Annotated in this window: 42 protein-coding genes, 1 tRNA gene and 6 pseudogenes (2 of these 49 cut by a window edge); 28 read left to right on the top strand and 21 right to left on the bottom strand. The window is 64.8% G+C overall.

Annotated elements, in window-relative coordinates; translation table 11 throughout:
* A pseudogene (locus tag IPK20_09675) lies at positions 1 to 792 on the top strand (adenylosuccinate synthase); it begins 503 nt to the left of the window's first position.
* A gap of 171 nt (positions 793 to 963) precedes the next feature.
* Here IPK20_09675 and IPK20_09680 read toward each other — a convergent pair.
* A tRNA-Leu gene (locus IPK20_09680) sits at positions 964 to 1,050 on the bottom strand.
* Positions 1,051 to 1,150: 100 nt separating this feature from the next.
* On the opposite strand from IPK20_09680, the pseudogene rnr reads away from it, so the two are divergent.
* The 9 genes and pseudogenes from rnr to IPK20_09725 all read left to right on the top strand — a co-directional run bounded on the left by rnr (position 1,151) and on the right by IPK20_09725 (position 9,090).
* Positions 1,151 to 3,329 (top strand): annotated as a pseudogene (gene rnr, locus IPK20_09685) (ribonuclease R).
* Positions 3,330 to 3,331: 2 nt separating this feature from the next.
* Positions 3,332 to 4,108: a 23S rRNA (guanosine(2251)-2'-O)-methyltransferase RlmB gene (rlmB, locus tag IPK20_09690; GenBank protein MBK8016941.1), complete on the top strand. Its 777-nt coding sequence runs from the start codon at positions 3,332 to 3,334 to the stop codon at positions 4,106 to 4,108.
* A gap of 88 nt (positions 4,109 to 4,196) precedes the next feature.
* Positions 4,197 to 4,589, top strand: a complete 393-nt coding sequence (rpsF, locus tag IPK20_09695; GenBank protein ID MBK8016942.1) for a 30S ribosomal protein S6 — start codon at positions 4,197 to 4,199, stop codon at positions 4,587 to 4,589.
* 59 nt (positions 4,590 to 4,648) lie between these two features.
* Positions 4,649 to 4,894: a primosomal replication protein N gene (gene priB / locus IPK20_09700; GenBank protein MBK8016943.1), complete on the top strand. Its 246-nt coding sequence runs from the start codon at positions 4,649 to 4,651 to the stop codon at positions 4,892 to 4,894.
* A 16-nt stretch (positions 4,895 to 4,910) separates the two neighbouring features.
* Positions 4,911 to 5,207: a 30S ribosomal protein S18 gene (locus IPK20_09705; GenBank protein MBK8016944.1), complete on the top strand. Its 297-nt coding sequence runs from the start codon at positions 4,911 to 4,913 to the stop codon at positions 5,205 to 5,207.
* Positions 5,208 to 5,209: 2 nt separating this feature from the next.
* Positions 5,210 to 5,656: a 50S ribosomal protein L9 gene (locus tag IPK20_09710; GenBank protein ID MBK8016945.1), complete on the top strand. Its 447-nt coding sequence runs from the start codon at positions 5,210 to 5,212 to the stop codon at positions 5,654 to 5,656.
* Between the two features lie 201 nt (positions 5,657 to 5,857).
* Positions 5,858 to 7,243 (top strand): replicative DNA helicase, encoded by a 1,386-nt coding sequence (dnaB, locus tag IPK20_09715; protein ID MBK8016946.1) that lies wholly within the window; start codon positions 5,858 to 5,860, stop codon positions 7,241 to 7,243.
* Between the two features lie 129 nt (positions 7,244 to 7,372).
* Entirely contained in the window at positions 7,373 to 8,563 is a 1,191-nt protein-coding gene (locus IPK20_09720) for a cyclic nucleotide-binding domain-containing protein (protein MBK8016947.1), read from the top strand.
* Entirely contained in the window at positions 8,560 to 9,090 is a 531-nt protein-coding gene (locus IPK20_09725; GenBank protein ID MBK8016948.1) for a carboxymuconolactone decarboxylase family protein, read from the top strand. Before IPK20_09720 ends, IPK20_09725 begins: the two co-directional genes overlap by 4 nt.
* 61 nt (positions 9,091 to 9,151) lie before the next feature.
* Here IPK20_09725 and IPK20_09730 read toward each other — a convergent pair whose 3' ends face one another.
* The 6 genes from IPK20_09730 to IPK20_09755 all read right to left on the bottom strand — a co-directional run bounded on the left by IPK20_09730 (position 9,152) and on the right by IPK20_09755 (position 16,328).
* The gene (locus IPK20_09730) at positions 9,152 to 9,904 is read right to left on the bottom strand and encodes a hypothetical protein (GenBank protein MBK8016949.1); all 753 of its coding nucleotides are present in this window, start codon (positions 9,902 to 9,904) and stop codon (positions 9,152 to 9,154) included.
* Positions 9,905 to 10,351: 447 nt separating this feature from the next.
* Positions 10,352 to 10,750 (bottom strand): transferrin-binding protein-like solute binding protein, encoded by a 399-nt coding sequence (locus IPK20_09735; protein ID MBK8016950.1) that lies wholly within the window; start codon positions 10,748 to 10,750, stop codon positions 10,352 to 10,354.
* 279 nt (positions 10,751 to 11,029) lie between these two features.
* On the bottom strand, positions 11,030 to 11,770 hold the full coding sequence (locus IPK20_09740) for a transferrin-binding protein-like solute binding protein (GenBank protein ID MBK8016951.1): 741 nt from the start codon (positions 11,768 to 11,770) through the stop codon (positions 11,030 to 11,032).
* Positions 11,771 to 11,850: 80 nt separating this feature from the next.
* Positions 11,851 to 12,954, bottom strand: a complete 1,104-nt coding sequence (locus tag IPK20_09745) for a hypothetical protein (protein ID MBK8016952.1) — start codon at positions 12,952 to 12,954, stop codon at positions 11,851 to 11,853.
* A gap of 222 nt (positions 12,955 to 13,176) precedes the next feature.
* A complete protein-coding gene (locus IPK20_09750; GenBank protein MBK8016953.1) occupies positions 13,177 to 13,788 on the bottom strand; it encodes a hypothetical protein in 612 nt (203 codons plus the stop codon).
* Between the two features lie 248 nt (positions 13,789 to 14,036).
* Complete coding sequence (locus IPK20_09755; protein ID MBK8016954.1) at positions 14,037 to 16,328, bottom strand: hypothetical protein; 2,292 nt, start codon at positions 16,326 to 16,328, stop codon at positions 14,037 to 14,039.
* Here IPK20_09755 and IPK20_09760 point away from each other — a divergent pair.
* Positions 16,311 to 16,511, top strand: a complete 201-nt coding sequence (locus IPK20_09760) for a hypothetical protein (GenBank protein ID MBK8016955.1) — start codon at positions 16,311 to 16,313, stop codon at positions 16,509 to 16,511. The genes IPK20_09755 and IPK20_09760 overlap by 18 nt on opposite strands.
* A 192-nt stretch (positions 16,512 to 16,703) precedes the next feature.
* Here the strand turns inward: IPK20_09760 and IPK20_09765 are convergent, their stop codons facing one another.
* From IPK20_09765 to trxB, 3 genes and pseudogenes are all read right to left on the bottom strand, one after another.
* Entirely contained in the window at positions 16,704 to 17,519 is an 816-nt protein-coding gene (locus IPK20_09765) for a sulfite exporter TauE/SafE family protein (protein MBK8016956.1), read from the bottom strand.
* A 37-nt stretch (positions 17,520 to 17,556) separates the two neighbouring features.
* Positions 17,557 to 18,043, bottom strand: a pseudogene (locus IPK20_09770) (Smr/MutS family protein).
* 88 nt (positions 18,044 to 18,131) lie between these two features.
* Positions 18,132 to 19,085 (bottom strand): thioredoxin-disulfide reductase, encoded by a 954-nt coding sequence (trxB, locus tag IPK20_09775; protein ID MBK8016957.1) that lies wholly within the window; start codon positions 19,083 to 19,085, stop codon positions 18,132 to 18,134.
* A gap of 126 nt (positions 19,086 to 19,211) precedes the next feature.
* Here trxB and IPK20_09780 point away from each other — a divergent pair, with 126 nt between their 5' ends.
* The 4 genes from IPK20_09780 (at position 19,212) to serS (ending at position 24,870) form a co-directional block, all read left to right on the top strand.
* Complete coding sequence (locus IPK20_09780) at positions 19,212 to 21,521, top strand: DNA translocase FtsK 4TM domain-containing protein (GenBank protein MBK8016958.1); 2,310 nt, start codon at positions 19,212 to 19,214, stop codon at positions 21,519 to 21,521.
* A complete protein-coding gene (gene lolA, locus IPK20_09785) occupies positions 21,518 to 22,141 on the top strand; it encodes an outer membrane lipoprotein chaperone LolA (protein ID MBK8016959.1) in 624 nt (207 codons plus the stop codon). The genes IPK20_09780 and lolA overlap by 4 nt, the downstream gene beginning before the upstream one ends.
* Positions 22,142 to 22,259: 118 nt before the next feature.
* The gene (locus IPK20_09790; protein ID MBK8016960.1) at positions 22,260 to 23,543 is read left to right on the top strand and encodes a replication-associated recombination protein A; all 1,284 of its coding nucleotides are present in this window, start codon (positions 22,260 to 22,262) and stop codon (positions 23,541 to 23,543) included.
* A gap of 40 nt (positions 23,544 to 23,583) precedes the next feature.
* Positions 23,584 to 24,870 carry a serine--tRNA ligase gene (gene serS, locus IPK20_09795; GenBank protein MBK8016961.1) on the top strand — a complete coding sequence of 429 codons (1,287 nt, stop codon included), beginning with the start codon at positions 23,584 to 23,586 and terminating at the stop codon, positions 24,868 to 24,870.
* Between the two features lie 8 nt (positions 24,871 to 24,878).
* Here serS and mltF read toward each other — a convergent pair whose 3' ends face one another.
* On the bottom strand, positions 24,879 to 26,330 hold the full coding sequence (mltF, locus tag IPK20_09800; protein ID MBK8016962.1) for a membrane-bound lytic murein transglycosylase MltF: 1,452 nt from the start codon (positions 26,328 to 26,330) through the stop codon (positions 24,879 to 24,881).
* Positions 26,331 to 26,787: 457 nt separating this feature from the next.
* Here mltF and ccmA point away from each other — a divergent pair, with 457 nt between their 5' ends.
* The 10 genes and pseudogenes from ccmA (at position 26,788) to IPK20_09850 (ending at position 33,841) form a co-directional block, all read left to right on the top strand.
* The gene (gene ccmA, locus IPK20_09805) at positions 26,788 to 27,414 is read left to right on the top strand and encodes a cytochrome c biogenesis heme-transporting ATPase CcmA (GenBank protein ID MBK8016963.1); all 627 of its coding nucleotides are present in this window, start codon (positions 26,788 to 26,790) and stop codon (positions 27,412 to 27,414) included.
* On the top strand, positions 27,411 to 28,079 hold the full coding sequence (ccmB, locus tag IPK20_09810) for a heme exporter protein CcmB (GenBank protein ID MBK8016964.1): 669 nt from the start codon (positions 27,411 to 27,413) through the stop codon (positions 28,077 to 28,079). The genes ccmA and ccmB overlap by 4 nt, the downstream gene beginning before the upstream one ends.
* Positions 28,080 to 28,110: 31 nt before the next feature.
* A pseudogene (gene ccsA, locus IPK20_09815) lies at positions 28,111 to 28,831 on the top strand (cytochrome c biogenesis protein CcsA).
* 68 nt (positions 28,832 to 28,899) lie between these two features.
* Complete coding sequence (gene ccmD / locus IPK20_09820; protein MBK8016965.1) at positions 28,900 to 29,073, top strand: heme exporter protein CcmD; 174 nt, start codon at positions 28,900 to 28,902, stop codon at positions 29,071 to 29,073.
* Complete coding sequence (ccmE, locus tag IPK20_09825) at positions 29,073 to 29,555, top strand: cytochrome c maturation protein CcmE (GenBank protein MBK8016966.1); 483 nt, start codon at positions 29,073 to 29,075, stop codon at positions 29,553 to 29,555. Before ccmD ends, ccmE begins: the two co-directional genes overlap by 1 nt.
* Complete coding sequence (locus IPK20_09830) at positions 29,552 to 31,543, top strand: heme lyase CcmF/NrfE family subunit (protein ID MBK8016967.1); 1,992 nt, start codon at positions 29,552 to 29,554, stop codon at positions 31,541 to 31,543. The genes ccmE and IPK20_09830 overlap by 4 nt, the downstream gene beginning before the upstream one ends.
* A gap of 10 nt (positions 31,544 to 31,553) precedes the next feature.
* Positions 31,554 to 32,078, top strand: coding sequence for a DsbE family thiol:disulfide interchange protein (locus tag IPK20_09835; protein MBK8016968.1), 525 nt, complete (start codon positions 31,554 to 31,556; stop codon positions 32,076 to 32,078).
* Entirely contained in the window at positions 32,075 to 32,557 is a 483-nt protein-coding gene (locus IPK20_09840) for a cytochrome c-type biogenesis protein CcmH (GenBank protein ID MBK8016969.1), read from the top strand. Before IPK20_09835 ends, IPK20_09840 begins: the two co-directional genes overlap by 4 nt.
* Positions 32,558 to 32,643: 86 nt before the next feature.
* Complete coding sequence (locus IPK20_09845) at positions 32,644 to 33,183, top strand: hypothetical protein (GenBank protein MBK8016970.1); 540 nt, start codon at positions 32,644 to 32,646, stop codon at positions 33,181 to 33,183.
* Between the two features lie 34 nt (positions 33,184 to 33,217).
* Positions 33,218 to 33,841 (top strand): class I SAM-dependent methyltransferase, encoded by a 624-nt coding sequence (locus tag IPK20_09850; GenBank protein MBK8016971.1) that lies wholly within the window; start codon positions 33,218 to 33,220, stop codon positions 33,839 to 33,841.
* Positions 33,842 to 33,877: 36 nt separating this feature from the next.
* Here the strand turns inward: IPK20_09850 and IPK20_09855 are convergent, their stop codons facing one another.
* From IPK20_09855 to IPK20_09870, 4 genes are all read right to left on the bottom strand, one after another.
* Positions 33,878 to 34,192: a DUF3579 domain-containing protein gene (locus IPK20_09855; GenBank protein MBK8016972.1), complete on the bottom strand. Its 315-nt coding sequence runs from the start codon at positions 34,190 to 34,192 to the stop codon at positions 33,878 to 33,880.
* Between the two features lie 80 nt (positions 34,193 to 34,272).
* Entirely contained in the window at positions 34,273 to 34,929 is a 657-nt protein-coding gene (locus IPK20_09860) for a haloacid dehalogenase type II (protein ID MBK8016973.1), read from the bottom strand.
* Entirely contained in the window at positions 34,926 to 35,621 is a 696-nt protein-coding gene (locus IPK20_09865) for an MBL fold metallo-hydrolase (GenBank protein ID MBK8016974.1), read from the bottom strand. The genes IPK20_09860 and IPK20_09865 overlap by 4 nt, the downstream gene beginning before the upstream one ends.
* A 9-nt stretch (positions 35,622 to 35,630) precedes the next feature.
* Positions 35,631 to 36,212, bottom strand: coding sequence for a DUF3365 domain-containing protein (locus tag IPK20_09870; GenBank protein MBK8016975.1), 582 nt, complete (start codon positions 36,210 to 36,212; stop codon positions 35,631 to 35,633).
* 124 nt (positions 36,213 to 36,336) lie between these two features.
* Here IPK20_09870 and clpB point away from each other — a divergent pair, with 124 nt between their 5' ends.
* The gene (gene clpB, locus IPK20_09875) at positions 36,337 to 38,913 is read left to right on the top strand and encodes an ATP-dependent chaperone ClpB (protein ID MBK8016976.1); all 2,577 of its coding nucleotides are present in this window, start codon (positions 36,337 to 36,339) and stop codon (positions 38,911 to 38,913) included.
* A gap of 13 nt (positions 38,914 to 38,926) precedes the next feature.
* Here clpB and IPK20_09880 read toward each other — a convergent pair whose 3' ends face one another.
* From IPK20_09880 to IPK20_09905, 6 genes and pseudogenes are all read right to left on the bottom strand, one after another.
* Complete coding sequence (locus IPK20_09880) at positions 38,927 to 40,069, bottom strand: HDOD domain-containing protein (GenBank protein ID MBK8016977.1); 1,143 nt, start codon at positions 40,067 to 40,069, stop codon at positions 38,927 to 38,929.
* Positions 40,066 to 41,920: pseudogene (locus IPK20_09885) on the bottom strand (chemotaxis protein CheA). The gene IPK20_09880 and the pseudogene IPK20_09885 overlap by 4 nt, the downstream one beginning before the upstream one ends.
* 58 nt (positions 41,921 to 41,978) lie before the next feature.
* The gene (cheZ, locus tag IPK20_09890) at positions 41,979 to 42,734 is read right to left on the bottom strand and encodes a protein phosphatase CheZ (protein MBK8016978.1); all 756 of its coding nucleotides are present in this window, start codon (positions 42,732 to 42,734) and stop codon (positions 41,979 to 41,981) included.
* On the bottom strand, positions 42,731 to 43,123 hold the full coding sequence (gene cheY, locus IPK20_09895; protein ID MBK8016979.1) for a chemotaxis response regulator CheY: 393 nt from the start codon (positions 43,121 to 43,123) through the stop codon (positions 42,731 to 42,733). The genes cheZ and cheY overlap by 4 nt, the downstream gene beginning before the upstream one ends.
* 66 nt (positions 43,124 to 43,189) lie before the next feature.
* Positions 43,190 to 44,128: a chemotaxis protein CheV gene (locus IPK20_09900; protein ID MBK8016980.1), complete on the bottom strand. Its 939-nt coding sequence runs from the start codon at positions 44,126 to 44,128 to the stop codon at positions 43,190 to 43,192.
* A gap of 33 nt (positions 44,129 to 44,161) precedes the next feature.
* Positions 44,162 to 45,113 (bottom strand): annotated as a pseudogene (locus tag IPK20_09905) (chemotaxis protein CheV).
* Positions 45,114 to 45,594: 481 nt separating this feature from the next.
* Here IPK20_09905 and IPK20_09910 point away from each other — a divergent pair.
* On the top strand, positions 45,595 to 46,458 hold the full coding sequence (locus IPK20_09910; protein ID MBK8016981.1) for a segregation/condensation protein A: 864 nt from the start codon (positions 45,595 to 45,597) through the stop codon (positions 46,456 to 46,458).
* A protein-coding gene (gene scpB, locus IPK20_09915) for an SMC-Scp complex subunit ScpB (protein ID MBK8016982.1) crosses the window boundary here: on the top strand, positions 46,454 to 46,472 show its 5' end (the start). 686 nt of this gene lie beyond the right edge of the window; 19 of the gene's 705 nt are visible here — the first part of the coding sequence; its start codon is at positions 46,454 to 46,456; the stop codon falls past the right edge of the window. Before IPK20_09910 ends, scpB begins: the two co-directional genes overlap by 5 nt.

Below are 46,472 nucleotides of genomic sequence, written 5' to 3' on the forward strand. Positions count from 1 at the left end.
CACAATTTCGTCCTGAAGAACTACTTCCACGCAGAGACGGTGGATTTTCAGGAGGTTCTGGACGAAACGCTGCAGCTCGCCGAACGCATGAAGCCGATGGTGGGCGACGTGCCGAGACTTCTCCACGAAGCCTCGAAGCGTGGCGAGCATCTCCTGTTCGAGGGCGCGCAGGGAACCTTGCTCGACGTCGATCACGGCACCTATCCGTACGTGACCTCCAGCAATTGCGTTTCCGGTGCGGCAGCGGCGGGGGCGGGAGTGGCGCCTCAATTGCTGGATTTCGTGCTGGGCATCACCAAGGCGTATACGACTCGTGTGGGATCGGGACCATTCCCGACAGAGCTCGACGACGAGGTCGGAAAGCGCATCGCCGATCGCGGCAAGGAGTTCGGCGCGACGACCGGGAGACCGAGGCGATGTGGCTGGTTCGACGCCGCCGCGCTGCGCCGCTCCGTGCAGATCAACGGCGTGTCCGGGCTGTGCGTGACCAAGCTGGACGTGCTCGACGGAATGGAATCGCTGCAGATCGGTGTCGGCTATCGCGTCGACGGAGAGCGTTTCGACATTCTTCCGGTGGGCGCGGAAATGCTCGCCCAGTGCGAGCCCATCTACGAGGAGCTGCCGGGGTGGAGCGAGAGCACGGTGGGTGTGAAGGACTACGAAGCGCTTCCTGTTGCCGCCCGTCGATATCTCGACGTGATGCAGTCGGTGTGCGGCGTACCCATCGACATGATCTCCACGGGGCCGGATCGCGAAGAAACGATCATTCGCAGACATCCGTTCGCGCACTGAGAAGTGGGAGTCGTCGGGACGGGGCGATTCGCCTCGTCCGAACTGCAGTCGTTCCGTCGACCGGGTACGATGGCAGAAGCACGCGTGCTCCGGGGCTGCAGACTTCTTTCGTAGGGCTGGAGAGTGGTGCGATTTTCAGAGCCGGCCGCCAAGGACTGGCGACCGAAGCGCTGGTGCCGAGAAGAGGACTCGAACCTCCACAGGGTTGCCCCCGCCAGGACCTGAACCTGGTGCGTCTACCAATTCCGCCATCTCGGCAAGCGGGCGCGAAATGTAGCGTCAAAGCATTGCCATTGTCAAACCACATTCTTCGATCATCGAGGTTCAACGCTTGACCAGACCCCCCAAGAAATCCCGCATGAATCCGGCGCAGTCTGCCGCCCGGTCCTTGCGCGACAGCGATCCGCATCTCGAGCGCGAACGCACGAAGTACCCGAATCCACTTCCCTCGAGGGAATTCCTGCTCGCCCTCATGGACGAGGAAGGTCACCCGATCACTGTGGAGGCCTTGGCGGAGCGGCTCGCCATCGATCCGGAAGAGGAGGAGGCGTTCGCCCGTCGTCTGCAGGCCATGGCCCGGCAGGGTCAGATTCTCGTGAACCGGAAAGGAGCGCTGTGCGTCGCCCGCAAGCTGGATCTCGTGGCGGGTTCGGTGCTGGGTCATCCGGAAGGCTACGGTTTCTTCGTGCCGGATGACGGCGAGGGCGACATGTTTCTCGGCGCCCAGGAGATGACCAAGGTACTCCACGGCGATCGGGTGATGGCGCGGGCGGTCGGAGTCGACCGGCGCGGGCGGCGCGAGGCAGAGATCGTGGAGGTCCTGGAGCATCGCACCGCCTCTGTCGTCGGACGGTTCGTGCTGGAACACGGGGTCGCGATCGTGTCGCCTTCCGACAGGCGGATCATCCACGACATCCTGGTGCCCTCGGACGCCTCCGGCGGCGCGAAGCCTGGGCAGATCGTGGTGGTGCAGATCGTTCAACAGCCCGCGCGCTACGTGCGGCCCATCGGGCGAGTGGTCGAGGTACTGGGCGAAGCGACCGATCCGGGCATGGAGATCGAGATCGCGGTTCGCAAGCATCAGGTGCCTTACGAGTTCTCGGCCGAGGCGCTGTCCCAGGCGGATGCCGTTCCGGCGATCGTCCAGAAGAAGGACTCGAAGGGCAGAACCGATCTGCGGAACCTGGACCTCGTGACCATCGACGGCGAGACCCGCGCGAGACTTCGACGATGCTGTCTACTGCGAGGTCCAGGGGAAGGGATTCAAACTGTACGTCGCGATTGCCGACGTGAGTCACTATGTCCGGCCGGGCGATGCTCTGGACCGCGACGCGGCGGAGCGTGGCAATTCCGTCTACTTCCCGCGACGCGTGATCCCGATGTTGCCCGAGGCGCTGTCCAACGGCATCTGCTCGCTCAATCCAGGCGTGGACCGACTCTGCATGTGCTGCGAGATGGACATCACGGCGCGTGGCGACATCGCGCGCTATGTCTTCTATCCCGCCGTGATGCATTCGAAGGCACGCCTGACGTACACGGAGGTGTGGGCCGCCTTGTGCGAGCCATCGGGAGAGACAGGTCAGCGGCTGTCCTCGCTGCTGCCGCAGTTGCAGGCGCTCGACCGGCTCTACCGGGTCCTCGCCAAGGCACGTGAGCGGCGTGGTGCCATAGACTTCGAGACGATCGAGACGCGCATGGTCTTCGATGAAGGCGGCAAGATCGCGGAGATCCTGCGCGTGGAGCGCAACGACGCTCACCGGATCATCGAGGAGTGCATGCTGGCGGCGAACGTCTGTGCGTCGGATTTCCTCCAGACGAACGAACATCCGGCGCTGTACCGCATCCATGAAGGCCCCACGCCCGAGAAGCTGGAGCGGCTGCGCGAATTCCTGTCGGAGTTCGGTCTGCAGCTGGGTGGGGGCGAGGAGCCTCGCGCCAAGGACTACGCGAAGCTCCTCTCGTCGATCCGCAACCGTCCGGACGCGGAACTGCTCCAGACGGTGATGCTGCGTTCCCTGCAGCAGGCCCAGTACAGCCCCGAACCGCTGGGCCACTTCGGTCTTGCATACGAGTCCTACACGCACTTCACCTCGCCCATTCGCCGTTATCCCGATCTGGTGGTCCATCGAGCGATACGGGCGCTTCTGGACGGCAAGGGGAAACTGGCGGCCGACCTCGCGGAACTGGGCCGGCACTGTTCCATGACGGAACGCCGCGCGGACGATGCCATGCGGGACGTCGCGGCCTGGCTCCAGTGCTACTACATGCGCGACCGTGTCGGCGAGATTTTCGACGGCACGGTGAGCGGAGTGGCCGCCTTCGGCATTTTTGTCGCGCTCGACACCGTCTACGTGGAAGGCATGGTGCACGTGTCGGAACTGGGCGACGACTACTATCACTTCGATGCGGCACGGCATCAGATGCTGGGCGAGCGGACATCCCAGCGGTATCGGCTTGGCGATCGCCTGAAGGTCAAGCTGGTTCGTGTGGACCTGGAGCGGGCGCGAATCGATTTCGTTCCGGCTCCGAGGCGCTGATCGTGGCAAGGGACGAGGGTTCCAGAAATCCGGGCACCCGACTCGCCTATGGCTTCCACGCGGTGTCCGCGCGCCTGCGCAGCCGTCCGGACACGGTGAAGACGCTCCACGTTGTGGAAGGGCGTGAAGATGGTCGCTTGCGTGCTCTTCTGTCGCTCGCGAACGAGCGGGGAGTGAAGATCGTTCTGGCGAGTGGCGACCGGCTCGACCGCATGCTTCCCGGTGTGCGGCACCAGGGGGTCGTGGGGGAAGTCCTCGTCGAGGCACTGCCCCGGCATCTGGACGACGTCCTCGATGCGGTCAGGGAAGAGCCTCTCGTACTGGCGCTGGATGGCGTTCAGGATCCGCACAACCTTGGCGCCTGCCTGCGCAGTGCGGACGCGATGGGCGTCCACGCCGTCATCGCGCCTAAGGACCGTGCCGTCGGCATCACGCCCACTGTCGAGAAGGTGGCAAGCGGCGCGACCGAGTCCGTGCCCTATCTGATGGTGACCAATCTTGCGCGGGAACTGGACGGGCTCAAGGATCGCGGGCTTCTTGCGGTCGGGCTGGCGGGTGAGGCCGATTCAGACCTGCATACGCAGCCGCTGGCCGGGCCGGTCGTACTGGTGATGGGGGCAGAGGGAAGCGGGCTCCGCCGTCTCACCCGCGAACGCTGCGATGCGCTGGTACGCATCCCCATGTTCGGTCAGGTGGAAAGCCTGAACGTGTCGGTCGCCACCGGCATCTGCCTGTACGAAGTTCGCAGGCAACGGACTGCGGCGAAAGAAAAGGGTTGATCCACAGCGGGTTAGCCATATAATGGCCGGCTTTTCCTTGCTCCACCGGTACGCCCATGCCGGGGGGCTTCATCCATAAGGAGCGTTCATGAGGCACTACGAAGTCGTATTCATTGTCCATCCCGATCAAAGCGAGCAGGTGCCCGCGATGATCGAGCGTTACCGCAGCATGGTGACGACCAAGGGCGGCGCCATCCATCGTCTCGAAGACTGGGGACGCCGGGCGCTCGCCTATCCCATCCAGAAGGTCCACAAGGCGCACTACGTCCTCATGAATCTCGAGTGCGACCAGGCCGTGCTGGACGAACTGGAGCATGCCTTCAAGTTCAACGATGCAGTGCTGCGCCACCTGACCATCAAGCGCTCGGAAGCGGAAACCGCTGCGTCGCCGATGATGAAGGAAGAAAAGGCGAAGTCGCTCACGTCCTCCGGCGAAGGTGAATCTGCCGAGGCGCGTCCGGCCCCTGCCGCCGCCAGCTGACGCACGCCTTGCAGGTCAATCGCGTCGAGTTCTCCGGTCGCGTCGAAGCGGCGGAGCCGATGCGGATGACCCCGGCCGGATTGCCCACGAGGCGTTTCACGGTCGCCCACGAATCGCAGCAGCCGGAAGCAGGCCTGGCACGGCGAGTGGAATGCCGCATGCGCGTGGTTGCGATGGGTGCCGCGGCGCAGGCCGCGAGCGCGTTGAAGGAAGGCGACGCAGTGGTGATCGAAGGCTTTCTGGCGAAGGCAAGTTATCGAAGCGAGTGGCCCGTGCTGCATGCCGCTCAACTGAAAGTGATCTGATCAAGGAATACCGATCATGGCATTCGGAAATCGCAAGTTCGGAAAGGACCGCAAGGACCGCAAGAAGGACGACAAGGCGTCCCGTCCGCTGTTCAAGCGCCGCAAGTTCTGCCGCTTCACGGCCGAGAAGGTCAAGGAAGTGGACTACAAGGACGTCGAAGTCCTGAAGGAATTCATCAACGAGAACGGCAAGATCATTCCCGCGCGCATCACCGGCACGCGCGGGCACTATCAGCGCCAGCTCTCGGTCGCAGTGAAGCGTGCGCGGTTCCTCGCGCTGCTTCCGTACACCGACCTTCACGCCGGGAGATAAGCATGCAGATCATTCTTCTGGAAAAGGTTCTCAACCTCGGACAGCTGGGTGACGTCGTCAAGGTGAAGGATGGCTACGCCCGCAATTTCCTGATCCCGAAGGGGAAGGCGAAGCGCGCCACCGAAGCCAATCTGGCCGAGTTCGAGAAGCGCCGCGCGGAACTGGAGAAGGTCCACGCCGATGCGCTGGCCTCGGCGCAGGAGCGTGCTGCCAAGCTGGACGGACTCATGATCCAGATCAGGCAGAAGGCGGGCGTGGATGGACGTCTGTTCGGTTCCGTCACCAATCACGACATCGCCGATGTGCTCGAGGCGCAAGGCTTCGCGGTCGAGAAGGGCGCGGTGCGGCTGCCCGATGGCCCGCTCAAGCTGGTCGGCGACCATGCGGTCTCCATCGCGTTGCATACGGACGTAGTGGTTGGCATTACCGTGTCCGTCCTGGGCGAGTAGCGATCCGATCCGTCCGCGGCATTGCGGAACAAGGCCACCTTCCCGGTGGCCTTTTTCTTTTCTTGTCCGGAACCGGAGCGCGGCTACTCCGCCGTGGCACCGGACCTGTTCCGAGCTCGCAATCATTACCGGGGTTTCGTTACCGCGGGCGCCAGGTAAGCATAGAATTCCATGTCGATCTCCGACCGAGCCCGCGCTTCGATGTCTCCTCCTCTCGATCACGATCCCGTCGTAAGTCAGCTCAAGCTGCCGCCTCATTCGGTCGAGGCCGAACAGGCGGTCCTGGGCGGACTGCTGCTGGAGAACAGCGCGTGGGATCGCATCGGGGATCTCATCACCGAGGACGACTTCTACCGGGCCGATCACCGGCTCGTGTGGCGGCACATCTCCCGCCTGATCGAGGCCTCGCGGCCGGCGGATGTGCTCACGGCAGCGGAGAGCCTCGAACGCAGCGACGAACTCGAGAAGGCCGGGGGCCTGGCCTACGTGGCGATGCTCGCGGAGAACACTCCCTCGGCAGCCAATATCAGGCGTTATGCGGAGATCGTCCGCGAGCGCAGCATCATGCGCAAACTGGTGGAGGTGGGGACCTCCATCGCCGATTCCGCGTATCAGCCGGCAGGCCGCGATGCGGCCAAGCTGCTGGATGAGGCAGAAGCCAAGGTATTCGAGATCGCGGAAGCCGGTTCCCGCGGCAAGCAAGGGTTCCAGGCCATTCCCCATCTGTTGACCCAGGTCGTGGAGCGCATCGACATGCTCTACAACCGGGACAACCCCAACGATGTCACCGGTGTGCCCACCGGCTATACCGATCTCGACGAAATGACCTCGGGGATGCAGCCCGGAGACCTCGTCATCGTTGCCGGACGGCCGTCAATGGGCAAGACCGCGCTGTCACTCAATATCGCCGAGAACGTCGCGCTCGATGCGGGTTTGCCTGTGGCCGTATTCAGCATGGAAATGGCCGCGACTCAGCTCGTATTGCGCCTGCTCGGTTCCGTGGGGCGGCTCGACCAGCACAAGCTGCGTACCGGGCGTCTGCTCGATGAAGACTGGCAACGTCTGACGCAATCGGTGGGCCGCCTCAACGATGCGCCGATCCACATCGACGAGACTCCGGCGCTGACGGCGCTGGAGGTGCGGGCACGAAGCCGCCGGCTGCACCGGCAGTACGGAAAGCTGGGTCTCATCGTCATCGACTATCTGCAACTCATGTCCGCCTCAAGTCAGGGCGAGAATCGAGCGACGGAGATCTCCGAGATCTCCCGCGCGCTCAAGGCCCTTGCCAAGGAACTGGACACGCCCGTCATTGCGCTGTCGCAGCTCAACCGCAGTCTCGAGCAGCGTCCCAACAAGCGTCCCGTGATGTCGGATCTGCGGGAATCCGGGGCCATCGAGCAGGACGCCGACGTGATCCTCTTCATCTATCGCGACGAGGTGTACAACCCGGACAGTCCCGACAAGGGGACGGCCGAGGTCATCATCGGCAAGCAGCGCAACGGCCCGATCGGAACGGTGCGGTTGACTTTCCGGGGTGAAAACACGCGATTCGAGAATTTCGCCAACCCCGGACGTTACCCCTCCTGAACCATTCCCGGTCCTGGCGCGGATCTCCCTGTTGCGTCTCGAAATCCTGGCCCCGAAGTTGCTCGGACGCATGCAGCTTGCGATATTCTGTCGTCATCAGGTGACGAGCACACCCGCGAAACGCTGCCCATGGCCATCAAGATCAAGTTGGCACGCACACCGAAGGAGATCGATGACGCCCTCTGGCTGCGTCACGAGGTGTTCGTCATAGAGGACGGCAAGTTCGGCGGCAAGCCCCTGCACGGCAGCCGCATGGTGGATCGGTTCGATGCCTTTCCCAGCGTTTTCCATGTCATCGCATACGAAGGTCCCGAACCCATCGCGACGATGCGGCTCGTCAAGGACAGCAGCGCCGGCTTGCCTGCCGATGAACTCTACGATTTCGCGAGGTTTCGGGGCCGTGCCCATCTGGAGACGAAAGAACCGGTCTTCGGCAGTGCGGGAATGCTCGCGATCAGGGAAAAGTGGCGGCGCCGGCGCGATGTGATCCGTGCGATGTTCCGCATGGCCGCGACCGTCTGCCATTCCCAGGGCGCCACGCACATCCTCATGGTGGTCAATCACGAGACGGCCGGCATGTACGAGCGGCTCGGATTCACGCCTCTTGCGGACAAGATCTGGAACGACGAGATCGGAAATCACATCATTCCGCTCGGGGGAATCACGGAACAGTTCGTCGCGTGGGCGTTCCAGGGCTTGCCAGATACGCCGCTCAGCGCATTCCAGGACAGCTTCGAGCGCGTGGTGCTGCGGGCCGATGAAGTCGTGTTCGAGGAAGGGTCCAGGGGCGAGCATGCATTTGTCGTGGATTCGGGCGATATCCGGATCACCCGCAAGCGGCCTTCCGGCGAGGAACTGATTCTGGCCAACCTGGGAAGAGGGGATATGTTCGGTGAACTGGCGCTGCTGGACGATCAGCCCCGGTCAGCCACGGCCACTGCGGCGACCGATTCCGAATTGATGACCCTGGACCGCCAATCGTTCCAGAGCCAGATCCAGACTCATCCGGAACGCGCGCGGAGCATGTTCAAGATGTTCTCGGGGCGCATGAGATCCATGGATGAACTGGCACTCGTTCTGGCGTTCGCGGGACCCGGTCAGCGTCTCGAGTTCGCCCTGGAAGTGGCGCGGCAGCAGGCTGTCCCCGACCGGACGGATCCCACTCGCACCCTGTTCCACGGCGGCTCGGACGAACTGGCGCGCATGGCGGCCGTGCCCGAGACGGAGGCCCGGCGCTTCCTGGAGGGACTGGGTGCAGCCGGCGCGCTTACGCTCACTCCCAGGCATATCCGCTTCAAGGCGAGGGCCACAGCCGCATGACCCGGCTGCCCTTGCTGGACGACGCTGCCGACCCCGCCCTTGCGGCACGGATCCGGGCCGAGCGGGGCGGCAAGCTGCTCGCGCTCTATCGTGTGCTCATGCACAGCCCGGGCGTCGCCGGAGCCTGGCTGCAATTCTTCACGGTGATCCGGCAGCAATGCTCGTTGCCCGCAAGGACCCGCGAACTGGCCATACTCCAGGTGGCCGTGGCCAACCGGGCGCGCTACGAGTTCGAACAGCACGTGCCGTTCGCGTTGGCCGCAGGGCTGGAAGCACGGCAGCTCGACGGATTGAAGATGGGCGATCTGGAAGCCGTACGGCCTCTGTTCGAGGCCGCCGATTTCGCCGTTCTCGCCTACACGGACGCCATGACCCGTTCGATCCAGGTCCCCGACGACGTCTTCGATGCGGTGAAACGACGCTTGCCCGACGACCAGATGGTCGAACTGACGGCGACCGTTGCCGGCTACAACATGGTGTCCCGATTCCTCGAGGCGTTGCACATTCACGAAGAGCCAGCGCGTTAGAGAACGCGAGGCCTGATCCGGGGGGACGCGGGGCGGCTGGACACCGCGCCCCGGCGGCGTTTCAGGGAAGCCGCAGCAGGTAGACGGCTCTGAACTGGGTCACGTCGTAACTCGGGCCTTGCGTGGCAGAGGAATCGAATCGGGCCACGCTGAGATCCAGCGCCTGAAAGGGACTCAGCGCGATGTTGAGTCCGATCTCGAAGGCCACGGTGCGCGCATCGGCCTTGTACGCTGTGAAACTGCGGCCACTGGAATCGAACACCGGGTCTCGGGCAGACGCCTTGTACCAGTCGGAGCGTCCGCCCACGGTCCAGGTCGCCGATCCGCTGCCGGGAGCGGCAGGCGCCCAGGTGAATACGTGGTCTCCCTGCACGCGCCGGCCATGCAGGTACAGGCTGAGGCCCGTCCTTATCCGATAGTCGACATCGACCCCGATGCGCGTCGTCGCCAGATCGTAGACGCTGCCTTCGCGACCCAGGCGCCGATCCGCACCCGCGCTCAAGGCCGCATCGATTCTGTCGGTGAGATTGCGGCCGATCGCGGCCGAGGCCGACAGAAGACCGCCGTCGCGCATGCCGCTGTCGGCGTGCTGCAGATACTCCGCAGATCCGGTCACATCCAGGCGGATACCGGTGAAGGACCGGTCGGGCTGATAACGCCACGCCACACGTCCGCCGATGGCCGCCTGGCTCATGTCGGAGAACTCCTTCTGAACGCGTCCACGCAGATTCATGCGCAGCGACAGTCCGCTGGCGGGGCCCGTGGAGGTGGCACGCGAAGCGTGCGCGTCCACCAGCAGTGCGTCGTCGGACAACGCGCGGGTGTCGACGGATCGATTGATGTTCGTCGTGTTCCAGGCCGGCCCTGGAAGCCGAACGTCGTGTGGCCCGGAGCCGCGATCGCAGCCGAGGATACGAGGAAAGACCGGGGAGCGCGAGTCTTCTTGGCATCGACGCCTCCGTTGAACCGTGGAGGACATGATGACTCGCGGGCCATGACGATGGCAATGGATTTCGCGGGACGGCCGGGTCGATGCTCGCGGTCAGGCCGCAGGGACTCGCGAGTCGCAGGGCGCGAGCATCCCTGGCGCCCTGTGCCGTGGAACGCGCGGGCGCCGACTGACGATACGAGCCGCCGGTCGGACTTCGTCGATGTGGGTGGCACCGCCAACGAGTGCGGGCATCCGTGCACCGACCGTCGATACAGGCCGGCAGCGCCGGGTGGTGCGTCTTCCCGGCCCGCCGTTCTCCGGGGTCACGCGTCAGCGCGTACCGCCGAACGAGCCCCAGGCCTTCACTGTCGTGTCCGGGGATTCGATATCGAGCCGGCCGGCTATCTCCTGCGCCTCGCGGCCGAAGAAACGCCCGTCCAGGCTTCCTGTTCCGACCGGTGCATTGCCGGGCGTTCTCGCGTCGGCAATGCCGGTGAAGGCGTTGGTACCCGGTGCGATGGTGCCTTGCAGACGCACCTCCGAGAACGCGAAGCCGGAAGGTGCAGGTCCACCGCCCGTGCGGGCCAACCAGTCGACCGCGATCGATGACACGGAGCCCGACAACGTACGGGCAGCGAAGTCGGCCGAGAGCGAGAGTCCCTCCGTAGAACCGCGCCAGTCCCTCGGACGACAGGCCTTGGCCGATGAATGCGCCGGTGTAGACGGCACTCCCCTGGGTGGGGACTTCTCCTGCAGGCGTCTCCCTGCCCGCGTAGAAGAATCCGCGGGCAGGCGACAGATCGCCTTCGCTCCGGTCCTCCCAGTAGCCGAAGCGGGCGTAGGAAAGGTAACCGTCTCCGGCGAGATGGACACCGTGGTCGTTTTCGTCCGCCACGGGAAACCGCTGCATGGCTGGAGCGAGACCGGAGATCGCCGCCGTTCGCTCTCCGAATGCGTCGCCCGGAAGCAGTCCCTGATAGGCCGTCGCATTTCGTACCGTGTCCAGCCTCACACCACCGTCTCCCAGCACCGTGAGCGTCGAAGGTCCACCCGCAATCTCCGCCATCGTCGGAACCGCCGAGGCAGATGCGTAGGTCGCTCGCACGATGGTCTCGCGCAGCGTGAACGCGCTTTCCGCCGAGAGCCGTACCATGGGGCAAGCCGTGGGACGCCCGTGGGATGGGAGGAGTCGGCGATCCGGGTCCCGAAAGCTCCCGCCGCGCGGCCGCTGCCGGTCGTGATGGACCAGCTGCCGCCTGCCTCTTCCGCGTTCGGACCGAAGAAATGGCCGGAGAGGATGCCGTCTCCTCCCGGCGGATTGAGCACGGCACTGAAGTGCTCCGCACGCGATCCGCTGAGATCGACTTGTCCGGACACCAGGATGGAGCCGCTGAGGTTCCGGCTGACGCCGGAACCGTTCGTTGCCACGAATGCCGACAAGGTTCCGGCGAGCGTGGAGTTGTCGAAATCGAACTGCAGATTCACGAGTCCGGACAGCGATTCCACGGTTGTCCCGTTGGTCAGGGTGCCGGTCGTCTGGCCATAGTAGGAGGCGAGGCCCAGAGCCGGAATCGCGGCGAGTGGAGTTTCGTAGCCGAAGTGATACGACTGCTCGATCGGTGTGGTGGCGCCCGGGACGGACAGCCGGCCGTAGCGGCTGTAGGCCAGTTCACCCGACGAGGAGTCGGCGGCGGAGAACTCCCTCCAGGTGACGCCTGACGCAGTGGCGACCGTCGGGCCGCTTGACACGGAGAGGACGTCGGCTGAGCCGAAGGGAACGATCTGGGGAAATCCCGCGTCGAGGTAGCGGAGATCCAGACCTGAGGCCTTCAGAGTCCGGGTTCCTTCGAGGTACCGCTCGCTGAGTAGAGGGGAAACGTCGTTCCGGCGGCCGTCCCGGCCCGTTCGGCCACATCGCTGGAGACAATGGCGCCAGGGTTCAGATCGATGCCGGTATCGCGCGTCGTGCCCAGTACCGCTCGCACCGTCAGATCGGTCGATTCGTACAACCAGCCTCCGGAAAGTTCCTTCGCATTCGGGCCGAAGAAGCGGCCCACGAGCACACCGCAGCAGGCACGCCTGGTTCCGGTGGAGTCTTCGATCACGGCCAGCGGCACGGTAAGACTGCCGCCTACCGCATGCCGGGTGAACGTCGGCGTACCGGAGGACGTGTCCACCAGAAAGCTCACTCCCAGCGGCTGATCCGTTCCGCTGGCATCGGTGATCAGATTGGTGATGACGCCGGTCACACGGTCCTGGGTGAAGTCCACGAGGAGCCGGACGTCGCCTATGAGCGTGCCGGACGGGCTGCTGAAGATGTACCCCGTGGTCTTTCCGTCGTACTGGGCCGTGCCCAGACCGGGTACGGCCGACACAGGGACCTGAGCCGCCGGCGTCTCCGCGCCGAAGTAGAAGAGGCTGACCTGGGGCACGCCGGCGTCGGAAAAGAAGAAGATGCTGAGCCGCGAATGCTCGAGAGACCAGCCGATGTCGTCGTCCGCCCAGAACTCCGAGTAGATGTTGTTGATTCCCTTCTGTGCCACGAACCCGCCACTGTCGCTGCTGGTTACATCGCCGGCCGCGAAGGTCAGCGCGCGGGCACCGGTCGAGCTCTGGTAATTGATGGTGACGGCGCCGTTCGCATCCTGTTCTCGCGTGGCGTTGGAGGCCGAAGGATTGGCGACGGGGTAGAGGGGAAGCGCGAATGCCCCGATGATCGACTGCAGGAGCGAAGCGCCGGCGGACACCTGTGCGGCAACCAGTTCGGAGGCCGGAACTGCCGTCCCTTCGACGGAGGTGGATCCTCCTCCGGAGGGGATGGCCGTGGGGCCCGGGCCGCCACCGCCGCTTCCTCCTCCTCCACATGCGCTCAGGACAATGGCCAAAGAAAGGCCGCCGGCCCACGAACGGGCCGCAATGAATCTCGGATGCATCCAGGTCCCCTGCTTTTCTTGTACGCAGCCTTGGGGAAAGTCCGATGAGAGGGCGCGGAGCGCAATGCCCTACCTGCAACGGGCGAAGGCAGGGCGAACGAAAGCGGCAATCGGGCCGACGTCGCGAGCCCAGACACCGAACGGAATTTCCACAAGCGGCAGAGTGAGGGAAAGCACGTTCCGGACCGCACGCGCGGAACCCGCCGAAACGTTGCCCGGCGTCTAAGGGGCCGGTGAAAGCAGGGGCGATCGGTCCGGTGGAAAGGCGATCCGCAGCCCGCCAGGACCGCCGATCCTGACGACGAGTCGGCCGAGAAAGACATCCAGTTCGGCAGGACGGGTCTCGAACGCCTTGGCGAGGCCGGCGTCCTCGCACTCCAGCGAGACTGAGTTCGCGTGTGTCTGTGCCACGCATGCCGAATCGGTGTCGGAGGAACTGCCCGCACGGGTCTCCGTCAGCAATCCGATGACGCGGGACTCGAGCCACGCAAGATGACGGTCCGCACCCAGGTGCCGGTCCATGGCCTCCCGGGCGTCCCGCATTCGAGCGAATGCCGCGTTCGGATCGATCGAACGAACGCCCGGCGGGGTGGACGAGAGGGGCAGTTCATCGCTGCCACGCGAGAGCTCTTCGTCCGGATACGCTGGGGGCGGTCCGGGTGCCGGCTCCGCAGACGAGGTTGTGGTGGAAAGTGTCGCGCCGACGGAGATCTGCCGTTCGTTCTCCAGGGCCCGGGTCCCACTGTTCTCTCCTCGTTCGTCGAGTGCCGCGCCCAGGGCGCTCGCGACGTCGACCTCTGCGTCGACGTGCGCTTCGCCGGGGGCATCCGGCACCGCATTCGCGGTGGCGATGGAGACTGTTTCGGAAAGAACCGCTGGTGCATCCGCGTGTGGGCGCGGATTCAAGCGTACCTGGAAAACGGTGGAGCGAAGTTCGGGGCCGAGCACTGGCCGGACGCAAGGTGCCAATGGCGCAAGCAGGCCCGCATGAATGGCGAACGACAGAGCGATCGCTGTCGGCAAGGGATTCCGGCGAAGGCACTCCACACCGGCGCTCCGAGATGCCTATGAGGCGTACCGGTCTATTGAACCACTCCGTGAATGACGGCGGGCGCGGATGTCAGCGTCGGCTTCGCGCCGATGTAGACAGTCGTGTTCGTGGCGTCCGAGGGGTCCTGCACGTCCGAGGCCGAAGGCAGGCTGAGGCTGCCGACCGAAGGCAAGGCGAGACCCGAACAGCTGCCCAGGGGTTGTTCCGCCAGGCGCAACTCTCGATCGAGCCATTTGACGTAGTAGGTCGATCCACCGTTGGTGACGAGACCCGCGGTCAACGAATGCGGAATGGTGAACTGGGGGACGAAGCGTGCGTTGCTGGAGCTTCCGCAACTGATCTCGGCATTGTCGTCGGGCGAGACGCACTTGCCCGGGAGGCCCCAGAGATTGCCGAAACCGCTGTACTGGAGGACGAGCGACGTGCCTGCGTAGTCTCCGTACTCCGCGCCCGTTGGAACGGTGAAGTTCAGGTTGAGAGGCGGGTCGAACCGCAGGTAGTCGCTCCCGTCGCGCAGCGCCGTGAACCCGTTCCACGGGTTCGTTCCGGTTTCCCACACGTAGTACATCGCCAGGGCATTGATGCGGTCGGTGCAGTACGTGCCACCGGGCGCGGAGGGGGTGCAGTCCAGGTCCGAAGGCGAGGACAGATCGGCTGCGTCGGCGAGAATGCCCGTGCGAATGCCCCACTTGAACGGCGTACCCTCGAGACTGTCCGCGGCGACCGTGCTGACGACGGACCCGCCGTTTTCGTCCTGAAGCAGGTTGCCGGAGAAGGTGTAGGTTCGCAGCTGCGACGCGTTCCACACATTGCCGTTGCCGGCGTGATGGACGTTCCCCGACAGCAGGTTTCCGTGCGTGATGAGGGAACCGCGCAGACAGTTGCTCACGCAATAGAGGCTTGCCGGATAGTCGGCGGGATAGACGAGCTCCTGGATTCGCATGGCAACCGGCGTGGACGGCGCCGGCGCGGCCGACCCGAGATTCACGAAGATCTCGCCGCCCAGTGCCGGCGAGTAGCCCTGGAATCCCCGCGCCATGCTGCCACTGCCGACGACCGCGTTGTCGACGGCTGCTTCCGTCGCGAACGTGTTCGACAGGCAACCGGACAGGCCGCAGCTTTGCAGGCCGGTGGCAACGAATCGGCTGCCGCCGGCATCCCAGTACATCTCGATCTGGTCATTGTCCGCCTGGCTTTGCGCAAAGCTCTTGCCGGCGGCCGTCGCGAATGCCGCGAAAGGCTGCGACGGAAACTGCCATGCACTCACCGTGAACCGGATCCGGTCGATCTGCGCCAGGGTTCGCGAGTCGCGCGTGAACCGGGTGAGCCGGCCGCCGAGCTTGACCAGCGTGTAGCTGCTTTCGGCCGCGCCGTTCGCCCCCTGCTTGACGACCGTATCGCCGTTGGCGATGCCTGCCTCATCGGGGAGGGACAGGCCGTAGTAGCCCATGAAGCCCTGGTAGACCGTGCTGTCGACCGCGGTGTACTTGACCGGAAAACCCGAATTGCGCTCGAGGCGAGCGCCGGTGCTGGTGTAGACACCGTATCTCCAGACCGAACCGGCCGCGGCGTTCTTGTCCCGGGTGAAGCAGAAGTTGGTCGTACCGTCGCCCCGCAGGAAGTGCGACGCGTCGTACGCGAAGAGATTGTCGACGGTGGCACCGGGCGGCTGGACACTGCGTATCGCCCCCGATCCCGAATCGGTCGCGCCAGAGTTCTCGAGCACGAGCTGGGTGGTACGCGTTCCGCCCGTTTCCTGCTCGTAGAACGAGATTCCGCTCGCTGTTGCGGCGAGCCGGCCTTTCATGAGGCAGCCGGGGACGCCACCCGACGCGTCCTTGCCGCAGTAGTTCATGGTGAACTGGCCGTAGGCATTGGCGGCCGAGGGAGCCTCGCTCACCGTGAGGTCGATGTAGATGTCCATGGAGAGCGCGTCTTCCTGGTTCTCGAACCAGATCCTGACGCGCATGGGGGCACTGTTGGATGCGCGTGTGGCGTTCACGATCCCGCGCATGTAGTTCGCCTGCACGGCGCCGCCGGAGTTGCCGGAATTGGAGGCCACTGCCTTGTTCGACTGGCATTTCGTCTTGTCCGCCAGGGCGACGTAGTTGCCGGCGTTCACCATGGCATCCGGGCGGAGAGCACCGAGCAGGCACATGATCATGTTGACCGTTCCGATTCGATCGGACGTTGCGTCCTGGACGTACTCCGATTGAGGATCGGTGTAGTAGTGCGAGGAGGCCACGGGTGCGGCATCCGTCGGGAGCGGCATGGCGAAGGCGGGTGCAAGGCACGCAAGCAGCAAATGGAAGCGAAAGTTCACGAGGCGTTCCTCCCGACGCTGGATCGTCAGTGGGCCGTGACCACGGAAACGCTGGGCGGTGTGGTCAATCCTGTCACCGAAGAGCCGCTGGATGGCGAGGAAGATCCGCCTCCGCCCCCACAGCTGGCGAGAAAGACGATGAGGAACGCCTGGGCGATCATGGCGACGAAATTGGACACTTGACGCCTCCCTGATTGAGTCACGGACTGCTCGATGGCCGGGGTTCTCCAGGGCGAGGCACAGTGCAACGGAAACCGGACGGCAAGAGATCATCGTTGCGATCCCGGATGAACTTGCAGCGGGTTACGGCACCGACCTGTCAAACTTGACGGTGTGTGGGCACCGCCGGTCAGCGGTTTTCCCGTGAGACCCCGATCAAAGGGCTTGTCCCACCGTGGCAAGGAGATAGGCCCCGAAACCGAGGCTCAGGACCCCCGAGAACGCCTGGAGCAGGGTATTGAGCCGGGGAAGCCGGCGCGCCGACAGCGCGAACGGCAGGGCGATGACAGCCGTGACGATCATCATCCCGGCAATCGTTCCCACGCCGAAGACGAGCAGGTAGGCGATGCCCCACCAGGGATCGCGAATCGCACCGAGCACCACGAGCGCCACGGCCGCCGAGCCCGCCAGTCCGTGGACGATGCCGACGAGGACGGGCCGCAATGCGTGATACAGGGGCAGACTGCCCAGGTTCCTGTCGAGCCACGAGGTCGTCGTGGCGTTCTCGGAGTGTCCATGCCCGGCCGCGCCGTGACCATGGCGATGGCTGTGGACGTGATCACCATGGACGTGCAGGTGAGCATGACGGACGAGAGGCGCAGGATGACGCGCCGCGTTTCGGCCCAGCAGGGGGGTATGGGGATGCGGTACCGCAACGAAGTCGACCTTGTCCCGGCGGGCCAGGGACACCAGGGCGAAGATTCCGAGCAGCACGAGCATCGCGCCGACGGCCAGTTCCAGCCAGCGCACGGCTCCGGGCGGGATGGCGATCTCGAACAGGACCATCGCCCCGCCGACCAGCAGAACCGTGGCCGAATGGCCGATGCCCCAGAGCGCGCCCACGACAGCGGCAGGACGCAAGCTGCGGCTCCGTCCGACGATGGTTGCCACGGCAATCACGTGGTCGGCATCCGTCGCGTGCCGCATGCCCAGGAAGAACCCGAGAGCGATGGTGGAAAGCAGGGTGACCAATCAGTCCGCCGTGGCAGCGGGCCGGAGAAGCCGGCGATCAACCGGCACGGAAACCGCCACGAAGCAGGACCAGAACCGCTCCGCCGCCGCCGTCCTGCGGGCGTGCCTGCACGTACGCGAGGACTTCGTCCCGCTGCCTGAGCCAGTGGGCCACTCGGCCCTTGAGCACCGGCTGGCCCCCCTGCGAGCGATAGCCCTTGCCGTGGACGATGCGAACACAGCGGATGCCCCGCCGCACTGCCCGGTTCAGGAACTCGACGAGTACATCGCGCGGCTTCGGTGGTCATGTTGTGCAGATCGAGATCGTCCTGGATGACCCATTCCCCACGCCGGAGGCGCCGGAGCGTCTGTACCGGAACGCCTTCGCGGTGGTACGTGAGCTCCTCGCCGATTTCCAGCGGTGCATCGCCCTCCAGCGGGTCCGACAGGCTGTCGGCGAGCGTTGCCTTGTCGTCCAGCAGACTCTGCACCGGTACGGGCGGAGGCTTGGGCGGCGCGTGCGTGATCCTGTCTGCTTCGCGCATCGGGGCGACGTCCTTCACCGCCTCCCGAAAGGCGCGAAGATCGTCGTCATCGCCGTCCGAACCTTGCACCGCATGCTCCGGGGGACCGTCAGTGTCCCTGGTCCAGGAAGCGCTCGGCGTCCAGCGCCGCCATGCAGCCTGTCCCGGCACTCGTGACGGCCTGCCGGTAGACGTGATCCTGGACGTCGCCGGCCGCGAAGACGCCGGGAACGCTCGTTGCCGTTGCGTTGCCTTCGGTGCCGGAGCGGGTGACGATGTATCCGTTCTTCATCTCCAGCTGACCGTCGAAGATCTGCGTGTTGGGCGAATGTCCGATGGCGACGAAGAAGCCCTGGACCGCGATGTCCTTGGTCGATCCGTCCACGGCGCTGCGGATCCGCATGCCGGTGACGCCGGACTTGTCGCCGAGCACCTCGTCGACGACGTGATTCCATTCGATGCGCACGTTCCCGTCGCGTGCCCGCGCCAGAATCTTGTCCACCATGATGGCCTCGGCGCGGAACCGGTCGCGCCGGTGGACGACCGTCACCGTGCGGGCGATGTTGGAGAGATACAGCGCCTCTTCCACGGCCGTATTGCCGCCGCCGATCACCGCGACGTCCTGATTGCGGAAGAAGAATCCGTCGCACGTGGCGCACGCCGAAACGCCTTTCCCCATGTAGGCCTGTTCCGAGGGAATACCGAGGTACTTTGCCGAGGCGCCGGTGGCGATGATCAGCGCGTCGCACGTGTAGACGGCGGAGTCGCCGTGCAGTTCCATGGGTCTCGCCGAGAGGTCGGCCCGGTGGATGTGGTCGAAGATCATCTCCGTCTGGAAACGCTCGGCATGCTTCTGGAACCGTTCCATGAGATCCGGGCCCTGCACCCCCATTGCGTCGGCGGGCCAGTTGTCGACGTCGGTCGTCGTCATGAGCTGCCCGCCCTGGGCGAGCCCGGTGATGAGCGTGGGCTTGAGGTTGGCTCGCGCCGCATAGACAGCGGCCGTGTAGCCGGCCGGGCCCGAGCCGAGGATGAGAAGCCGCGAATGTTTCCTGTCTGCCATGGTGTCCAACGAAGGAATTGGAGGGTGCGTCAGCCGACAATTGTCGCAGGAGCAGCGCCCGGGTGTCGATCCGGTGGCACTATGCAGGGTAGAATGACGTCATGCTTCGTTCGATGAATCAAACACATGCGGTCTGGTAGAGGGCGCGCTTCCGAGCAGCCCGAACCACGCCCCCTGCCGCCGCGCCTCGCGCGACTGCTACGGGAGGTGTGGTGGCTGGTATTCCTTGGCGGCGGCATCTATCTCGCGCTCATCCTCGCCACCTATCGCAAGAGCGATCCTGGCTGGTCGCATGCGATGACCACGCCGGAACTGCACAACGCGGGAGGCTCGGTCGGTGCCTGGATCGCCGACGTGCTGCTCTACCTGTTCGGCCTTTCCGCGTGGTGGTGGGTGGTGTCGTGCATCGCCATGATCTTCGCGTTGTATCGGCGGCTGGACCGCACGGAGGCGTCCGATGATCGCCGTCCGCTCGGGTACGCGATCGGGGGGTTCCTGGTGTTCCTCCTTGCGTCCAGCGGCTTCGAGGCGCTGCGCCTGCATTCGCTGACGGCGTCACTGCCTTACCGTCCCGGCGGGATGATCGGTGGCGCGATCTCCGGGGCGCTTTCCGCGGCGTTCGGATTCACCGGCAGCACGCTCGCGCTGCTCGTGGCGCTCGCGGGCGGATTCTCCCTCTTCAGCGGACTTTCCTGGATCAACGCGGCAGAGCGCATAGGTCAGGTCATGGAAGCCGCCGGCGCGACGCTGCTGCGCCGCTGGCGGGAGAGGCGCGATCGCGAGATCGGCGTGGAGGCGACGGCGGTGCGCGAGGCGATCGTCGAGGAGAAGCGGGTGAAGCTCGAGGAACACCACGCACCTATCCACATCGAGCCGCCGGTTACCGAGATCCCCAAGTCGGCACGTGTCGCCAAGGAAAAGCAGAAGCCGCTGTTCGAGGACCTGCCCGATTCGCCGCTTCCACCGCTGCAATTGCTGGACGAAGCCGATACAAGGGTCGAAGTGCTCTCGCCCGAGACCCTGGAGTTCACCTCGCGGCTCATCGAGAAGAAGCTGCTCGACTTCGGCATCGAGGTGAAGGTGCTGGCGGCCTATCCGGGGCCGGTGATCACCCGCTACGAGATCGAGCCGGCCGTGGGCGTGAAGGGCAGCCAGATCGTGAACCTCGTGAAGGACCTCGCGCGGGCGCTGTCGGTCATGAGCATCCGGGTGGTCGAGACGATTCCGGGAAAATCCTGCATGGGTCTCGAGATTCCCAATCCGAAGCGGCAGATCGTCCGCCTTTCGGAGATCCTCGGCTCCGAGGTGTACGGCGGCATGGGGTCCCGGCTCACCCTCGTGCTGGGCAAGGACATCGCGGGCAAGCCGGTGGTCGCCGACCTGGCGAAGATGCCGCACCTCCTTGTCGCGGGGACCACCGGATCCGGCAAGTCCGTCGCGGTGAACGCGATGATCCTGTCGCTGCTCTACAAGTCGACGGCCAACGAAGTTCGGATGATCCTGGTGGATCCGAAGATGCTGGAGTTGTCGGTGTACGACGGCATCCCGCATCTGCTCGCGCCGGTGGTGACCGACATGAAGCACGCGGCACATGCGCTCAACTGGTGCGTGGCGGAGATGGAACGGCGCTACAAGCTCATGTCCGCGCTGGGGGTGCGCAATCTGTCGGGCTTCAATCAGAAGGTGCGCGACGCCGAGAAGGCCGGACACCCGCTCACCAATCCATTCACGCTTACGCCCGAAAGCCCGGAGCCGCTGGCGGAGCTGCCTTTCATCGTCGTCGTCATCGACGAGCTTGCCGATCTGATGATGGTGGTCGGCAAGAAGGTGGAGCAGCTCATCGCACGTCTTGCGCAGAAGGCGCGGGCCGCGGGCATCCATCTGGTTCTGGCCACGCAGCGGCCCTCCGTCGACGTGATCACCGGTCTCATCAAGGCGAACATTCCCACCCGCGTGGCGTTCCAGGTGTCCAGCAAGATCGACTCGCGGACCATTCTGGATCAGATGGGTGCGGAAGCACTGCTGGGCCAGGGCGACATGCTGTACCTGCCGCCCGGGACAGGTCTTCCGCAACGGGTGCACGGCGCGTTCGTTGCCGACGACGAAGTGCACAAGGTGGTCGAGTATCTGAAGGCCCGAGGTCAACCGCAATACATCGAAGGCATTCTGGAAGGCAACGACTCTGAAGAGGGGGGCGACGGGGAGGGCGCCGGCACAGGCGGCAGTCCGGACGGAGAGTCCGACCCCCTCTACGACGAAGCGGTCGCCATCGTTCTCAAGTCGCGCCGCGCGTCGATCTCCCTGGTGCAGCGGCATCTGCGCATCGGCTACAACCGGGCCGCGCGCCTCATCGAGCAGATGGAGCGTTCAGGGCTGGTTTCGCCGATGGCCACCAACGGGAATCGTGACATCCTGGTTCCAGCGAGGAGCGAATGAAGATCTCGACCATTGCATGGGCCTTTCTCGCCGCAGGGGCGCTCGGTGCGCAAGCGGCGGGAGCCGGGCTCGAATCGCTCAAGTCCTTCATCGGTGAGGTCAAGTCGGCACGCATCGAATTCCAGCAATCGGTCGCGGATGCGCAGGGGAAGAAGCTGCAGGACTCGACGGGAACCTTCCTGTTCTCCCGGCCCGGCAAGTTCCGCTGGCTCTATGTGAAGCCCTACGAGCAGTTGATCGTCGGGGATGGCGAGAAGGTGTGGGTCTACGACAGGGACCTCAACCAGGTCACGGTGAAGGCGCTGGGCGACGCACTGGGGTCCAGCCCGGCTGCGTTGCTGGCCGGCAACAACGACGTGGACCGGGCCTACACGTTCAAGACACTGCCGAAGGAGGGCGGCCTGGAATGGCTCGAGGCCGTGCCCAGGGATCCGGAGAGCACGTTCGAACGGATGCGGATCGGGTTCCGCAAGTCCAATCCCGAAACGATGCAGCTGCAGGACCGTCTTGGACAGACCACCACCATCCGGTTCACGCGGCTGGAACGCAATCCACGGCTGGCTGCCGATGCCTTCCGTTTCGTGCCGCCGAAGGACGCGGACGTGGTGGGAGACAAGTGACGGATCCGTTCGCGATGTCGGGGAGGGTGGGGCGTCTCTGCCCGCCGGAAAGATCGGACCCTGGACAGTGACTGACCTGTTCGCGCCCACGACTGCCGTGGCACCCCTGGCCGAAACGATGCGGCCGCGGCGTCTGGACGACGTCGTCGGCCAGTCGCATCTTCTGGCTCCCGGCAAGCCGCTCAGGCTCGCCGTGGAATCGGGGCAGCCGCACTCCATGATTCTCTGGGGGCCTCCGGGCGTGGGCAAGACCACTCTGGCCCGGCTTCTGGCGCAGGGTTTCGATGCCGAGTTCCTCACGCTCTCGGCCGTCTTTGCCGGCGTGAAGGAAATCCGGGAGGCCGTTGCCCGGGCGCAGGACACCCTCGCGCGGACAGGGCGGCGGACCATTCTTTTCGTGGACGAGGTGCACCGTTTCAACAAGGCGCAGCAGGATGCCTTTCTGCCGTTCGTGGAGCAGGGGGTCATCACCTTCATCGGCGCCACGACCGAGAATCCGTCCTTCGAGGTCAATGGCGCTTTGCTTTCGCGGGCGGCGGTGTACGTGCTGAATCCTCTCGCGAAGGAGGAACTGGCCGTCCTGTTCGAGCGGGCGCGGCACGAGGCGCTCGCGGATCTTCCCTTCGCCGGACCGGCGCGCGACATGGTGATCGGTTTCGCCGACGGCGATGCCCGGCGCATGCTGAACATGATGGAGACGCTGCGCGCCGCCGCGATGGCTGCCGGGGCGGAGGACATCGACGACAGCTTCGTCCAGACCACGCTGGCGCAGAGCCTGCGACGGTTCGACAAGGGAGGCGAAGCGTTCTACGACCAGATCTCCGCCCTGCACAAGTCCGTGCGTGGATCGAATCCGGACGCGTCGCTCTACTGGTTCTGCCGCATGCTGGACGGAGGGGCCGATCCGCTCTATCTGGGACGGCGCATCGTACGCATGGCGACCGAGGATATCGGACTGGCGGATCCGCGCGCGCTGCGGCTCGCCCTCGATGCCTGCGAGACCTACGAGCGGCTGGGCAGTCCCGAAGGGGAACTGGCGATTGCGCAGGCCGTGCTGTACATGGCGTGCGCGGCCAAGAGCAACGCGGCATACGTTGCCTATAATTCCGCCCGCGATTTCGTCAAGCGGGACGGTTCGCGCGCCGTGCCGCTGCATCTGCGGAATGCGCCGACCAAGCTCATGAAGTCCCTCGGATACGGCCATGCGTACCGCTATGCGCACGACGAGCCCGAGGCCTACGCGGCCGGAGAGTCGTACTTTCCGGACGACATGGACACTCCTTCGTTCTACCGCCCCACGCCGCGCGGCCTGGAAGCACGCATCGGCGAGAAGCTGGCGCATCTCGCCGAACTCGATGCCCAGGCGCGCGCGGTTCCCGGCAGGCGCAGTCGCAAGGATTGACGGATACGATCCGCATACATTCATCAACTCACCCGGCCCCATGCTAGACATCCAACTTCTCCGTACCGATCTCGACGCCGTCGCACGGCGCCTCGCCGACCGCGGATTCGAATTCCCCGTGGCCGAATTCCAGTCCCTGGAAGGACAGCGCAAGACCTGCCAGACCGCCACGCAGGATCTGCAGGCGAGGCGCAATGCCCTGTCCAAGCAGATCGGTCATCTGAAGGCCAAGGGAGAGGACACCGCGGCCGTCATGGCCGAAGTGGCCGGATTGGGCGATGCGCTCAAGCGCAACGAGGAGGAACTGGAAGGCATCCGCACCCGGCTCGACGAGCTGCTGGCCGGCATTCCCAACGTTCCGCATGCGAGCGTTCCTGCCGGCAGATCGTCGGACGACAACGCCGAGGTCCGTCGCACGGGAACGCCGCGGTCGTTCGATTTCGCCGTGAAGGATCACGTGGATCTGGGCGAAGGCCTTGGCATGCTGGACTTCGCATCGGCGGTGAAGATCTCCGGCGCCCGCTTCACGCTCATGAAGGGGCCGGTGGCGCGCCTGCACAGGGCGATCGCGCAGTTCATGCTGGACGTGCACACGTCCGAACACGGGTACACCGAGGTATACGTTCCCTATCTCGTCAACGCTGCCAGCATGCGCGGCACCGGCCAGTTGCCCAAGTTCGAGGCGGACCTCTTCGGCGTTCCTCGGGGCGAGGAAGGCAAGTTGTATCTGATCCCGACGGCCGAGGTGCCTGTCACGAACATCGTGCGTGACGAGATCGTGGCCCTGGAATCCCTGCCGCTCAAGTTCGTGTGTCACTCGCCATGCTTCCGCAGCGAGGCAGGATCGTACGGCAAGGACACGCGCGGAATGATCCGGCAGCACCAGTTCGACAAGGTGGAACTCGTGCAGATCGTTCACCCCTCGCAAAGCTACGACGCGCTGGAGGCGCTCACCGGCCACGCCGAGACGATCCTCAGGCGCCTTGAACTGCCTTACCGGGTCGTCACCCTGTGCACGGGGGACATGGGCTTCTCCAGTTCCAAGACCTACGACATCGAGGTCTGGTTGCCGGCACAGAACACGTACCGCGAGATCTCGTCGTGCTCGAATTTCGAGGGCTTCCAGGCCCGCCGGATGCAGGCCCGCTATCGCGGGGAGAAGAGCAAGCCCGAAATCGTCCACACACTGAACGGATCCGGTCTCGCGGTGGGCCGCACTCTGGTCGCCGTCCTGGAGAACTATCAGCAGGACGACGGCAGCATCGTCGTGCCGGACGCATTGCGGCCCTATATGGGAGGGATCGAACGGATCAGCCGCCCGGGCTGACCGTCCGCTCAGATCAGGAAGCCGAACTCCGGCGCGGAGGTGACCGCAGGCTCCCCGTCGGCGGGGGTCCGCAGCGGCACGTCCGGTCCGATCGCGGGTTCGATCTGCATGAGCATCTGGTAATACGCCCGGACGTTCTCGGTGAGCGCCATGGCTTCGCCGCCGCGGGCGTAGCCATGGCGCAGGTCCCCGTTGTATTCCGCATCGGCCAGAAGGGGCAGCGCACGCTTCACGTCCAGCCAGACGTCAGGGTTGCCGCCGTTGCGCTGGGCGAGAACGCGGGCGTCTTCCAGATGCCCCGGACCCTGGTTGTAGGCCGCGAGCGCAAGCCAGGTCCGGTCCGGTTCGGCGATACGCGGCGGCAGGGCATCGCGCAGGGATTTCAGGTAACGGGCACCGGCGAGGATGCTCGACCTGGCGTGCAGCTTGTCGCGCAGTCCGGTGCGCGCGGCCGTCTGGTCAGTGAGCATCATGAATCCGCGCACCCCAGTGGGAGAGGTGGCGAGCGGGTCCCATTTCGACTCCTGGTACCCGAGCGCCGCGATCAGCCTCCAGTCGATTCCCGTCGCGTTCTGGGCTGCGATGAACGCGTGGCGATATTGCGAGAGCGACGTTTCGCAGCGTTCGAGGAATGTCTCGCGCTCCAGTTGGGACAGCCGGTTGACGTGACCGTAGTACCGGTCGATGAGGCGCGGCAGAGTGCCGTTCGACTGGATCCGCGTGAAGAATCGCCTTGCCTGCTTGAGCAGGCGGGGGTCCGCATCGGCGGGAAATGCCCAGGCCAGCTTGTCCGGCTCACCGAGCGTCATTGCCCGCCTGTATTGCGGAAAAGCCACGCGCAGCAGGTCGAACATGTGCGAGCCCATGACCGCATATTCGGCATTGCCCGCGCGAAGCGTTGCCGTGACGGCCTCCGGTGCATTGGCCGTGACCACTTCCACATTCACCTCGGGCGCCTTGCTCAGCGCGCGCTCGAACCGCTCGGCACCGGCCGATTGCGCGGCAACCACCACCCGCTTGTCGCCCAATGCCCGAACTGAACGCGGGGCCTCGCTGCCGGCGCGGTGCACCAGCACCTGACGCACCGTCATGTATCCGGGACCGAACACGATATTTTCGTCGCGCCCGCGTGTGGCGGTCAGGCCCGCGGCGGCGAGATGCGCTTCGCCGCGCTGGAGCCGGGCGAGCGCGTCGGCGTAGCCCGATGCCTCGATCACGCGGAGAGGAACGTCGATCTCCTCGGCGAACATGGACACGAGATCCCGTTCGAGTCCCGCGAAGTGGCCCTCGACCGTGGGAAACCGCGTGGCAGGCGCTGGCCGGGTCAGGACGACCAGTTCCTGCCGGTACGTGGAAGGGTCGATGCGGTCGGCCGGCGGCGTCCCGAAGTTCGCCGGTATGGTCAACGACCCCGAGGCGGCGAGCGAGAGCAGGAGAGTGGACGCAGCGAGGTGGCGCATGGCAAGGGACTCGCGGGGCGATTCAGGCCGCGGCGGGCTCCGGACCGGCGTCCGGGCTCCGGGGAAGCTCCGGCATGCGGAAGCGCCCTGGATCGGGGCACTCTCCCGAGAATTCGACCATCCCATCTCAACGTGCTGACCTCCCGTTCGCGTGATTGGCACCGCCGCCGGCGCGCATCGCGCGCGGATCACGGGCAGACCGGAGTCCCCTACAAGCAATCTGCCCACCACGCCGGAGGGGCCGTACCGGTCCGGTCATCAGTGCCAGTGACTTGGCTCCGCATCTTCGCACGCCGCTTCAAGACTTCCGGCTTGCCGGGAGGCATGGGGCCGCCCCTGGACGTCCACCCTCGCCGCAACGTGTACCAGATGGCGATCGGGCCGAAACCCGGAAGACTGGGGCATCGCGTGGATATAATCGGGGTCTTTCCACGCGAACCGCGCGCCCCTTTCCCCGATGCTCGAAGCCAGCGACCTCGCGTGCGTGCGGGGCGACCAGATTCTGTTCCAGGGCTTGAGCTTCGCCGCGCGTCCCGGGGAAGTTCTCTGGATAGAAGGCGAGAACGGGAGCGGCAAGACCAGCCTGCTGCGCATTCTATGCGGCCTCGGATCGCCGGACCGTGGCGAATTGCACTGGGGCGGAATGCCCTACCGCAAGGCGGCCGACGATCTGGCCCGGGTCATTGCCTACGTGGGGCACCTCAACGCGGTGAAGGACGATCTCACGGTGACCGAGAATCTGCGGTTCCATGCCCGGCTCGCCGGACTTCCGGCAGGCGAACAGGAGGTGCGCGATGCCATCGATGGCGTGGGCCTCACCCGCCGGGCGGATCTGCCGGTCAGGGTGTTGTCCCAGGGGCAGCGGCGGCGCGCTGCGCTTGCGCGGCTCTGGCTGTCCCGAAGCCGGGCGCTGTGGATCCTGGACGAACCCTTCTCGGCGCTCGACACCGCGTCCGTCACCCACCTGGGAAAGTTGCTGGACGGACACGTGAGCGGCGGCGGAATCGCCGTGCTCACCACCCATCAGGAAGTGGCACTGCCGCATGGACGAACCCGCCGGCTCCGGCTCGACTCACGCGCATGATCGCAGCGCTGTGGGCCGCATTCCGTCGGGACGTGATGCAGGCATGGCGCCGGCGCGCAGACTGGTTGACCACCTTCTTCTTCTTCATCATCGTCGTGAGCCTGTTTCCCCTGGGTGTCGGGCCGGAGCCGGAGATGCTGAAGACCATGGCGCCCGGAATACTCTGGGTGGCCGCTCTGCTGGCCGCCATGCTGTCGTTGCCGCGCGTGTTCGGCACCGACTATGCGGACGGATCGCTGGAGCAACTCGCCCTGGCACCGCAGCCGCTGTCCATGCTGGTGCTGTCCCAGGTGACGGCACACTGGCTTCTCTCGGGGGTGCCGCTCGCGCTGATGGCGCCGGTCCTGGGCCTGCAGTTCGGTCTGGCGCCCGACCTGCTGGGCATTCTTCTCGGGACGCTGCTCCTCGGGACACCCTGCCTCTCCCTGATCGGTGCCGTAGGGGCTGCGCTCACTCTCGGCGTGCGGGGAGGCGGCGTGCTGGTCGCACTCCTGGTGCTCCCGCTCTATATTCCCGTGCTGATCTTCGGAGCCGGCGCCGTGGAGGCGACCGCTTCCGGAGCCGGTGCTTCCGGCCATCTGTCCCTGCTGGGCGCCTGCCTGTGCGTCGCCTTGGTGACCGGTCCTCTCGCCGCTGCCGCAGCACTGCGTGTCGCGCTGGAGTGACACCGGTACCCCTTCACCCATTCCTCGAGCCATGAACCTCTTCAAGTTTTCGTCGCCGCAGACTTTCTATCCGCTGGCAGGGCGCCTGGCGCCGGTGTTCTGGCTGCTTGCCGCCGTGCTGGGTGCGGCGGGTCTGTACATCGGTTTCTTCGTGGCCCCCACGGACTTCCAGCAGGGCGAGTCGTACCGGATCATCTTCATCCACGTCGCGGCGGCCTGGATGTCCATGTTCATCTACCTCGTCATGGCGGCATGGGCAGCACTGGGTCTGGTGCTCAATACCAGACTCTCGTCCATGATGGCGAGCGCCCTCGCGCCGACCGGGGCGCTCATGACGTTCATCGCATTGTGGACCGGCGCGTTGTGGGGCAGGCCCACGTGGGGCACGTGGTGGGTGTGGGACGCGCGGCTCACTTCCGGAACTCATCCTGCTGTTCCTTTACATAGGATTCATGGCCCTGCACGCCTTCATCGACGAGCCGCGCAAGGCCGACAAGGCGGCGGCCATCCTCGCGATCGTTGGCGTGATCAACGTGCCGATCATCTATTTCTCCGTGAAGTGGTGGAATACGCTGCACCAGGGGGCGTCGGTGAGCCTGTCCCGGGCGCCCTCCATGGCGTCCTCGATGCTGCTGGGCATGCTGGTGATGGCGCTGGCTTTCTGGATGTACAGCATCGCAGCCGCCCTGACGCGCGTTCGCGGCATCATTCTCGAGCGCGAACGCAACGCGGGCTGGGTGGCCGATGTCTGAGTGACGGCGGGCGCGGGTTCTCCGGGTTCCTGCCGGGAGCGGTGCGCTCGAACGAGAGGATCGAACAGATGCAATGGAACGGTTTGGAAGGCTTTCTGGCCATGGGCGGCTACGGAGCCTACGTCTGGGGCGCGTATGGTGTGACGGCCGTCCTGCTGATCGGCGAGGTCGTGCTCGTGCGGCGCAGGCACCGTGCGGCCCTGGAGTACGCACGGCGCATCTCACGTCTGGGCAAGCCGTGATGAAACCACGCCACAAGAGATTCGCCATGGTCGCGGGCGGGCTGGCCGTCCTGGGCATCGCCGCGGCGCTCATTCTCAACGCGTTCAACAGCAACCTGGTGTTCTTCTACAGTCCGACCCAGGTGGCCGCGCACGAGGCGCCCCTCAATCGCAGCTTCCGCATCGGCGGTCTCGTGGAGGCCGGCAGCCTGAAGAGGCAATCGGACGGCGTGACGGTCCAGTTCACGGTCACCGATACTGCCAAGTCCATTCCGGTCGCCTTCAAGGGCATCCTTCCCGATCTGTTCAAGGAGGGGAAGGGTATCGTCGCCCAGGGCAAGCTGGAGAGCGATGGCACCTTTCACGCCACGGAGGTCCTGGCCAAGCACGACGAGAACTACATGCCTCCCGAAGCGGCCGACGCGGTGGAGAAGGCACGCAAGGCGGAGCATGAAAGCCAGAAGACGCTGGTGCTGCAGAAATCAGGGGAGGGCGCGAAGTGATTCCGGAGATCGGCCATTTCTGCTTGATGCTCGCGCTGTGCATCGCGATTGTCCAGGGGGTGGTGCCCCTGGTGGGAGCCATGCGGGGCAATGCGCGGTTCATGGCGCTGGCGCGTCCCGCCGCTCAAGGGCAGTTCGTGTTCGTCGCCATCGCGTTCGGCTGTCTCGCATGGTCGTTCGTGAGCAACGATTTCTCCGTGGCAAACGTCGCGTCGAATTCGAACTCGACACTGCCCGTGCAATACCGGTTCGCGGCCACCTGGGGCAGTCACGAGGGATCGCTGTTGCTGTGGGTCTTCATGCTGACGCTCTGGATGACGGCCGTGTCCGTCTTCAGCAGGCATCTCCCCGAAGCGGTGACCGCCAGGATCCTCGCCGTGATGGCGCTCGTGAGTGTCGGGTTCCTCCTTTTCCTGCTGATGACTTCCAATCCGTTCGAGCGCCTGCTGCCTGGAGCCGAAGACGGCCGTGATCTCAACCCCCTGCTGCAGGATCCGGGCATGGTGATCCACCCGCCGATGCTCTACATGGGCTACGTGGGATTCTCCGTCGCATTTGCCTTTGCCATTGCGGCCTTGCTCGGCGGTCAGCTCGATGCGACCTGGGCGCGCTGGTCGCGTCCCTGGACGACGGCCGCCTGGGTCTTCCTGACGATCGGAATCTGTCTCGGCAGCGCCTGGGCCTATTACGAACTGGGCTGGGGCGGATGGTGGTTCTGGGATCCCGTCGAGAACGCGTCGTTCATGCCATGGCTCGTGGGCACCGCGCTGATGCACTCCCTTGCCGTGACGGAGAAGCGAGGAGGCTTCAAGATCTGGACGGTGCTGCTCGCGATCCTCGCATTCAGCCTGAGTCTGCTCGGTACTTTCCTGGTTCGCTCGGGAGTCCTGACATCGGTGCATGCGTTCGCCACCGATCCCGCCCGCGGCATCTTCATTCTCGCGTTCCTGTCCGTGGTCATCGGCAGTTCGCTCACGCTGTTCGCGTGGCGTGCTCCGAAGGTGGGAGTCGGCGGCCGGTTCGAGGTCATCTCGCGGGAGGCCGCGCTGCTCACCAACAACGTGCTGCTGGTCGTCGCTGCAGGCTCGGTGCTCCTGGGCACGCTCTATCCCCTGTTCATGGATGCGATGAAGCTGGGCAAGATATCGGTGGGCCCGCCTTACTTCGAGGCAGTCTTCGTCCCGCTGATGACGCCGATGCTTTTTCTCATCGGTATCGGGCCCATGGCGCGATGGAAACGCGCCGAGCTGCCCGATCTCGCGACGCGCCTCAAATGGGCGGCTGCCGTGAGCGTGGCTGCTGCGCTCGTCGTGCCTTTCGTCATGGGCCGATGGTCCCCGATGGTTTTCCTGGGATTGCTTCTCGCGCTCTGGATTGCGGCCACCTGCGTAGCCAGTGTCGCCGAGACGACCCGGCAACTCGGGGCCGTGCGCGGGCAGGGCTGGGGCAAGGCGATGCGTTCCCAGCCTCGCGGCTACTGGGGCATGATCCTGGCGCACCTCGGTGTGGCGGTGTTCATCGTGGGCGTGACCATGGTGAAGGGCTACGAAACCGAGAGGGACGTGCGGATGAAGGTCGGCGATGTGGTCGAGGTCGGGGGGTACGGTTTCCGGCTGGACGGCCTGCGGCGCGCCGACGGGCCGAATTATGACGCCACACAGGGCATCGTCTCCGTGCTCGAAAGTGGCAGCAAGCTGCTCGAACTGCATCCGGAAAAGCGTTTCTATCCCGTGCAGCAAATGCCCATGACCGAAGCCGACATGGATTCGGGCTTCACGCGTGATCTCTACGTGTCGCTCGGGGAACAGGTGGGCGACGGTGCGTGGATCGTGCGCGTCTACCACAAGCCGTTCATCGACTGGATCTGGGGCGGCGGCTTCCTGATGGCCATCGGCGGGCTGGTCGCGCTGACCGACCGCAGATACCGGCTGGCCAGACGGCAAGCCCGCGAGACCGCACGCGACGCAGCCGCAGCCGCATCGGCCTGATCGACATCCCATGAAAAGATACCTGCTTCCACTGGGCATCTTCGCCATCCTGGTCGTCTTCCTCGGCATCGGTCTCTCGCTCAATCCACGCGAAGTGCCATCGCCACTCATCGACAAACCAGCGCCCGGATTCACGCTCGCCCAACTCCACGAGCCTTCCAGGGCCCTCACGCCGCAGGATCTGAAAGGGCAGGTCTGGCTGCTCAACGTCTGGGCATCGTGGTGCGTATCCTGCCGCCAGGAACATCCGCTCCTGGTCGAACTGGGCAAGGCCAACGTGGTGCCCATCTACGGACTCAACTACAAGGATCAGCGCGACAACGCCTTGAAGTGGCTCGATCAGTTCGGCAACCCGTACACGGCATCGATCATGGACACCGATGGCCGTGTCGGCATCGACTATGGCGTCTATGGCGTGCCGGAGACGTTCCTGATCGACAAGGAGGGAGTCATCCGCTACAAGCAGATCGGTCCTGTCACGCCTTCGGATCTCCAGGAGAAGATCATCCCCCTCGTGCGGAAGCTGCAGGGATGAACGGGCGGGTCGCGTTCCTCTCGTGGGTGCTCCTGGCGATCTCGTTGTGGAGTTCGGCCTCTTGCGCACAGATGCCGGAGGAGGCGCTCGAAAAGCGGCTCTCGGCCCTGTCCGCCGAGCTTCGCTGCCTGGTCTGCCAGAACCAGTCGCTTGCCGATTCCCACGCGGAACTCGCCATCGACCTCAAGAATCAGGTCAAGGACATGATGCGGGCCGGCAAATCGGACGAGGAGATCAAGGCGTATCTCACGCAACGGTATGGCGACTTCGTGCTGTATCGGCCGCCGGTCAAGTCTTCCACCTGGCTTCTGTGGATCGGTCCGTTCGTGCTGATGGCAGGGGGTATGGTCGTGCTGGTCCGGGTCATGCGGCGGCGGGAAACGCGGGCGGAGACTCCGTCGCCCGGCGATATGGATGCCGGCGGCGCCCGCGAACGTGCCCGCGTGTTGCTGGAGGAGCCCGACGGGCCGGGGCGATGATCACCGTGGCACTGCCGGTGCGAGTCCCGCGTCTGCCTCGCGGAGGTCTAGTCAGTTCCTGCGGCCGGATGACGGGGCCGGCGCTGATGCTGACGGTCGTTCTGGCGTTTTCCGCGGGGGCGATGGCGGATGCCGATCCGGTGGGAAAGACGTTCTGGGCACGGCCGGGGCTGTGGGAGACCAGCATCGATTTCCACGCGGACGTGGAATTGAGAGGACGCGTCCCCGTGTACGACAAGCGTGCGTTCACGGTGAAAGGTCTCGTGATGGGGGGACCGTGGCCCTATCGTGATGCGATCTATCGGGTCCGCTTCGACGACGGAAGCCAGGCATTCATCGACGCCGGTGATTTCGCCGAGCGCCTGTATCACGAGCTTCGGCCCGACGAGGTGGCGGTGTCGCCGTCCTTCGAGCCACCGCTGGGACGCGGCATCCAGGTCCACACGTTTGAACGGTCCAGCATCTTCGCCCGGGATCCCGATGAGATCTGGCAACGGGTGAAGGATCAGGGACCTCGGGCATTGTCGCCCGTCCCCGTCAGACCGCCCAAGGGGCACCGTCGGGGATCCGCGCCGGATGTCGTGCGCGAACCGCATCCCGTGAATCCCGTGATCTCCCCCCGCTGAATGCTCGGCGGCGATCGTCCTCGAGGAACATCTCATGCCTGAATTCAACGATGCACAAAAATTCTGGGACGAGCGATTCGACACGTCCGACTACATCTTCGGACGCACCGCGAACGTCTTCCTCACGCAGGAGGCGCATCGCCTGGCTCCGGGTTCGACCGTGCTCGACGTTGCCTGCGGCGAAGGCCGCAATGCGGTGTGGCTGGCCGAACAGGGGCATGCGGTGCACGCGTTCGACGTGTCTCCTCTCGCGCTCGCCAAGGCGCGCCTGCTGTCGCAGGATCGCGGCGTGTCCGTCCGATGGTCGCAGGCGGATGTGAGAAGCTGGACGTGGCTGCCGGAGACTTACGACGCGATCGTCTGCATCTTCATCCAGTTCGCGTCACCGCAGGAGCGAAGCAGGCTGTTCGAAGGCTTCCGGACGGCGCTCAAGCCGGGCGGACTGGTGCTGATGCAGGGCTACACCCCAAAGCAGCTCGAATACCGCACGGGAGGGCCGGGAGACGTGGCGCACCTTTATACGCCCGAACTTCTGCGGGACGCATTCCGCGAGTTCGACTTGCTGCGTCTGGATGCGCACGAGGCGGTTCTTGCGGAAGGCACCAAGCACGTGGGCCGGTCCGCGCTCATCGACCTGGTGGCCCGCAGGAAGGACTGACGCAGGCGCGGAGGCGCGCCTTGGGGACCCGGCCGGTCAGGCGTCTGCGGTCTCGTCGTCGTGGAGACGGATCTTGCCGCGGCCCGGCTGCACTCGCAGACGGTTTTCGCGCGCGAAGGTCATCAGGAACTCGTAGGCGGCGGGATTGATGTCGCGGAGTACCGTCTCGATCACCACGCCGGCCTGGCCTTCCCGCCAGACGGGACGCGCGTGGCTGGAATAACGCAGGCGATGCTCGCCATCGAATGCGGCGAGTGCGCCACAAAGCCGCTCACCCCAGTCGCTGGGACGAAAGACCCGGCCGTCCTCGGTGACACCCACGATCAGCCATTCTTCCGGTTCGACGTGCATTCGCCCTGCCGCTTTCCAATCGACCTCTCCTCAACGGCAGGGGAGACGACTTCCTTGAGGATTGGCGCGGGCGGACGAGATCAGTCCAGGTAGCGGATCAGTTCATCCAGGGACGAGAGCACCGCGAAAGGTTCGATGCCCAGGTTGTCGGGCTGGATACCGCTGCGATTGATCCAGAAGGTGCGGAATCCGAAAGCGGTGGCGCCGGCGATGTCCCAATAGTTGGAGGAGACGAATCGCACGTCGGTCGCCTGGACACCCAGGATCTGCGTCGCGTGACGGTATACGCTGGGATGCGGTTTGTAGATGCCCAGACTGTCCACGCTGACGAGCGCATCGAACGATGCGGCCAGTCCGGCGTTGCGGACGACGGCTTCGATCATCGCCGGCGTGCCATTGGAAAGGATGGCGCGCCCGGACCCTGCGAGCCGCGCGAGTGTGCCGGGCACCTCGGGGTAGGGGGAAAGGTGATCGTATGCGGCCAGGAGCGTCGCACGGGTCTCCTCGGAAAGGGTCAGCCCGAGGGCGCTGCAGGCATGCCCGAGGGCATCGGCCGTCACCGTGGTGAAGTCGAGATAGCGGCCCATGAGGCTGCGAAGCCAGGAGTACTCGAGTTGCTTCTGCCGCCACAGGCGGGAGAGTTCCATGCCCCGGGCGGGGAACAGGCGATCGCAGGTGGTCACCACGGAATGCACGTCGAAGAGCGTGCCGTACGCGTCGAACACGAATGCTTTCATGGCTCCGCTCCAGTGCGGCCACCGAGGAGATTGGCCGGTACCGCCGTGGCGATCTTCTTCGGCTCGGGGAGATGCAGGTTGTCCATGATCTCCACGAACTGATCTCTCGACTTGCCGGCCAGACGGGGATTGGTGGACTTCTCCTCTCCGATGGTCGACACACGGCGGCCCTTGTAGTCGTGTCCCGGATAGACGAGCGTGTCATCGGGCAGCGTGAACAGCCGGCTGGTGATGCTTTCGTACAGTGCCTCCGCGCTGCCGTTCTGGAAATCCGTCCGTCCGCAGCCGCCGATGAGCAGCGTGTCGCCCGTGAGGAGCCGGTCACGCCACAGATAGCAGGTGCTTCCGGGTGTGTGGCCGGGCGTGGAAATCGCACGCAGCAGTTCGTTGCCGAAGACCACGATGTCGCCGTCGTCCAGAAGGCGGTCGAACCCGGAGGCGCCGCAATGGCGGCTGACCCCCGTACGCGCCCCTGTGCGCTCCTTGAGAACGCCCGCCCCGGTGACATGGTCGGCATGCACGTGCGTGTCGAGAATCCAGACGAGCTTGAGACCGAGCGCGGCGATGACTTCGAAGTCCCGCGCGCTGTTCTCCAGCACCGGGTCGACGACGACCGCCTCGCGGGCGACGGGGTCGCCCAGCACGTACGTGTACGTGGACGATTCGGGATCGAAGAGCTGGCGGAAGAGCATCCCGGCCTCTCAGAAAGGCTTCTTGACCGTGAATGCCCCGCGGATCTGGCCCGGGGTGTAGCCGACGGCGTGGTCCTTGGGGTATTCGGCAGCGAGCTTCTGACGGACGGAATCGGGGATCGTCTCGGGCGTTCCGTGGCAGGCGAGACACAGGGGCTGCACAGGAATGGCCTTCATGTACCGCAGATAACGGCCGGCAGGCTCGGAGACGACTTCCACATGCTCCAGCGCATCGGGCTTCTCGCCTGCCGCGGCACGGCGATCGAACTCGGCCAGGACGGACTGCTCGAAGGCGTCCGGCTGTCCGAGCATGGGGTTGCGGGCCCGCAAGCTGACCCTCGCCACTCTGGACCCGGTCTGACGGGACAGGTTGCCGGCGATCTCCGGCGCCATCTGCCGGCAGACTCCGATGGCCCCTTCAGGCCCCGACGCCGCCATCTCCTTCTTCAAGGCGCCGCCCAGCTCACGGGCGAGCTGGCTGGTGAGTGCCCGGGCTTCAGCCACTGCGCCGTCCTGTTCGCCGTCCGCCCGGACCACAGCCGGAAGCCACAGCGCGGTGGACACTGCCAGAACGAAAGCGGTCATTCTCATCGTGCGATCTCCTCGAGTGTTCCGGGTGGATTCTAGTCTCTCCCGGCGGCGGCAGAGAACGGTTGAAAAGCGCGGTGCCAACCCCATCTGCCGGAGCAGACGACATCATTGCCAGGGGGAAGACATGCGCTTCGACAGACTCACCACCCGATTCCAGCAGGCTCTGGCCGATGCCCAGAGCCTTGCCGTCGGCAAGGACAACGGCTACATCGAACCGCAACACCTCATGCTGGCACTGCTGCAGCAGGAGGACGGTTCCACCTCGTCCATCCTTCAGCGCGCGGGCGTCAACGTGCCTGCGCTCACGACGGGCCTGAAGACGTCCATCGACCGGCTCCCCACGGTGGAGGGGACAGGCGGAGAGATCACCGTGTCGAGGGATCTCGGCGCGCTGCTCAATCTCACGGACAAGGAAGCACAGAAGCGCGGCGATCAGTTCATCGCCTCGGAGCTTTTTGTCCTCGCCGTCGCGGACGACAAGGGAGAGACCGGCCGGCTTCTCAAGCAGCACGGGGGCAACCGCGCGGCGATCGACCAGGCGGTGGCGGCGGTGAGGGGGGGCGAGTCGGTCCAGAGCCAGGAGGCGGAAGGCAGCCGCGAAGCGCTCAAGAAATTCACGCTGGATCTCACCGAGCGGGCGCGGGCTGGCAAGCTCGATCCGGTGATCGGCCGCGATGACGAGATCCGCCGCGTCATCCAGATTCTGCAGCGACGCAGCAAGAACAACCCGGTGCTGATCGGCGAGCCGGGTGTGGGCAAGACAGCCATCGTGGAAGGCCTGGCGCAGCGCATCGTGCACGGCGAGGTGCCCGAATCGCTGAAGGACAAGCGGGTGCTGGTGCTCGACATGGCAGCGCTCCTTGCAGGCGCGAAGTACCGTGGGGAGTTCGAGGAGCGGCTCAAGGCCGTGCTCAAGGAAGTGGCCCAGGACGAAGGCCGGATCATCGTGTTCATCGACGAGATTCACACGATGGTCGGCGCCGGGAAGGCCGAAGGGGCCATAGACGCCGGCAACATGTTGAAGCCGGCACTGGCACGTGGCGAGATGCACTGCGTGGGAGCGACCACGCTGGACGAATACCGCAAGTACATCGAGAAGGATGCTGCCCTGGAGCGGCGCTTCCAGAAGGTGCTGGTGGACGAGCCCACGGTGGAGGACACCATTGCGATCCTGCGCGGACTGCAGGAGAAGTACGAAGTACATCATGGGGTCGAGATCACGGACCCCGCGATCGTGGCGGCCGCGGAGCTTTCGAACCGGTACATCACCGACCGCTTCCTGCCGGACAAGGCCATCGATCTCATCGACGAGGCCGCTGCCCGCATCAAGATGGAGATCGACTCCAAGCCGGAACAGATGGATCGTCTGGACCGCCGGCTCATCCAGCTGAAGATCGAACGTGAAGCCGTGCGCAAGGAGAAGGATGAGGCCTCGCAGCGACGGCTGCAGATGATCGAGGACGAGATCGGCCGGCTCGAGCGCGAGTACGCCGATCTGGAGGAGATCTGGAGGGCCGAGAAGGCGCAGGTCCACGGTTCCCAGCACATCAAGGAAGAGATCGAGCGCATCCGGCTCCAGATGGAGGAGGCCAGGCGCAAGGGCGACTGGCAGACGATGTCCGAACTGCAGTACGGCAAGCTGCCGCAATTCGAGGCCCAGCTGAAGAAGGCGGACGCCGAGGAAACGACCGAGAGGCCGAAGCTTCTGCGCACGCAGGTGGGGGCGGAGGAGATTGCGGAAGTCGTGTCACGCGCGACTGGCATTCCGGTCTCGAAGATGATGCAAGGCGAGCGCGACAAGCTGCTTGCCATGGAGGACCGCCTGCATGCGCGGGTCGTGGGTCAGGATGAAGCCGTCCGCCTCGTTTCGGATGCGATACGCCGCTCTCGCGCAGGGCTCTCCGATCCCAATCGCCCCTACGGCTCCTTCCTGTTCCTCGGACCCACGGGCGTGGGCAAGACGGAACTGTGCAAGGCGCTCGCGGAGTTTCTGTTCGACTCGCAGGAGCACCTCATCCGGATCGACATGAGCGAGTTCATGGAGAAGCACTCGGTCGCGCGGCTGATCGGTGCGCCACCCGGGTATGTGGGCTACGAAGAGGGCGGTTATCTGACCGAGGCAGTGCGTCGCAAGCCGTACTCGGTGATTTTGCTCGACGAGGTCGAGAAGGCGCATCCGGACGTGTTCAACGTGCTGCTGCAAGTGCTTGACGATGGCCGCCTGACCGACGGGCAGGGTCGCACGGTCGATTTCCGCAACACCGTGATCGTGATGACCTCGAACCTCGGTTCGCAGCTGATCCAGCAGATGGCGGGAAGCGACTACGGCGTCGTGAAGGTGGCGGTGATGGCGGAGGTGAAGACGCAGTTCCGTCCGGAATTCATCAACCGTATCGACGAGGTCGTGGTGTTCCACGCGCTCGACGAGAAGCACATCCAGTCGATCGCAAGGATCCAGCTGCGTTACCTGGAGCAGCGCCTTGCCCGCATGGACATGGTGCTGGAGGTGACAGATGCCGCGCTCCAGGAACTCGCGCAGGCAGGCTTCGACCCGGTTTACGGGGCGAGACCGCTCAAGCGGGCAATCCAGTCGAGCATAGAGAATCCGCTCGCGAAGCAGATCCTGGAGGGACGGTTCGGTGCGAAGGACCGGATTCGCGTGGACTGTCCGGCCGGGGTCTTCCGCTTCGAGAAGATCTGACGAAGCAGGGCGGTCAGGCGGCGAGCTTGTTGGCCCAGGCGAGCGCCTCCAGATGGAGGCGATTCACCTGGGCTGCGGAGAGCTGCATGTTGCCCGCAGCCTGCTCCAGGGCACCCGACTCGGGCACCTCGACCGATTCGGCGAGCTTGAGGATCGGGCCATACAGACCCGATCTCGCGGTAAGCGCGTCGTTGACCGACTCCGACAGGTTGAGTTGTCCCACCAGCTGATCCATGGGCATCTGGAGGATCGACGGCAGCATGGAGAACACGCCGACGATGAAGAGGTTGTCCCGTTCCTCCGCGGCGATGAACGATTCGCCGACCAGTTCCGTGAGCCTGCCTCGCGCCGCCGCCTCGCGCATGAGCACGGGCGCCGCGGACGTATGTCCGGATGTGGCGAGAAGCAGGGCGAGCCAGCGTCCGAGGTTCTGATAGCCGAGGATCGACACCGCATGGCGGAACGACTGGATCTCGCATGACAGACCGAATCCGGCCGAGTTGATGTAGCGAAGCAGGCGGAACGACAGGGTCGCGTCGCGCTTCAGCACCTGTTCGATCTGCGCTGGGGGCGCTTCGGTGCGGGCGAGATTGATGAGTTCCAGGACGGATGCCTGACCCGGCGTCACCGACTTCTGCGGTGCGGTCGTGATGCGGCGGTACCAGTCTCCCTCGAAAAGATGGGCACCAATCTCCCGGCCGTCGTCGAACTGGTCTCGCGTGGAGACGCCGCCGACGATGCGCTTGCCAGGCAGGCGCTGCGAGAGCTTGGCGACCGACTTCACCGATTCGTTCACCCGCAGACCCAGCCAGACGTACTCGGCGGCGGAAAGATCGGCGGGAAAGTCCGTCAAGCCGCTGTGGACCCGGACGCACGTGCCGACATGATGCTGCTTGAGGATCCCGATGCGGCTCGCACGCGACGGCGGCAGCGAAACGGTGACGCCCTGCGGGATTTCCTCGGTCAGTTCGTCGAACGGAGCGCCGGTGTCCTCGATCACACAGAGGCCGCCGGGGGATTTGTCCGCTCCGATGGCCGCGAAGAGTTGCCGGTACGGCGCCGTGTTGCCCGTGCCGGTCGCTGCCATCAGATAGCCGGCGAAGCGGCTGTCCTTGCCGAGCAGCGGAGTGCGAAGGAGGAAGCCTTCCCCCATCATGCCGCCAGGTCGAAGAGCTCGCGGCGCGTCTCCCGAGTCGGTTCGGCAAGCAACTGTTCCATGTCCAGGACCAGCACCACGGAGCCGTCGCCGGACAGGGTGGCACCGGCGATTCCCTTGGGCTTGATGTCGTCGAGCGGCTTGATGACCACGTCGTCGCGGCCCACGAAGCCGTCCACGCCCAGGATGAAGCTGCTGATCGCCGTCTGCAGCAGCACGCCATAGGCAGGCGGCTGCCCCGGGTTGCCAGCCGATCAGGCGGGAGAGCGAACGGATTTCCAGGACTTCGTCCCGCACGAGGAGAGTCGCGCGGCCCGAGACTTCCTGGACCTCCTCGGGCCGGATGTTGATGATCTCGCGCACCAGCGACAGAGGCAGTGCGAACGACTGCTCGCCGACCTTCACCACGAGCACCGGCAGAATGGCCAGGGTGAGCGGCAGGGAGATGGAAAACGTGCTGCCCTTGCCGATCACGGACTTGATGTCGATGCGGCCGTTCAGCTTGGTGATGTTGGTCTTGACGACGTCCATTCCGACACCGCGGCCGGAGAAACTGCTCACCTGTTCCTTGGTCGAGAAGCCCGGCATGAAGATGAGATGCAGCGCGTGCTTGTCGTCCATGTTCGCTGCCGTGTCGGCATCGATCAGGCCCTTCTCCACAGCCTTCTTGCGCAGCACGTCCGGCTTCATGCCGCGCCCGTCGTCACTGATCTCGAGAACGATGTGGTCGCCTACCTGCTGGGCCGAGAGTTTCACCCGGGCTGTCTCGGACTTGCCGGAGGCTCTGCGTTCCTCGGGGGACTCGAGTCCGTGGTCCACTGCGTTGCGCACGAGATGGATGAGCGGGTCGCCCAGTTCCTCGATCATCGTCTTGTCGAGTTCCGTCTCTTCCCCTTCGAGCACCAGTTCTACGTTCTTGCCGAGCTGGCGGGCCATGTCCCGCGCCACCCGGGGATACTTCTGGAAGAGCCGGCCGATGGGTTGCATGCGGGTCTTCATGACCGCGTTCTGCAGGTCGCTCACGAGCAGATCCAGATGGCTGACGGCTTCGTCGAGCGCGCGGAACGTCTCGCCGTCGGTCTTGCCGCCGAGGATGTCGGTGCGCAGGCAGTTGAGGCGGTTCTTCGCCAGACCGATTTCGCCGGACAGGTTGAGCACCTGATCGAGGCGGTTCGTGTCGATGCGAATGGTTGTTTCCTGGGACACGACCACACGGTCGGTGTCGCGGCGACCGGCGCGCGTGCCCTCGGCTTCCGGCTGATCGGAGGATCGCCGGCCAGGACTTCTCGGCTGCACCTCATGGACCTGCATGGCCGCTGCCGCCGGCACCGCCGTCGTCCTGCCCAGCAGTGCATCGTAGAGAAGTTGCCAATCCGGACCGTCGGATGCCGCCGGGGTGCCGGAGGACACGGCAGGAGCCGGTATCACGGCCGACGTGGCCGGTGCCCCGGCGCTCATGCGGCCCTCCAGGGCGGCTTGGAGGGCGTCGAGCATCGCCTGCTCTGCCTTGGGAGGCAGCGCGCCCCTCTCCAGGTACCCGAACATCTCGCGCACACCCATGGTGGCCGAGAGGATCACGTCCATCAGGTCCGGACTGAGAGACAGCTCGTGATTGCGCAGTCGGTCGAACAGGTTCTCGGTGAGGTGGCAAAGCTTCACCAGCTCCTCGACGTTGAGGAACCCCGCGCCGCCCTTGATCGTGTGGAAGCCGCGGAAGATGTCGTTGAGAAGCCCGGAATCCTCTGGATGCTTTTCCAGTTCCACCAGCTTGTTGTCCACATCGGACAACAGCTCGTTCGCTTCCGTGAGGAAGTCCTGCAGCAGTTCTTCCATCCCGGCGAAATCGCTCATGTGTGCTGTTCCTTGCTGGCTCGGGGCGCCACGCACCCCGTTGATCGCGCGTGTCGGGTCAGAAGCCGAGGCTTTCGAGGAGATCGTCGACCTGCTTCTGGTCGGTCATCACGTCGGCGGAGCCGTCGTGCTTGATGACCGGACCGGCGAGACCCTTGGCCTCGATCTCCTCCTTTCGATCCTTGGGCAGCTGATCCAGCAGCAGTTCCAGCAGCTGCTTTTCCACCTGCTTGGTCATCTCCATCATCTTCTTGATGACCTGGCCGGTGAGATCCTGGAAGTCCTGCGCCATCATGATCTCGAGCAGATGCTCGTTGGTCACCTTGGCATGCCCGGGCACTTCCTTGAGGAACGTGCGCGTGCGTCCCGCCAGATCCTTGAACTCGTCGACGGAGAGCTGGTTCGCGTAGAGACGATCCCATTCGGTACCCAGCGACTCGGCGCTTCCGCCGATGTGCTCCTGGATGGGTTGCGCGGCTTCGGTGGCGGACAGCGTGCGGGAGGCGGCCTGTTCCGTCATGGCGGCGATGTACTGCAACCGGTCCTGTGCATCGGGAATCGCCTGCGCGGCTTTCTCGATCATCCGGTCGTATCCGAGTTCCCGCATGCTGTCATGGAGCGACCGGGTAAGTTGTCCCAACCGGTTGACGACATCGTTGACCATGGCCTCCGATGCGGCGGAGGGCAAGGCTGCGGGCGCCGATGCGGCAGGCTTTGCAGGTGCCGCCGGTTCGGGCTCGCGCGTCGTCTCGGCGACGATGCTGTCGAACAGCGCTTCGAGTTCGTCTGAATCCTGATGGGCCGCGGCGCTCATTGAGTCACTCCCTGCTTCTGCAGAATCTTGTTGATCTTTTCCTCGAGGGTGACCGCCGTGAACGGCTTCACCACGTAACCGCTGGCACCGGCTTGTGCCGCTTCGATGATGTTCTCCTTCTTGGCTTCGGCGGTCACCATCAGCACGGGCAGATGCTTCAGTTGGGCATCCGCACGGATGGCACGCAGCATGTCGATGCCGCTCATGTTGGGCATGTTCCAATCGGAGACGACGAACTCGAACCCGCCACTGCGGAGCTTGGCGAGACCGGCCACACCGTCCTCGGCCTCGTCCACGTTCGTGTAGCCGAGCTCCTTCAACAGGTTTCGGATGATGCGGCGCATGGTGGAGAAATCGTCCACCACCAGGAACTTCATGTTTTCACTCATCGGGACAGCTCCAGCGATTCCACTTCAATTCGTTGCGGCACTTCACGCGATTCGCCACTTTTCGTCTCATCGCGTGAGGAGGGGACGGAGCGTGTCGGCGAGAACGACGGGATCGAACTTCGCGACATACGCGTCCACGCCCACGCTCTTGCCCATGGCCCGGTTCGCCTCCGAGGACAGCGACGAGTGCATGACCACGGGAATGCTGTCGAACCGCGAGTCGCTCTTGATGTTCCGTGTGAGTACGTAGCCGTCCATCTCGGGCATCTCCGCGTCCAGCAGGATGAGGCTGATGGAGTCGGCGAGATCCTCGCCTTCCGCCTGGGCCCGGCTTGCCAGTCCGCGAAGCCTTTCCCACCCCTCGAGGCCATTGTTGGCCTGGTGATACCGCACGCCCAGCCGATCCAGGACCTGGCTGATCTCCTTGCGGGCGACGACCGAGTCATCCACGAAGAACACCGTGTGCTGCCGTTCCGACTGGATTTCCTCGAGGTCCGGTACGGCTTCCTCGCCGAATGCGCTCACCAGGATCTGTTCCACGTCCAGGATCGAGACGAGCTTGCCGTCCGGAAGCTCGGTGATCGCTGTGATGAGACCCTCGTGGCCAGACAGTACCGTCTCGGGTGCCTTGACCTTGTCCCAGTCGACGCGGACGATCCGGTCCACGTCGTGGACGAGGAAGCCCTGAGTGCGGCGGCTGTACTCCGTGACCATCATCGTCTCGGACGAGCACCCTTCGGCTCCGCTGATGTTCACGAACTTCGCCAGGCTTATCACCGGGATGATGTTCCCTCGCAGGGAGATCACGCCCTCGACGCCGGAAGGCATGTTGGGCGTCCGGGTGATGGGGGGTGTCCGGGTGACTTCGCGTACCTTGAACACATTGATGCCGAAGGTCTCCCGAGTTCCGAGGGAGAACAGGAGGATCTCCATCTTGTTGGAGCCGGCCAGCTTGGTCCGGGCATCCACGGCGTCGAGGAGATTCTGATTTTCTGCTAGATCCATGGTGGGTGATTCCGTTTGCGGTCGACGTCGGTGTCAGGCGTTCTCGAGAAGGCGGCGCGTGATCGCCTCCGCGAGTTTCGTGGGTTCGAACTTGGACACGTACTCGTCGACGCCCACGGACTTGCCCAGTTGCTGGTTCTGCATTCCGGAAAGCGACGAGTGCATGATCACCGGCAGCTTCGCGGTGCGCGGATCCGTCTTGATGTGCTTGGTGAGCATGTAGCCGTCCATCTCGGGCATCTCGACGTCGGTGAGGACGAGGTTCACGTAGGCGGTCACGGGGCGCTTGGCCGATGCCGCGACCTGGCCGATGCGATCGAGGTCCTGCCAGGCCTGCCCGTCGTTGATGGCCGAGATGTAACGCACACCCATGGCATCGAGCGTGCGCTGGATCTGCTTGCGGGCAATGGGCGAGTCGTCGGCGAAAAAGAACCGTCTTGGTCGCGTGCTCGATTGGCTTGATGTTGACGTAGAGGTGTTCGTCGTCCTGCCGGGTTGTTTCCGCGAGGATCTTTTCCACGTCGAGCATCATCACGAGGCGGCCATCCTGCAGTTCAGTGACGGCTACCACCAGGCCGCCGAGCTTGGACACCAGCATCTCCGGGGGCACCTTCATGGCGGACCAGTCTAGGCGCAGAATGGTGTCGACGGCCTCCACGAGGAACCCCTGCGTGTGGCCGTTGTACTCGGTGACGATCATGATCTGAGGGGGGTTCTCGACCGGTACCCCGGCATATTTCGCCAGATCCACCACCGGCACGAGCGCCCCGCGCAAGCTGACCATGCCTTCGACGGCAGACGGCATCTCGGGAGCGCGTGTGACATCGGGCGAGCGCATGACTTCACGTACCTTGAACACGTTGATGCCGTAGGTTTCCCGGCGTCCCGTTCGCGTGTCCGTACCGAGGGAGAACAGCAGAATTTCGAGTTTGTTCGTGCCCGCGAGCTTGGTTCGGGCATCGATCGTCTTCATGAGGTCGGACATCTGGCGTTTCTCCGCGCATGGTTGGGGCATGGCCCGTCCGCAGGGTTGCAGGAGCGCTGGACCGGTGTGCTTGCCGGCTGAGCTCAAGCCCAAGGGGACGCTCGGAGTATCGGCACCCCAAAAAAAACCTTTAAGGCTGGTCGGGCGGCCGGGCCGGCGCATCGATCGGGTGCCGGACCTGCTTCGAGGGTGTCGGTAAGTAGCGGATTCCTCGAATCTTGATTGAAGTCGATGGTGGCAACGTGAACAGGAACAGGGCGGGGTGTCCCGGGGCGGATCTCGGACACATTTGTTGGCCGGAAAGTGGCGTCTTGCACGATCTAGAGAGAGGCAGTCGGCCCCTCCGCTGCAAGGGGGAGCCAAGGGGCGCGGCCGCGTTTGCCGGACCCGCCAGGCGAATGGTCAAGCGAGGGCCTTTGGCCGATAATGAGGAGGTCAATGCTGGAGGGCCCACGGGCGCTCCGGTTCACATCCATCCGTCATCTTTGCATTCAAGCACTTGGTAGAACTGACCGTCATCGAAGGAGACAAGGACCGCGACAGGGGAGAAGCCCCGGCGGCAGTCGCCAAGGTCTACGGCCGGCCGGTGCTCGAAGTCCCCAACGATCTGTACATTCCACCCGATGCGTTGGAGGTCTTTCTCGAAACGTTCGAGGGACCGCTGGATCTGCTCCTTTACCTGATCAGGCGCCACAATCTGGATGTGCTGGACATTCCCATGGCCGAACTCACGCGGCAGTATCTCCAGTACGTCGACGCGATGCGCGAGCAATACCTGGAACTTGCGGCAGAGTATCTGCTGATGGCGGCAGTGCTCATCGAGATCAAGTCCCGCATGCTGTTGCCGCGTCCTCCATCGGACAAGGATTCAGCCGAGGACTCGCTGGATCCGCGTGCGGAACTGGTGCGGCGGCTACTGGAATACGAGCAGATGAAGCTGGCTGCCCAGAAGTTGAATGCGTTGCCTCAGCTCGGACGCGACTTTCTTCCGGTTCAGGTCGCCATCGAAAGAACGGTGCTGGTGCGGTTGCCCGATGTGGACCCGGAGGACCTCCGGCAGGCTTGGCTTGGCATTCTGGCGCGAGCCAAGGCGACACGTCATCACAAGGTTACGCGGGAGCAGCTTTCGGTACGCGAGCACATGACCCGTGTGCTGCGAGTGCTTCGGGATCGCACCTATGCCGAGTTTGCAGACCTGTTTCAGCCTGAGCGCGGTGTCCCGGAACTGGTGGTGACGTTGCTGGCGGTGCTGGAACTTGCCAAGGAGTATCTGGTAACCGTGACACAACAGGCCGCCTTCGCGCCCATCTATGTAAGGCTCAAGGATGGAAACACTGTCGATTGATCTCGCTCGAGCGA

The sequence above is a fragment of the Betaproteobacteria bacterium genome, from assembly GCA_016713305.1.
Classification (GTDB): Bacteria; Pseudomonadota; Gammaproteobacteria; order Burkholderiales.

Bases quoted from the DNA above. Each gene is read 5' to 3' on its own strand.
- rpsF (MBK8016942.1), top strand. From the start codon at position 4,197: ATGAGGCACTACGAAGTCGTATTCATTGTCCATCCCGATCAAAGCGAG.
- priB (MBK8016943.1), top strand. From the start codon at position 4,649: ATGCGGATGACCCCGGCCGGATTGCCCACGAGGCGTTTCACGGTCGCC.
- IPK20_09705 (MBK8016944.1), top strand. From the start codon at position 4,911: ATGGCATTCGGAAATCGCAAGTTCGGAAAGGACCGCAAGGACCGCAAG.
- IPK20_09710 (MBK8016945.1), top strand. From the start codon at position 5,210: ATGCAGATCATTCTTCTGGAAAAGGTTCTCAACCTCGGACAGCTGGGT.
- dnaB (MBK8016946.1), top strand. From the start codon at position 5,858: ATGTCTCCTCCTCTCGATCACGATCCCGTCGTAAGTCAGCTCAAGCTG.
- IPK20_09720 (MBK8016947.1), top strand. From the start codon at position 7,373: ATGGCCATCAAGATCAAGTTGGCACGCACACCGAAGGAGATCGATGAC.
- IPK20_09725 (MBK8016948.1), top strand. From the start codon at position 8,560: ATGACCCGGCTGCCCTTGCTGGACGACGCTGCCGACCCCGCCCTTGCG.
- IPK20_09745 (MBK8016952.1), bottom strand. From the start codon at position 12,954: ATGCATCCGAGATTCATTGCGGCCCGTTCGTGGGCCGGCGGCCTTTCT.
- IPK20_09760 (MBK8016955.1), top strand. From the start codon at position 16,311: ATGGAAGCGAAAGTTCACGAGGCGTTCCTCCCGACGCTGGATCGTCAG.
- trxB (MBK8016957.1), bottom strand. From the start codon at position 19,085: ATGGCAGACAGGAAACATTCGCGGCTTCTCATCCTCGGCTCGGGCCCG.
- IPK20_09780 (MBK8016958.1), top strand. From the start codon at position 19,212: ATGCGGTCTGGTAGAGGGCGCGCTTCCGAGCAGCCCGAACCACGCCCC.
- lolA (MBK8016959.1), top strand. From the start codon at position 21,518: ATGAAGATCTCGACCATTGCATGGGCCTTTCTCGCCGCAGGGGCGCTC.
- IPK20_09790 (MBK8016960.1), top strand. From the start codon at position 22,260: ATGCGGCCGCGGCGTCTGGACGACGTCGTCGGCCAGTCGCATCTTCTG.
- serS (MBK8016961.1), top strand. From the start codon at position 23,584: ATGCTAGACATCCAACTTCTCCGTACCGATCTCGACGCCGTCGCACGG.
- mltF (MBK8016962.1), bottom strand. From the start codon at position 26,330: ATGCGCCACCTCGCTGCGTCCACTCTCCTGCTCTCGCTCGCCGCCTCG.
- ccmA (MBK8016963.1), top strand. From the start codon at position 26,788: ATGCTCGAAGCCAGCGACCTCGCGTGCGTGCGGGGCGACCAGATTCTG.
- ccmB (MBK8016964.1), top strand. From the start codon at position 27,411: ATGATCGCAGCGCTGTGGGCCGCATTCCGTCGGGACGTGATGCAGGCA.
- ccmD (MBK8016965.1), top strand. From the start codon at position 28,900: ATGCAATGGAACGGTTTGGAAGGCTTTCTGGCCATGGGCGGCTACGGA.
- ccmE (MBK8016966.1), top strand. From the start codon at position 29,073: ATGAAACCACGCCACAAGAGATTCGCCATGGTCGCGGGCGGGCTGGCC.
- IPK20_09835 (MBK8016968.1), top strand. From the start codon at position 31,554: ATGAAAAGATACCTGCTTCCACTGGGCATCTTCGCCATCCTGGTCGTC.
- IPK20_09840 (MBK8016969.1), top strand. From the start codon at position 32,075: ATGAACGGGCGGGTCGCGTTCCTCTCGTGGGTGCTCCTGGCGATCTCG.
- IPK20_09845 (MBK8016970.1), top strand. From the start codon at position 32,644: ATGCTGACGGTCGTTCTGGCGTTTTCCGCGGGGGCGATGGCGGATGCC.
- IPK20_09850 (MBK8016971.1), top strand. From the start codon at position 33,218: ATGCCTGAATTCAACGATGCACAAAAATTCTGGGACGAGCGATTCGAC.
- IPK20_09855 (MBK8016972.1), bottom strand. From the start codon at position 34,192: ATGCACGTCGAACCGGAAGAATGGCTGATCGTGGGTGTCACCGAGGAC.
- IPK20_09860 (MBK8016973.1), bottom strand. From the start codon at position 34,929: ATGAAAGCATTCGTGTTCGACGCGTACGGCACGCTCTTCGACGTGCAT.
- IPK20_09865 (MBK8016974.1), bottom strand. From the start codon at position 35,621: ATGCTCTTCCGCCAGCTCTTCGATCCCGAATCGTCCACGTACACGTAC.
- IPK20_09870 (MBK8016975.1), bottom strand. From the start codon at position 36,212: ATGAGAATGACCGCTTTCGTTCTGGCAGTGTCCACCGCGCTGTGGCTT.
- clpB (MBK8016976.1), top strand. From the start codon at position 36,337: ATGCGCTTCGACAGACTCACCACCCGATTCCAGCAGGCTCTGGCCGAT.
- IPK20_09880 (MBK8016977.1), bottom strand. From the start codon at position 40,069: ATGATGGGGGAAGGCTTCCTCCTTCGCACTCCGCTGCTCGGCAAGGAC.
- cheZ (MBK8016978.1), bottom strand. From the start codon at position 42,734: ATGAGCGCCGCGGCCCATCAGGATTCAGACGAACTCGAAGCGCTGTTC.
- cheY (MBK8016979.1), bottom strand. From the start codon at position 43,123: ATGAGTGAAAACATGAAGTTCCTGGTGGTGGACGATTTCTCCACCATG.
- IPK20_09900 (MBK8016980.1), bottom strand. From the start codon at position 44,128: ATGGATCTAGCAGAAAATCAGAATCTCCTCGACGCCGTGGATGCCCGG.